At 38.1% G+C, this 57,671-nt stretch carries 47 protein-coding genes and 1 pseudogene; 32 read left to right on the forward strand and 16 right to left on the reverse strand.

Annotation, left to right across the window (positions count from 1 at the left end; translation table 11 throughout):
• From ACTJJH_RS10680 to ACTJJH_RS10715, 8 genes are all read left to right on the forward strand, one after another.
• A partial coding sequence (locus tag ACTJJH_RS10680; RefSeq protein WP_440601119.1) for a type I secretion C-terminal target domain-containing protein occupies positions 1-1,919 on the forward strand: 1,919 nt, incomplete at its 5' end.
• A 132-nt stretch (positions 1,920-2,051) separates the two neighbouring features.
• On the forward strand, positions 2,052-3,578 hold the full coding sequence (locus tag ACTJJH_RS10685; protein WP_032036054.1) for a TolC family outer membrane protein: 1,527 nt from the start codon (positions 2,052-2,054) through the stop codon (positions 3,576-3,578).
• On the forward strand, positions 3,575-5,707 hold the full coding sequence (locus ACTJJH_RS10690; RefSeq protein WP_032036052.1) for a type I secretion system permease/ATPase: 2,133 nt from the start codon (positions 3,575-3,577) through the stop codon (positions 5,705-5,707). The genes ACTJJH_RS10685 and ACTJJH_RS10690 overlap by 4 nt, the downstream gene beginning before the upstream one ends.
• Positions 5,704-6,894 (forward strand): HlyD family type I secretion periplasmic adaptor subunit, encoded by a 1,191-nt coding sequence (locus ACTJJH_RS10695; protein ID WP_032036049.1) that lies wholly within the window; start codon positions 5,704-5,706, stop codon positions 6,892-6,894. Before ACTJJH_RS10690 ends, ACTJJH_RS10695 begins: the two co-directional genes overlap by 4 nt.
• Positions 6,895-7,657: 763 nt before the next feature.
• Positions 7,658-8,536, forward strand: a complete 879-nt coding sequence (locus ACTJJH_RS10700) for a MetQ/NlpA family ABC transporter substrate-binding protein (RefSeq protein WP_002118503.1) — start codon at positions 7,658-7,660, stop codon at positions 8,534-8,536.
• A 239-nt stretch (positions 8,537-8,775) separates the two neighbouring features.
• Positions 8,776-9,489: a DUF4882 family protein gene (locus ACTJJH_RS10705; protein WP_440601120.1), complete on the forward strand. Its 714-nt coding sequence runs from the start codon at positions 8,776-8,778 to the stop codon at positions 9,487-9,489.
• Between the two features lie 454 nt (positions 9,490-9,943).
• Complete coding sequence (locus ACTJJH_RS10710) at positions 9,944-10,273, forward strand: hypothetical protein (RefSeq protein WP_262728327.1); 330 nt, start codon at positions 9,944-9,946, stop codon at positions 10,271-10,273.
• Positions 10,274-10,412: 139 nt separating this feature from the next.
• Positions 10,413-11,156 carry a hypothetical protein gene (locus tag ACTJJH_RS10715; protein ID WP_141314374.1) on the forward strand — a complete coding sequence of 248 codons (744 nt, stop codon included), beginning with the start codon at positions 10,413-10,415 and terminating at the stop codon, positions 11,154-11,156.
• Positions 11,157-11,196: 40 nt separating this feature from the next.
• On the opposite strand, the gene ACTJJH_RS10720 is transcribed toward ACTJJH_RS10715, so the two are convergent.
• Entirely contained in the window at positions 11,197-11,349 is a 153-nt protein-coding gene (locus ACTJJH_RS10720; protein WP_141314074.1) for a phosphoglycerate mutase family protein, read from the reverse strand.
• A 6-nt stretch (positions 11,350-11,355) separates the two neighbouring features.
• Positions 11,356-12,177: an ROK family protein gene (locus tag ACTJJH_RS10725; RefSeq protein ID WP_440601121.1), complete on the reverse strand. Its 822-nt coding sequence runs from the start codon at positions 12,175-12,177 to the stop codon at positions 11,356-11,358.
• A 790-nt stretch (positions 12,178-12,967) separates the two neighbouring features.
• Between ACTJJH_RS10725 and ACTJJH_RS10730 the strand changes: the two genes are divergently transcribed.
• Positions 12,968-13,522, forward strand: a complete 555-nt coding sequence (locus ACTJJH_RS10730; protein ID WP_032004387.1) for a TetR/AcrR family transcriptional regulator — start codon at positions 12,968-12,970, stop codon at positions 13,520-13,522.
• A gap of 142 nt (positions 13,523-13,664) precedes the next feature.
• On the opposite strand, the gene ACTJJH_RS10735 is transcribed toward ACTJJH_RS10730, so the two are convergent.
• Positions 13,665-14,282, reverse strand: coding sequence for a TetR/AcrR family transcriptional regulator (locus tag ACTJJH_RS10735; protein ID WP_032004388.1), 618 nt, complete (start codon positions 14,280-14,282; stop codon positions 13,665-13,667).
• Positions 14,283-14,359: 77 nt separating this feature from the next.
• On the opposite strand from ACTJJH_RS10735, the gene adeD reads away from it, so the two are divergent.
• Positions 14,360-15,484, forward strand: coding sequence for a multidrug efflux RND transporter periplasmic adaptor subunit AdeD (gene adeD / locus ACTJJH_RS10740; RefSeq protein WP_440601122.1), 1,125 nt, complete (start codon positions 14,360-14,362; stop codon positions 15,482-15,484).
• Positions 15,485-15,493: 9 nt separating this feature from the next.
• Positions 15,494-18,607: a multidrug efflux RND transporter permease subunit AdeE gene (gene adeE, locus ACTJJH_RS10745; protein WP_440601123.1), complete on the forward strand. Its 3,114-nt coding sequence runs from the start codon at positions 15,494-15,496 to the stop codon at positions 18,605-18,607.
• Positions 18,608-18,685: 78 nt separating this feature from the next.
• Here adeE and ACTJJH_RS10750 read toward each other — a convergent pair whose 3' ends face one another.
• Positions 18,686-19,291: a nitroreductase family protein gene (locus ACTJJH_RS10750; RefSeq protein WP_440601124.1), complete on the reverse strand. Its 606-nt coding sequence runs from the start codon at positions 19,289-19,291 to the stop codon at positions 18,686-18,688.
• Between the two features lie 37 nt (positions 19,292-19,328).
• On the reverse strand, positions 19,329-20,111 hold the full coding sequence (locus ACTJJH_RS10755; protein WP_284090221.1) for an SDR family NAD(P)-dependent oxidoreductase: 783 nt from the start codon (positions 20,109-20,111) through the stop codon (positions 19,329-19,331).
• Between the two features lie 123 nt (positions 20,112-20,234).
• Here ACTJJH_RS10755 and ACTJJH_RS10760 point away from each other — a divergent pair, with 123 nt between their 5' ends.
• Positions 20,235-20,801 carry a TetR/AcrR family transcriptional regulator gene (locus ACTJJH_RS10760; protein ID WP_101664735.1) on the forward strand — a complete coding sequence of 189 codons (567 nt, stop codon included), beginning with the start codon at positions 20,235-20,237 and terminating at the stop codon, positions 20,799-20,801.
• Here the strand turns inward: ACTJJH_RS10760 and ACTJJH_RS10765 are convergent.
• Positions 20,798-21,955: a glycerate kinase gene (locus tag ACTJJH_RS10765; RefSeq protein WP_284090222.1), complete on the reverse strand. Its 1,158-nt coding sequence runs from the start codon at positions 21,953-21,955 to the stop codon at positions 20,798-20,800. The two genes, ACTJJH_RS10760 and ACTJJH_RS10765, sit on opposite strands and share 4 nt — an antisense overlap.
• A gap of 399 nt (positions 21,956-22,354) precedes the next feature.
• Between ACTJJH_RS10765 and ACTJJH_RS10770 the strand changes: the two genes are divergently transcribed.
• The 5 genes from ACTJJH_RS10770 (at position 22,355) to epmA (ending at position 28,290) form a co-directional block, all read left to right on the forward strand.
• Entirely contained in the window at positions 22,355-24,763 is a 2,409-nt protein-coding gene (locus tag ACTJJH_RS10770) for an FdhF/YdeP family oxidoreductase (RefSeq protein ID WP_002118434.1), read from the forward strand.
• A 78-nt stretch (positions 24,764-24,841) separates the two neighbouring features.
• Positions 24,842-25,633, forward strand: a complete 792-nt coding sequence (gene fdhD / locus ACTJJH_RS10775) for a formate dehydrogenase accessory sulfurtransferase FdhD (protein WP_202745166.1) — start codon at positions 24,842-24,844, stop codon at positions 25,631-25,633.
• 119 nt (positions 25,634-25,752) lie between these two features.
• Positions 25,753-26,145, forward strand: a complete 393-nt coding sequence (locus ACTJJH_RS10780; RefSeq protein ID WP_017399216.1) for a YkvA family protein — start codon at positions 25,753-25,755, stop codon at positions 26,143-26,145.
• Positions 26,146-26,251: 106 nt separating this feature from the next.
• A complete protein-coding gene (locus ACTJJH_RS10785) occupies positions 26,252-27,319 on the forward strand; it encodes a 4-phosphoerythronate dehydrogenase (protein WP_440601125.1) in 1,068 nt (355 codons plus the stop codon).
• Positions 27,316-28,290: an EF-P lysine aminoacylase EpmA gene (epmA, locus tag ACTJJH_RS10790; protein ID WP_044101868.1), complete on the forward strand. Its 975-nt coding sequence runs from the start codon at positions 27,316-27,318 to the stop codon at positions 28,288-28,290. Before ACTJJH_RS10785 ends, epmA begins: the two co-directional genes overlap by 4 nt.
• Positions 28,291-28,348: 58 nt before the next feature.
• Here epmA and ACTJJH_RS10795 read toward each other — a convergent pair whose 3' ends face one another.
• Both ACTJJH_RS10795 and radA read right to left on the reverse strand, forming a co-directional pair.
• A complete protein-coding gene (locus tag ACTJJH_RS10795; RefSeq protein WP_063099465.1) occupies positions 28,349-29,320 on the reverse strand; it encodes a Tim44 domain-containing protein in 972 nt (323 codons plus the stop codon).
• A gap of 82 nt (positions 29,321-29,402) precedes the next feature.
• Entirely contained in the window at positions 29,403-30,791 is a 1,389-nt protein-coding gene (radA, locus tag ACTJJH_RS10800; protein ID WP_005073053.1) for a DNA repair protein RadA, read from the reverse strand.
• A gap of 487 nt (positions 30,792-31,278) precedes the next feature.
• Between radA and ACTJJH_RS10805 the strand changes: the two genes are divergently transcribed.
• The 5 genes from ACTJJH_RS10805 (at position 31,279) to ACTJJH_RS10825 (ending at position 35,879) form a co-directional block, all read left to right on the forward strand.
• A complete protein-coding gene (locus tag ACTJJH_RS10805) occupies positions 31,279-32,685 on the forward strand; it encodes an amino acid permease (RefSeq protein WP_440601126.1) in 1,407 nt (468 codons plus the stop codon).
• A 140-nt stretch (positions 32,686-32,825) separates the two neighbouring features.
• Positions 32,826-33,047, forward strand: a complete 222-nt coding sequence (gene lptM, locus ACTJJH_RS10810; RefSeq protein ID WP_002118887.1) for an LPS translocon maturation chaperone LptM — start codon at positions 32,826-32,828, stop codon at positions 33,045-33,047.
• Positions 33,048-33,069: 22 nt separating this feature from the next.
• Positions 33,070-34,320: a diaminopimelate decarboxylase gene (lysA, locus tag ACTJJH_RS10815; RefSeq protein ID WP_199975748.1), complete on the forward strand. Its 1,251-nt coding sequence runs from the start codon at positions 33,070-33,072 to the stop codon at positions 34,318-34,320.
• Between the two features lie 5 nt (positions 34,321-34,325).
• Complete coding sequence (gene dapF, locus ACTJJH_RS10820; protein ID WP_002118553.1) at positions 34,326-35,171, forward strand: diaminopimelate epimerase; 846 nt, start codon at positions 34,326-34,328, stop codon at positions 35,169-35,171.
• Between the two features lie 102 nt (positions 35,172-35,273).
• The gene (locus ACTJJH_RS10825; RefSeq protein ID WP_372553142.1) at positions 35,274-35,879 is read left to right on the forward strand and encodes an alpha/beta fold hydrolase; all 606 of its coding nucleotides are present in this window, start codon (positions 35,274-35,276) and stop codon (positions 35,877-35,879) included.
• Positions 35,880-35,924: 45 nt separating this feature from the next.
• Here ACTJJH_RS10825 and ACTJJH_RS10830 read toward each other — a convergent pair whose 3' ends face one another.
• Complete coding sequence (locus ACTJJH_RS10830) at positions 35,925-36,548, reverse strand: LysE family translocator (RefSeq protein WP_204085391.1); 624 nt, start codon at positions 36,546-36,548, stop codon at positions 35,925-35,927.
• A 165-nt stretch (positions 36,549-36,713) separates the two neighbouring features.
• Here ACTJJH_RS10830 and xerA point away from each other — a divergent pair, with 165 nt between their 5' ends.
• The 4 genes from xerA to gyrA all read left to right on the forward strand — a co-directional run bounded on the left by xerA (position 36,714) and on the right by gyrA (position 42,844).
• A complete protein-coding gene (gene xerA, locus ACTJJH_RS10835) occupies positions 36,714-37,601 on the forward strand; it encodes a site-specific tyrosine recombinase/integron integrase (protein ID WP_014207413.1) in 888 nt (295 codons plus the stop codon).
• Positions 37,602-38,062: 461 nt separating this feature from the next.
• The gene (locus tag ACTJJH_RS10840; protein ID WP_002118903.1) at positions 38,063-38,812 is read left to right on the forward strand and encodes an electron transfer flavoprotein subunit beta/FixA family protein; all 750 of its coding nucleotides are present in this window, start codon (positions 38,063-38,065) and stop codon (positions 38,810-38,812) included.
• 17 nt (positions 38,813-38,829) lie between these two features.
• The gene (locus ACTJJH_RS10845; RefSeq protein ID WP_002118921.1) at positions 38,830-39,762 is read left to right on the forward strand and encodes an electron transfer flavoprotein subunit alpha/FixB family protein; all 933 of its coding nucleotides are present in this window, start codon (positions 38,830-38,832) and stop codon (positions 39,760-39,762) included.
• A 367-nt stretch (positions 39,763-40,129) separates the two neighbouring features.
• Positions 40,130-42,844, forward strand: coding sequence for a DNA gyrase subunit A (gene gyrA, locus ACTJJH_RS10850; protein ID WP_270906262.1), 2,715 nt, complete (start codon positions 40,130-40,132; stop codon positions 42,842-42,844).
• A gap of 44 nt (positions 42,845-42,888) precedes the next feature.
• On the opposite strand, the gene ACTJJH_RS10855 is transcribed toward gyrA, so the two are convergent.
• From ACTJJH_RS10855 to ACTJJH_RS10870, 4 genes are read right to left on the reverse strand one after another with little or no spacing between them, the layout of a single operon-like run.
• Positions 42,889-43,986 carry an A1S_2622 family ABC transporter permease subunit gene (locus ACTJJH_RS10855; RefSeq protein WP_069035757.1) on the reverse strand — a complete coding sequence of 366 codons (1,098 nt, stop codon included), beginning with the start codon at positions 43,984-43,986 and terminating at the stop codon, positions 42,889-42,891.
• Positions 43,983-45,113: an ABC transporter permease gene (locus ACTJJH_RS10860; protein ID WP_213032053.1), complete on the reverse strand. Its 1,131-nt coding sequence runs from the start codon at positions 45,111-45,113 to the stop codon at positions 43,983-43,985. Before ACTJJH_RS10860 ends, ACTJJH_RS10855 begins: the two co-directional genes overlap by 4 nt.
• A gap of 3 nt (positions 45,114-45,116) precedes the next feature.
• Entirely contained in the window at positions 45,117-46,238 is a 1,122-nt protein-coding gene (locus tag ACTJJH_RS10865) for an HlyD family secretion protein (protein WP_069035759.1), read from the reverse strand.
• A 12-nt stretch (positions 46,239-46,250) separates the two neighbouring features.
• The gene (locus ACTJJH_RS10870) at positions 46,251-47,738 is read right to left on the reverse strand and encodes a TolC family protein (RefSeq protein ID WP_440601127.1); all 1,488 of its coding nucleotides are present in this window, start codon (positions 47,736-47,738) and stop codon (positions 46,251-46,253) included.
• Between the two features lie 385 nt (positions 47,739-48,123).
• On the opposite strand from ACTJJH_RS10870, the gene serC reads away from it, so the two are divergent.
• Positions 48,124-49,203 (forward strand): 3-phosphoserine/phosphohydroxythreonine transaminase, encoded by a 1,080-nt coding sequence (serC, locus tag ACTJJH_RS10875; RefSeq protein WP_016140236.1) that lies wholly within the window; start codon positions 48,124-48,126, stop codon positions 49,201-49,203.
• A gap of 238 nt (positions 49,204-49,441) precedes the next feature.
• Here the strand turns inward: serC and ACTJJH_RS10880 are convergent, their stop codons facing one another.
• A complete protein-coding gene (locus ACTJJH_RS10880; protein ID WP_002118998.1) occupies positions 49,442-50,383 on the reverse strand; it encodes a hypothetical protein in 942 nt (313 codons plus the stop codon).
• Between the two features lie 246 nt (positions 50,384-50,629).
• Between ACTJJH_RS10880 and ACTJJH_RS10885 the strand changes: the two genes are divergently transcribed.
• Both ACTJJH_RS10885 and ACTJJH_RS10890 read left to right on the forward strand, forming a co-directional pair.
• Positions 50,630-51,118, forward strand: coding sequence for a YaiI/YqxD family protein (locus tag ACTJJH_RS10885; protein WP_078210287.1), 489 nt, complete (start codon positions 50,630-50,632; stop codon positions 51,116-51,118).
• 7 nt (positions 51,119-51,125) lie between these two features.
• The gene (locus ACTJJH_RS10890; RefSeq protein WP_005067734.1) at positions 51,126-52,034 is read left to right on the forward strand and encodes a DMT family transporter; all 909 of its coding nucleotides are present in this window, start codon (positions 51,126-51,128) and stop codon (positions 52,032-52,034) included.
• Between the two features lie 29 nt (positions 52,035-52,063).
• Here ACTJJH_RS10890 and ACTJJH_RS10895 read toward each other — a convergent pair.
• Positions 52,064-52,165: pseudogene (locus ACTJJH_RS10895) on the reverse strand (PilZ domain-containing protein); the annotation flags it as partial.
• Between the two features lie 128 nt (positions 52,166-52,293).
• Here ACTJJH_RS10895 and ACTJJH_RS10900 point away from each other — a divergent pair.
• The 3 genes from ACTJJH_RS10900 (at position 52,294) to ACTJJH_RS10910 (ending at position 56,724) form a co-directional block, all read left to right on the forward strand.
• Positions 52,294-53,529: a lipoprotein-releasing ABC transporter permease subunit gene (locus tag ACTJJH_RS10900; RefSeq protein WP_004790618.1), complete on the forward strand. Its 1,236-nt coding sequence runs from the start codon at positions 52,294-52,296 to the stop codon at positions 53,527-53,529.
• The gene (gene lolD / locus ACTJJH_RS10905) at positions 53,522-54,208 is read left to right on the forward strand and encodes a lipoprotein-releasing ABC transporter ATP-binding protein LolD (protein WP_002118798.1); all 687 of its coding nucleotides are present in this window, start codon (positions 53,522-53,524) and stop codon (positions 54,206-54,208) included. Before ACTJJH_RS10900 ends, lolD begins: the two co-directional genes overlap by 8 nt.
• Positions 54,209-54,291: 83 nt before the next feature.
• On the forward strand, positions 54,292-56,724 hold the full coding sequence (locus tag ACTJJH_RS10910) for a DNA internalization-related competence protein ComEC/Rec2 (protein ID WP_440601128.1): 2,433 nt from the start codon (positions 54,292-54,294) through the stop codon (positions 56,722-56,724).
• Here the strand turns inward: ACTJJH_RS10910 and ACTJJH_RS10915 are convergent.
• Positions 56,677-57,660, reverse strand: coding sequence for a lysophospholipid acyltransferase family protein (locus ACTJJH_RS10915; protein ID WP_130173545.1), 984 nt, complete (start codon positions 57,658-57,660; stop codon positions 56,677-56,679). The two genes, ACTJJH_RS10910 and ACTJJH_RS10915, sit on opposite strands and share 48 nt — an antisense overlap.
• Positions 57,661-57,671 lie beyond the last annotated feature (11 nt).

A 57,671-nucleotide genomic window follows, 5' to 3' on the forward strand; every position in this document is an offset into this window, starting at 1 on the left:
AGCAACAAGTGACGGCAACAGTTCAACCGGATGGCAGCTATACAGCAGAAGTACCGGCAGGCTTTGCTGATGGCGAGTTAACAGTTGAAGCAGAAACAGTGGATCGTAACGGTACACCAGTCAATGCTGAAGACAGCCTTGTGAAGACCGATCATGACAATGATCCATCTACACCGGATCAAGGTGGATTAGACCGAGTTGACGGATCGATTTCTGTTGATATTAATGACGCAGATAGCACCAAAATTACTGGTTCGACAGAAGATGTTGCTCCAAATAGTAAAGTAACTTTAGAAATTACTAGTATTGATGAAAATGGTGAAACATTAACATTTACTGAAGAAGTATTTACGAATGCTGACGGTGAATATAGTTACACTTTAACTACCGCACAAGGAAATGCTACGGAGATTGTTGCCACAGTTGAGGATCGTAATGGTACTGAACTTCAAGATAATGATCAGTTAGAGGCTGTCATTAAAGCAGAGCCAACTGCAGATGTTAATAATGGTGATAATAATGTAGTTGGTTCCTCAGGTAATGATGTACTTGCAGGGGATACTGGAGGTTTAAAAACCAACTTTGTTGCTGGGCAAGATTATAATGTTTCTGTTGTATTAGATTTGTCTGGCAGTATGCTGTGGGCAATGAATGGTACAAGTAATCCACCAGCAGGTGAATCTCGCTTAGCAATTGCCATTAAAGGTCTTAAAGCCTTTATTCAGCAAATGACTGATCATGATGGCGTGATTAATTTACAAATCGCTTCGTTCTCAGCAAATGGTAGCGTTGGGAATGGTTATAACCAAGTTTTCTTAAATGTAGGTAGCGATAATATAAATCAAATATTCACTTATCTTGATAGTCTACAAGCAGGTGGTGGTACTTATCCAGAAGGAGGATTTAATAAAGCTGTAGATTGGTTTGACGATATCTCTACTGCTGATTTTGAAAATCAAACTTATTACCTTACAGATGGAGAACCAAACAGTTCTCAATCAACTTTGGACAATGCATTTGCCCCATTAGCTGAGCAGAGTAAAGTTTTTGCAGTAGGTGTAAGTAGTTCAATTAGCGATAGTACGGTTTCTCGTTATGACAATACTGATGTTAATGGAAATAAACTTTCTGGTGATTGGAGTGGTACTAATCATGGTGAAGCAAAAGCGATTGCTGATGCTGATAAACTGATAGCTTATTTAATTGGTGGTTCTGAAAACTTTATACCAGCTGATGTTGGCGATGATACTGTTAAGGGCGGTGCTGGCGATGATGTTCTGTTTGGTGATGCGATAAACACGGATCATTTAACTTGGACTGGATATGACCCTCTTCAATATCCTAAATATTCAGGTTATTCAAAATTAATTGCCTATTTAAAAGCTGAAGTTACAAATGGTGCTGAACCAACCCAGCAAGATATTTATGATTATGTAAAAGATAATTTCCATGACTTTGTTGCCGCTGATGCTGCTGATCCTGCGACTAAAGGAGGGAATGACACGATTTATGGTGGTGCTGGAAATGACATTATCATTGCTGGTGCAGGTAATGACGTTATTTATGGTGGTTCAGGAAATGACATTATTTCGACTGGTCGAGGTGATGATACCATTATATATGATTTATTAAATGCAGCAGATGCTACTGGAGGGAATGGTACTGACACTTGGGTAGATTACGAAGCTAATGACAAAATTGAATTTGGTTCAGATTTTTTTGAGGGTTTATTAGCAGATAAAAGTAATTTAGGTGATTATATAACTGTTGTCGATGATGGTAATGGTAATGCCACAGTTCAGGTAGACCGTGATGGTAATGCTGGGACACATAATATGTCTGATCTATTAATTATTGAGAATCAAGCTGGCTTAACCCTACAAGATTTACTCAATAATAATCAGATTATTATTGGTTAATTAATGAAAAGGTTATAGGTCATAGATCTATAACCTTTTTTATTTCTATTTTATGTTGATTAAAAGATTATTTATTTGAAGATTCTTTAATTTAATAATCCATAATCGATGGATTTAATATAGTTTTCTAAAATGGCACTAATGAAATCAAGATTAGGGTGGATTTTATTTTCTCCTTTCTTTTTATTTATAGTAGATACTCATGCAGATACATTTAAGAGTTATTTGAATGCTGCGAAAAATCATTTGAGCCAATATTCTATAAAAGAAACAGAAAATGATTTTCTAAAAGTAAGTATTCAAAAGTTGAGTGATTTTAGCTTAGAAGAAAGATCAAGTCTCGAGGCTTTACCATTAGTGACTTCTTCAAATATATCAGAGAAGAATTTCATGAGAGAAATTCCAAGTGAAAATTTAAGATGGGAACAACAAGAGCTGGATTTTACTAAGGCCATACATCAAGCTTTACAGCATCGTCCAGAAATTACTCAGAGCATATCTACTATCGCTGGACAAAGCGCGAGTATTGATGTGGCTAGAGCTGCATATTATCCTCAAATATCGGGTGGAATTACTACAGCTGATTTAACTTCAGGAGAGCGAGGAAGACAACTTTTTACGATTTCAGCATCTCAAATGTTATATGATTTTGGAAAAGTTAAAAGCTCTGTTGATATTGAAAAAGCTAAATTAATTCAAGAACAAGCAAACACTTTGGCAAATATTGATGATATTGCTTATCAAACAGCAAATGCCATTGTTAATATTAAACGCTATCAAGAAATTTTACGTATAGCGGATCAACAAATTAATGGTATAGCACGTATTGCTGAAATTGCAAATCTACGTGCAAATGCGGGTATTAGTAGTCAAGCAGATCCTGTACAAGCACAGTCGAACTTAGAAGCTGCTGAGTCGAATAAAATTGTTCAAGAAACTCAACTTAAACAGTATCAACAAAAATTACGTAATTTATTGGGATATAACGTTTCAAATTTAGAAATAAATATTCCTGAATATCTAGTGAAAAATGCAGGTCTTTATGATGAAACAGAATTTACATTAATTCCAGAAATGATGGCTGCACAAGCTGCAATACAAGTTGCTAAATATAGAAAAGAACAAACGAAGTTAAGTAATTATCCTACTATAAATATTAAGGGAAGTTTAAGTCAGGCATTAAATGGTAGAAATCCAAATAATAATAAAGATGATGGTTTTTATAATTCTATAATGCTAGAAACAACGAGTGATTTTTTTCAAGGTGGGGCTACACGTTCCAAGGAGCGCGCTGCAAGTTATGCTGAAGAAGCGGCAAAAGCAGAGTTAGACTCCGTATATTTAGATGTATCAGATCAAGTACAGCTTATTCGTCAAGAAATAGAAAATAAACAGAGACAAATTCAGGTTCTTAGAGAACGCCAAAATTCTACGATTCGTACAAAAGAGCTATATCAAGAGCAATATAAGTTAGGTACACGATCCGTTGTTGATCTTTTAAATGCTGAACAAGCTATTCATAGCGTAGCTCAAGAAATAGAGACTGCTCGATATGATATTTATTCCGACTTAGTACAATTCATTAAAATAACTGGTCGTTCTCGAGATTTATATCGTTTAAATAATACATCTATTCAAGGATTCCAAATTCAGCCATGAGCAATGTAATTAATTATCAGCCATGGCTTCAAGCCATTTTAGTTGTTGCCAAACATTATCTTATTGATCCATCGGAAGAGAAGCTCAGACTTCAATTTGACTGGCATCAGAACCAAACAATAGATGAAATTTTAATATTGGCGTCACGCCAAATTGGAATGAATTATCGTAAGGCCCAGTTAAACTTAGACGAAATTAGCCCATGGCATTTGCCTGTTATTGTTGAAATGAAAGATGGCCAAGTGGGTGTACTAGATAAAATTGATGCGAATCAAAATTTAAGTGTTCAGTTAAGTGGAGATCAAGGTTTAGCGCAAGTATTTACATTGGATGTTCTTAAATCGCATGTAATTAATATTTATATTTTACGACCCGAAAAATCTGTGCCAGATGCCCGTATCGATGAATATATAAAACCATATGAAGCAAGCTGGTTCTGGGCAATCATTTTACGTGACTGGAAAAGATATATAGATATTATGTTTGCTTCTTTGGTTGCAAATATTTTGGCATTAGCAACTATAGTTTTTTCTATGAATGTGTATGACCGAGTTATTCCTGCTCAATCTGTACCAACCTTGTGGGTATTAGCAGGAGGAGTATTGATAGCAGCGATATTTGAATTTAGTTTGCGTGTAGCTCGTATTTATTTATCTGATATTTTAGGAAAACGCGCTGATTTAAGTATTTCAGATTTGGTATTTGGACATGCGTTAAGAATAAAAAATAAAGAGCGTTCTAAATCAACAGGCACGTTCATTTCACAAATTAGAGAGTTAGAAGGTGTTAGAGACTTAGTAACATCAACAACAATATCAGCAATTGCTGATTTACCATTTTTCTTCTTGTTTCTTATTATTTTTTGGTTGATTGGCGGGAACTTGTTTTGGGTAATGTTAGTTGTAGTCCCACTCATGATTATTCCTGGTATTTTAATTCAAAAACCATTGGCGAAATTAGCTTCAGAAGGAATGCGAGAAAGTGCAATACGAAATGCTTTGTTGGTTGAATCTGTTCAAGGAATTGAAGATATAAAGTTATTACGGGCTGAATCACGATTTCAAAATCAATGGAATCATATGAATGAGGTTGCAGCTGATATTTCAATGCGCCAACGTAAGTTAGTTGGCATTATGATGGCATGGACTCAAAAAATACAAGGTTTAGCTTTTGCAATTGTTGTACTTGTCGGTTGTTTTACTGTTATGAAAGGCGAAATGACAACTGGTGCGTTGGTAGCTTGTTCAATTCTTTCATCTAGAATGTTAGGGCCTATTGCACAAATCTCGGGGGTATTAGGGCGTTTACAGCAAGCTAAAGTTGCTAAAACTGGTTTAGATGAACTTATGAAAAAGCCAGTTGATCAACCTCCTCACACACATCTCATTCAGAGGCCTGCATTATTCGGAAATTATGAATTAAATCAGGTTGAATTTAGATATAGCCAAACTGATGGAAAACCAATATTAGTAATTCCGAAGCTTACTATTAAAGCTGGGGAGAAGATTGCAATTTTAGGACGTAATGGTGCAGGAAAATCCTCTTTATTACAGTTATTAGCTGGTATGCAAGAGCCTCTACAAGGTCAGATTAAGCTTGATGATATTGTTTTAGGTTTAATTGATCCATTAGATATACGTCGAGACGTAGGTCTTTTGAACCAAAATTCTCATTTATTCTTTGGCTCAATTCGAGAGAACTTAAAATTAGGAGCGCCACTAGCTACTGATTTAGATATTTTAAAAGCATTAAATCTCTCAGGAGCATTAGATTTTCTACAAGAGAAAAAGGAAGGTTTAGATTATCAAATTTTAGAGGGTGGAGTTGGTCTCTCTGGTGGACAAAAACAAGCTTTATTACTGGCTCGGCTGTTGATTAGAAAGCCTAATATCTTATTACTAGATGAACCTACAGCTGCTCTTGATGATGTTTCAGAAAAGCAATTTATTGAACAACTTCAGAGTTGGTTAGGCAATAAAACACTAATTGTTGCTACTCATCGACAGGCAATATTGGAATTAGTTGACCGTGTAATTGTTATTAATAATGGAAAAATTGTAATGGATGGTCCTAAAGAGCAGGTTTTGAAATTATCTCAACCTAAGCAACAAATAGGAGCCAAATCATGAGTTATAAACAGTTAAATTTTTCCCTTCCTAATAAGAATAAACAATTAGGACAACCCTTACCTAAAGTTAGTCTATTTATATGGATTATCTGTTTTGGAGTTCTATTTCTACTAATGTGGGCTTGGTTATTTAAACTAGAAGAGGTCTCTACAGGCACTGGAAAAGTTATTCCTTCATCAAAAGAACAAACTATTCAATCTTTAGAAGGTGGGATTCTGACTAAACTTAATGTCAAAGAAGGCGAAATTGTTGAAAAGGGGCAAAATCTTGCACAACTTGATCCAACTCGATTTGCATCAAATGTTGGTGAGACAAAATCATTGCTTCTTTCTTCTAAAGCAACCGCTGCACGTTTAAATGCTGAAGTAAATGGAACAGCTTTAGTATTTCCAAAAGAAGTATTAGAAGTTCAATCACTTGTGAGTGAGGAAACGGCCCTTTATCACTCTCGACGTTCAAATTTAGAAGAGTCATTAGCTGGATTAAAAAAAGCTTTAGTTTTAGTACAACAAGAATTGGCAATGACTGAACCGCTTGTTGCTAAAGGGGCTGCCAGTGACGTTGAAGTATTACGTTTGAAACGACAAGCAACGGACTTAATAAACCAAATGAATGATATTCAAAATCAATATTTAGTTAAATCTCGTGAAGAATTAGCAAAAGCAAATACTGATGTGGAAACCCAATCCCAAATCGTAAAAGGTAAATCTGATACGCTTAAACGAGCAATTTTTAAATCACCAGTTCGTGGAATTGTTAAAGAAATTGATGTTATGACTATAGGAGGGGTTATCTCTCAAAATGGGAAATTAATGACAATTGTACCTTTAGATGAAAAACTTCTAGTTGAAGCTCGTATATCGCCAAGAGATATTGCATTTATTCGACCAGGTCAAGAAGCCTTAGTTAAAATCACTGCTTATGATTATTCTATTTATGGCGGCTTAAAGGGGACAGTTACAGTTATTTCACCAGATACTTTACGTGATGAAGTTAAACAGGATCAGTTTTACTATAGAGTCTATATTCGTACAGATTCAGATAAATTAACTAATAAAAATGGAAAATCCTTTAATATTACACCGGGTATGGTAGCTACTGTAGATATTAAAACAGGGGAAAAAACTATATTAGATTATTTGATTAAACCTTTTAATAAAGCAAAAGAAGCTTTAAGGGAAAGATAGTAAATCTCTTAATAATAAGAATTTTGCAGTGGATTTATTAAGTACCTTTGTTTTTTAATTTTTTGTAAGGAGGTGTAATTTAATATTGTAATTCGATTATTGTTTTTTATATTAATCTTCTTGATCAGCGCAAAGAAAAAGAAGTAATAAAGGCCCACCTTAAAGTGGGCTCTTTATTAAATTTAATGTGTATGTTTTATTACAATTTTATAGTTTTTATAAAATATTTTTGGGGATTAATTAATAGTTATTAGGCTGGATTTTAATAGAATCTATTCAAAAGTAATTTCGCGAGTTCGAATCTCACCGCTTCCGCCAGATTCTTAAAAAGCCATTGTTAATGACAAGGGCTTTTTTTACGCCTAGTGTCTACATTACAGTAAGATTTAGCTTAAATACTGCTAATAAATCCTGAAAATTTCATATAAATCAAATAAGTATATATTTTAACCAAAATTACTATATTTATATAATATATTTTTTATTTTCAATATCTTACCAATTAAGCTTCTATATATCAGAATTGAACAAGTTATTTGTAGAATATTCATTTATTGATATATGATGAGCCAATATTTAGAAACTGTTTCAAAACATAATTCTATTGTTCAGCGAGCAAGTTCAAGGAAGGAATGATGCTGAATTCAGTTTTCTAAACCCGATATCTGGAAATTATTTCCGCCCCAAAATTGTATTTTGACCCATTGGTTGGTAATGCCTAACTCTTTTGTAAGATAGGCGTTTCCTATTTTAGGATGTATCTATGAAAAAATTATTTAGTGTTTTGTTCAGCGCATCTGTTCTAACACTGACTGCATGTAATAAAGAACCTGCAAAAACTGAAAATACAGCATCAGCTAAAGACAAAACTGAGTCAGTTCGAACTATTAAATTGGTTTCAACAGGTTCAGACACTGACGTATGGAAATACGTTGCAACGCTTCCTGAAACTGCTCAAGCGGGCATTAAACTCGAAGTGACTAACCTGACTGACTATGTTGTATTGAATACATCTGTAGCAAGTGGCGAACAAGACGTAAATGCGTTCCAGTCATTTAACTATTTGGCAGCTTATAACTCTTCAAATACAGCTAAAGTTGCTGCTGTTGCGACAACTTATCTAGAGCCAATGGGTATTTATGCAAATAAAGTTAAATCTGTTGAAGAGTTCCCACAAGGCGCGACTATCGCGATTCCAAACGACACTGCTAACGAAGCGCGTGCTTTAACATTATTACAGTCTGCTAAACTGATTAAACTCAAACCAGACTTTGACCCTGTAAAAGGGACGACCAATGACGTCGTTGAAAACCCTAAAAACTTACAATTAAAACCAATTCAAATGACTACAGCAGTTCGTGTTAAAAACGATGTAGACGCGATTGTGTTAGGTAATACATTGGCACTTGAGGGTGGTCTCAATGTAATGAAAGATTCTATCTTCCGTGAGCCTATTGACCAGTCTACAAAGCTTTATGTGAATTTGTTGGGTGTTGCTGAAGCGAACAAAAACGACCCGATCTATACAAAACTTGGTGAACTTTACCACTTACCTAAAGTTCAAAAGTTTGTGAGCGAAAAATTCGGTGGTACAAAGGTTGAAGTGAACAAGCCTGTTTCTGAATTTGCAGACATCAAATAAGTAATTTTTTAATTTAAAATTATTTTTAAAAGCTAAGTCTCGGTGATGGGCTTGGCTTTTGTTTTATTTATTTTTAAAGGAAACCCAAAGTTATCGGAACTAGATTTATATTAATTTTAGAAGACTAGCTATCAAATAATTCTTAGCATACTTAACCTATTATCTCTTTATCTGAAAAATTTCTAAACCTTAAATTTTTACCATAAAATCAAAAATCAGAATAAAATTAAGGTGAAATAATGAAAAAAAATATATTGATTCTTAGCTTATTAATTATCAGTGTACAGAGTTGGGCCGAATGTAAAATTGGTGATTTAGAGATTGATCCAAGTGCTTCACAAACACCAGAAGGGACACCAAATCCAAGCAACTATATAACAATAACTGGACAGAAAGTGTTAACTAAGGCTTTGGCTAATATAAACATAGGAACACTGATAAAAACTAAATCTGATACCAATATTGCTCAGTCTAATGTTGTTGCTTTTGAATATATTTTCAAGAAACCAATAAATCTAAACTCAAATGAACTAGCTTCAGGATTTATCACGGGAACAAGTAATTATGACGGTATTGTTTTTGCAGCTCCAAGTTTTGGAAGTGCATATGGTTCACAGCAAAATTTGTTCATGAGTTCTATTTCTGGAAACATAACCCCAAATCAGACACAAAATGAAATTTTAGCAAATGAAACAGTGAGAGTTGGGATTTATTACAATCAAATCAGCAAGGAAATTGGTTATATTGTAAATGGCGTAGATAGGGGATACACATGGAGTTATACAACTCCATTAAGCAAAATTAAATTTGGTATTGCCATTGAAGAAGGGTTTTATACTTCTAACTCAAGTGCCCTTGGTAAAGAAATATCATATGAAATAGTTTCTGATCATTCAAAACTACAATTTACTTATCCAACAGGCACCACAGATATTTGTGGAACGCCTCTTTAAAATAAATTACATATCAAATACGCTGCCTCACTACTTTAGTTAGGCAGTTTTAAGGGTCTATTGAGTAATCTATTTTTTTTCAATAAGCATCCATTCAAACTCTACGGTCATCCATATTGGTATTACCATTTATACTCAATAAATAGTTAAACTCTTGCAAATATTCATAGATTTCAGGAGTGAGATTATATTTTTAGAGTAGTGGTGCTGATGTCTGCTGTGTTCGTAAATCTGAAAATATCTCGGCTAAATCTACTTGGATTGGTTCACTGGTCGTGCCTTGGGTTTATAAATAATTTAATTGAAAATGCTTCTATAGAACAGGGGCTTTTTATAGCTAAACTATAATAATTTATACATTCATTAATATCTAATATATTAAATACATAATAAGATATTTTTATAATATTATGAAAATTGGAAAGCTTTAGGAAAAATTTTAAGAATGTATTTAATGCATATTTGGACATTTAAGTCTATGAAAGAAGGCGAATCTTTATTCGCCTACCAAATACAAAAAGAATTTGCAGATATTTTAGTTTCAATTTTTGATCAGGAAACACTTCCATTTATTTCTGATCTTTCATATGTAGATTACGATTTATATAGTGACAGACAGCTTTATCAATTAATTAACGAATTTAAAAAACTAATTGAAATTTATACAGCTTTTATAGATGAAATTTCTAAAATAATAAGCTTTTTAGAAAAAGCTATTGAGTGTAATGAAAAAATTCTTTTTGATCCCTTTAGAGAATCTATCTTGGGCCTAAATATTTTTTGAATTTTCCTAAAAAATCAATACACCTCGTATGAAATGAATTAAGTATCTATAATAATGGGTGCATATAAAAATATATGAAGTTAAAGATTTAAAAATTATGATACCGGTACAGCCATTCTCTTTTTTCACAATTTTTCTGTTGTTTATTGTTCCATTAATTGGTGTTGTACTAACACTAGGCTTGTTGGTGAAAGCACTATTCTTTTGGCGAAATAAGGCTCAAAAGCCTGTTAGGTTTTTTTCTCGAAAGACATTATTCATTACCGTATTGGCACTAATATGTGACCTATGGGCAGGTTATTTATTTTATATGATTGCATCGGTAGGGTATGAGTTTGCACTTAAAGAGCATTATAAAGAAAGTCGCAGCCATTTCATTTTATCTCAAGATGCGCCATATGGAGAACTGTTGATTCCCAAAGGGAGCTTAATCAGTCGTTATGATGCTTTTGACAACGGTGAGCCTCAATTACCCTTGAGTTTACGGGGATTACAAGCTGTACGTTTTCCTCATCCTGTACAAGTCGCTGGAATGTGGGTAACTGCGATGGAACCTCCTCGAATGGAATTGGCATGGGATCAGCAAATAGGTCCAGTTATGCGCTTTGACCCTAATGAGGAAAATGGTTATGGTAAATGGGTTTACGATACGAAGCGTCCCACCATCACCTGTTCTCGTGGAGACATCGTGTTACTTGAAATTCCATCCATTCATTATGATATTGCAAAAGAATTTGGTAAACCTGAACCCGATGGACCCAATGCACGTTTTCGCCCGAGTGAATGGGGTGTTCAACAATGCGAAAAAGGTCAGGGGCCAATTAAAGTTAGTCCTGCATATACTGGTACTGCACCAAAGAAACCTTGGTTTCAACCTTACTGAAAAGCTCTATTCGACCTCTTTAAAGATTAGGTCAGTAATCTTATGCATTTACATGATCAATTTTAGGTAGTTGTGAACAGAGTGCTTGAGCTTGTTTATGTCCAAATTCACTTAAAGCAATTGAAGCATGCGAAAGGGTTTTTCTATTAATATTGGCTTCACTCTCAGCATGTCGGATCAGAAAAATACTCATATTATTTTATTGTTCAATTGCACGTATAGCACCTAAAGCAGCTACTTTTCTTCCCGCTTTTACTTTTGATATGTCGCAATCTTGCCAAAGCTCAGGAAGGCAGTTTTCTTTAGCAGACTTTAAAGCCGCGTCTAAATAACCGGGTAATTCTATTGTTCCTCCTCCTATTACTAATTGCGATGGATTTAAAAGATTAATAACAGTTGCTATTCCAAGACCTAAAGCTGTGCCTGCCTCTTCTATAACAGTTAAAGTTGCTTGATCTCCATTGTTAGCCATTAATGCTAGATTAGATGGGCTGAGTGCACATTGCTTGGCAATTGCTGAGCCACTTGCAACTTCATCTAAACGCTTAATTCCTTCATTACTTTTTACTGGTAAGTAACCTAGCTCACCAGCCCAACCACTAGCTCCCAGTAAGGGTTTTCCATTTATTATGAATGCAGCCCCAATACCTGTACCAATCATAATAATGCCGCTTGCGAGATGAGACGAGGAATCATTTAGTTCCGCATGCATGGCAGCTTTTACATCATTTAAGATAATTGTTTTACTACATAATAATTTTAATGCTTCATTTCCCTGCCAAGCTATAAATGCAGGGAGGACATCACAATTAACAATGTGCCCATATTCGTTAACTAGACCCGGCACTGCTAGGCTTATACTTTCGGGTTTAATTCCATGTTTTAAAATAAAAGATTGTAGGTGTGATATTAATTCTTCTGGGGTGAATGAAATTCCTGTACTAAATATCTCCTCAATTTCATCACATAATATTAATAATTTAGTACCTCCAAGATCTACACCAATTTTCTGTCTGTTCATCCCATGCCTTATGTAAAAATCATTTTTTTAAATTCTATCTCGTCTAGAGGATAGTGTTTTTATAATTATCAGTGTTTGTGTAATAACTTTTAAATTTAATTCAAATGAAGATCTATCATTTTCCTTATACTGAATATTCGCGTAAACATAACAAATAGTTGTTTACTAATTTTTCTGTTTTTATGCCTTTATAAACCCCCATTTAACAATAACTCACGCATTATTTATCCTTACTTTTTAATGATCTAAATTAAAACAAATGTCATTTTGTGTGCTTGACTGCAAAAGGGTTGGGCACTATTCTTTGCCTGCTGGCCACATTGCCAGCCGGTTTTAGCAGACCGTGTATTATCTCCCGCATCAGAGTTTTTCCTTCTGAGGAATAGTCTTGTGTGGTGAACTACTCGTTCCTTTCCCGTTGCGGTAGGACGGGAGAGGGACACCTTCGGGTGTGCTAGTTTGAGATAATACTAGTCTGCTAACCCTTTCTCGTTCTGCCACCATAATTCTATAAATGTCTGGCAGAACTCCCAATAAAAAGGAGTTGGCTTTGCACATTCTTAATTTCTTGGCAGCGACTGCCAAAGTCTATATCGATACAACTTAAACTTTTAAAGCAGTTTGATGGCCATTGGGCTTTTCAGGCTTTAAATCGTCACGACCAAAAAACTTAATCAACAATAAAACTTGAGATGTGCCACGCACAGTCTTTATGGCTTTGCTATGCCTTTTTTTCTCCCAAAAAAGTATCTCATTTATCTACAACAATAATTTTTATAACGGTAAAACTATGCCAAATTTAGTGATCTCCCCACGTGCCATACTAGTCGTAAATAAATCAATTGATCTGTTTCACCATCACGGATTTCATACGGTTGGAGTCGACAGAATTGTGAAAGAGTCTCAAATTCCAAAAGCGACTTTTTATCATTACTTTCACTCTAAAGAACGATTCATTGAAATCTGCATGATCGTGCAAAAAGAACGTTTAAAAGAAAAAGTAGTTTCAATGGTTGAATACACCAGTCAAACAAGTGTGATGGATAAACTTAAGAAACTTTATGTCTTACACACCGATTTGGAGGGGCTTTACTATCTATTATTTAAAGCAATTTTTGAAATCAAACTGACCTATCCAAAAGCCTATATCACCGCAATGAGATATAGAACATGGTTGCTTAATGAAATCTATAGTCAGTTAATAAAACTAAAAAAAGATGCTTCTTTTCAGGACGCCAAATTATTTTTATATATGATTGAGGGGACTATTATTCAGCTTTTAAGCTCGGGTCAAGTAGGGGATAGAGAGATGATATTAGACTGTTTTTTGAAGCAGTTTAAATAGGATGAATGAAGCATGAAAATATTCATGCTAAATCTGCTTAAATGAGTTTACTGGATGTTTCTTCAAGCCATTAATAATTGATACGACGTTTAAATGCCTAATTTTAAAAGCCCTTTTTATTATAAGGGCTTTTGTTGTGGGGCTATTCTTTATATTGCCATGCTTTTAAAAAGGTACGACACACTTCTTCATTTAACTGTTGTAGTTCTTGGGGAGTTGGAATGTTTCCACTAATCAACGTAGCGGGATATGCATATCCCATTACCGCACCGAGGAAAGCCTTTGTTGCTTCCTCTGGCTGATCAATTTTAACAATACCAGCATTGTGTGCAGTTGCAAGAATATCGGTTAAAGATCTTTTAATATTACCTTGAGTACGTTGCTGAATTTTAGGAAGAATTTCTTTCATTTCAACTAAGGCAATAATCAGCAATCTTTGCAGGCGAATGACGTCAATATGATAAAAATGATTTTGTACAGACTGTCCAATTTCTAACAATAATTGATCTAGACGCTTATTTTTCAATTCATGCTGCTCAATGAAAGGTGCTTCCATTTCTGCTTTTAAATGATCAAAGACTTCAATGAGTAACGCTGTCTTGGTCGGGAAGTGGTTATATAAAGTTTGTCGATTTGTACCGGCTTTCGTGGCAACAGCCTCTAAACGGACTTCTAATCCATGTTCTAGAAATAGTTCGCGTGCTGCAGCAATGATAGTAGGGCGAATTCGAGAGGGACGACCTGGAGATTTTTTTAACATATCGGTTTTCTTGCACATCTTATTTATTTACTTTACAGTAAAGTAAATAAATTGTCTATAAGTCTGGGGTCCCAGATATGCTTGATCTAAGTTTTAATTACCGTAAGTTTATATATTTATTGCCTTTATTTATTTTTTTGAATGGATGTGATTCTGATCAGCCTGCCCCTAAAAATATTCAGCAGGTGGGTACGATCACTATAAAACCAGAGACGATTGAATCTACCTATCAATTGGCTGGTAGAACGGTGGCCTCTGAAATTTCTCAGGTCCGTCCACAAGTCAATGGAGTAGTAATAGAGCAATTATTTAAGGAAGGCACGCAAGTAAACAAAGGGGCGCCACTTTATAAAATTGATTCATCACTCTATCGGGATAGCGTGGATGAAGCCGCTGGTAATCTTGCATTAGCAAAAGCCACTGTAAATTCGACTCGCCTTCAAGCCGAGCGTTATAAAGAATTAATTAAAGTAAATGGGGTGAGTCAACAAGAGCTTGATAATGCTCAAAGTGCATATGAGCAAGCGAAAGCGACTGTTGCCGTAAATGAAGCTGTACTGAAAACAGCACGAACCAATTTACGTTACACACAAGTTAGTGCGCCAATTTCAGGACGGATAGGGCGTTCATCTATTACACGTGGGGCTTTAGTCACCTCTGCTCAAACAGATCCTTTAGCAACGATTCAAAAACTGGACCCCATGTATGTCGACTTGACTCAGTCGAGTGATGAATACATGGCACTGCGTAAACAGCTTACTGAAAATGGAATAAAATCGACTGAACTTTCAGTACGTTTGAAGCTTGAGAATGGCACTGCCTATGCAGAACAGGGGACTTTTAAGTTTAGTGATGTTGCTGTAGATGAGGCGACAGGAAGTGTCACCTTACGTGCAGCATTTCCCAATCCCAATAATGCGTTATTGCCCGGCCTGTATGTACGGGCAGAACTTGGAACGGGAACACGTCCTAACAGCGTCTTAATTCCTCAAGGTGCGCTGTTCCGAGACGCAGAAGGAAATCCACTTGTTTGGATTGTTGGAAAAGATAATAAAGCCGAGCAACGAAAAATTACTCTAGGCGATGCAATTGATAATCGTTGGTTAGTGACCTCTGGCTTGAAAGCAGGAGATCAAGTCATTGTTGAGGGTCTGCAAGGCTTAAGTGCCGGCATGACGATTGAACCTACCCCAATGAGTTGAGGATTGCATATGTTGTCGAGTTTTTTTATTGCACGACCTATTTTTGCTTGGGTCCTCTCTATTTGTATTATGGCATTGGGGACGATTTCGATTTTAACGTTACCCATTGAACAATATCCTGACATTGCACCACCGGGTGTAAATGTTACTGCAAACTATCCGGGAGCATCTGCCAAAACTGTTGAAGACAGTGTTACCCAGATTTTGGAGCAACAAATTAAAGGGATTGATGGTCTACTTTATTTTTCATCGAGTAGTAGTTCGGCGGGTCAAGCACGGATAAGTCTTAGTTTTGATCAGAATACCAATCCTGACACTGCTCAGGTGCAGGTGCAAAATGCTGTGAATCAGGCACTGAGTCGATTGCCTCAAGAGGTTCAGCAGCAAGGGATTACTGTGACAAAGTCACAAGGCGATAGTTTACTGGTCTTTGCGCTTTACGATGAAAGTGGGACTAGATCTTCTGTCGACATATCTGACTATATGGTGAGTACACTGCAAGACCCATTAAGTCGGGTCGATGGAGTGGGTGAAATCACCGTATTTGGTGCTCAATATGCAATGCGCATCTGGCTTGATCCTCATAAATTAAACAGTTATGGATTAATGCCATCAGATGTTAGAACCGCAATTGAAGCACAAAACACTCAAATTACAGCAGGAGAATTGGGCGCATTACCCACGCGTGATGGGCAGGCTTTAAATGCAACAGTAACAGCATTATCTCGGTTACAAACCGTGAGCCAATTTGAAAATATTATTTTGCGGACACAAACCAATGGTGCGGTTGTATTACTTAAAGATGTTGCCCGAGTCGAGCGTGGTGCAGAGAGTTATCAGACTTCTACACGTTTGAATGGAAAGCCAGCTTCGGGTATGTCTATTCAACTTGCTTCTGGTGCCAATGCATTAGAAACGGCTGAACGAGTTAAAGCTGAAGTCACACGGTTAACTGCCTCTATGCCAGCGGGTTTAAAAGTTGCATACCCACGCGACAGTACGCCATTTGTAGAAGCTTCGGTAAATGGGGTGATTAAAACTTTAGCTGAAGCAATTGTTCTCGTCATTATTGTCATGTTCTTATTTTTGCAGAGCTGGCGTGCGACTTTAATTCCGGCAATTGCAGTTCCGGTCGTATTGTTAGGTACATTTGGTGTGTTGAGCGTACTTGGCTATAGCATTAATACACTGACTTTGTTTGCAATGGTACTCGCAATTGGTTTGCTTGTAGATGACGCGATTGTCGTCGTAGAAAATGTTGAGCGGGTTATGCATGAGCAAAATCTTGATGCTCGGCAAGCCACCCTAATTTCAATGCAAGAAATATCTGGCGCGCTCGTGGGTATTGCCATGGTACTCGCAGCAGTATTTTTACCTATGGCATTTTTTGGTGGTTCTGTCGGGATTATCTATCGCCAGTTCTCGGTAACGCTCGTATCGGCTATGGTACTTTCTGCAATTGTTGCTTTAACACTTTCACCTGCGCTATGTGCAACCTTACTCAAACCTGCAAATGAAAAACATAAGCAGAGAAAATTTTTTACTTGGTTCAACTATAAAGTAGAGCAAGGTCAAACAGGCTACCGCACAAAGCTAGTTGCTGTTTTAGGTAAACCCAAAGTCTTTATGGTCATATTCGTAGGTATTACAGCTTTGTTAGGTTGGCAATATACGCGTATGAATACGGGGTTTTTACCTCAAGAAGACCAAGGCTCGGTTATGGTTCAATTTAGTACGCCTGTAGGCACGACACTAGCTGAAACAGAGCGGGTTGGTAACCAGATTGCAGATTACTTTTTGACGAAAGAAAAGAATAATCTTAATGTTATTTTCATGGTGATGGGTAGAAATAACGCAGGCAGTGGTCAAAATGTGGGAATGGCATTTGCCGGACTCAAACATTGGGATGACCGAGAAGGTAGTGAAAATACAGCCGAAGCTGTGATTGCTCGTGCAAATGCACATTTTAAGTCACTGCGTAACGTACGTGTTCAGGTACTTTCACCCGCTGCTGTAAGAGGCCTTGGGCAATCTAGTGGCTTTGAATTTTGGTTGCAAGATGCTGAAAATAAAGGACGAGATGCTTTACTCGCAGCAAAAGATAATCTCCTAAAAGAAGCAAATGCTGATTCTGGATTAGCAGGGGTACGCTTAAATGGCTTAGATGATAAGGCTCAATTACAAGTCGATATCGATCAAAGAAAAGCGAGTGCGTTTGGATTATCTCAAGCTGATATTAGTAGTACTTTATCCTCTGCATGGGGCGGATCTTATATTAACGATTTCATAGATCAGGGACGTGTTAAGCGAGTTTATTTGCAAGGAGAGGCAATCTATCGTTCCTTACCCCAAGATATTGGGCAATGGTATGTTCGTGGTGCTACTGGTGAGATGACGCCATTTTCTAGTTTCTCTTCTGTGAAATGGCAGATGGGCCCTCAAATGCTGCAACGCTTTAACGGTCTTTCAGCCCTTCAAATACAAGGTTCTACGGCAGCTGGTGAGAGTTCTGGTGGGGCTATGGATAAGATGCAGCAGTTAGTTGACCAGCAACAAGGTTTTAATCTTCAGTGGAGCGGATTGTCATATCAAGAGAAACTAGCGGGTGGCCAAACGATCTGGTTATATTTAGCCTCAATCATCTTTATCTTTTTATGTTTGGCAGCACTTTATGAAAGTTGGTCTATTCCTGTCTCTGTCATGCTAGTTATTCCTTTAGGTCTTATTGGCGCTGTAGTTGCTGCAAGTCTGGCAGGTTTTGTGAATGATATTTACTTTCAGGTTGCTATGCTCACCACCATTGGGCTTTCTGCCAAAAATGCTATTTTGATTGTTGAATTTGCGGCAGCCAAGTTAGAGGCTGGTCAGGCATTAATGGATGCCATTATTGAAGGCGCTGGTCAGCGATTACGGCCAATTATTATGACATCTCTGGCTTTTGTTGCAGGTGTTCTTCCATTGGCTGTATCTACAGGAGCAGGGGCTGTTAGTCGAAAAGAAATTGGTATCGCCGTAACTGGTGGGATGATTTCGGGAACTCTACTTTCTATTTTCTTTGTGCCTTTATTTTTTCTTTTAGTTCGTCGTTTAACTAATAAGTTAAATACCAAAAAAGCCAAATGATTTTACAAAACAGAATGTCATTAACAATTAGGCCCTCATGCCATAAATAGCATGAGGGCCTAAAATCTGACTAAAAACTTAGAATGTATTTTGAATAATGACATCATCGTAAGGAAGTTTGCCCACACGTGGGTAAGGCTGAGATGCTGACTTACCAACGGCAATCATTAAACACACCACATGATCTTCGGGTAAGTTAATCAGCTTTGCCATTGCGTCAAAGTCAAAACCATCCATTGGGCAACTGTCTAAACCATGCTCTTGAGCAAGTAACATTAAAGTTTGAGCAAAAATACCCGCACTACGCATCACTTCGTCACGTTGGGTTTGTGGACGGTCACGGTAATATTGGTCAATTGCGCCAACCATAATATTTTGAACTTCCGGAGTCGCGCCATCCCATACACGCTTAGCATCAACTTCCCATGTATTTACTTTTGCACACAACACAATCAGTAATGATGACTCTGTAACTTGTGGTTGATCCCAAGCAATGGTGCGAATTTTTTGTCTTAACTCAGTATCTTCAATGATGACTGGACGCCAATGTTGTAAGTTAAAAGCGCTTGGCGCATTTGCTAAAACTTCTTGTAATAACTGCTTTTTGTTATCTTCAGAAAGTTGAAAAGCAGGGTCGAAGCGTTTAACTGCGCGGCGGTTACGGATGGCATCAATAACATTCATAAGATTTTCCTACTTAAGAGTTGGGTAGCGGTACTCGTTAGTTTTTATAACGTTGGGCTACATCAGCCGAAGAAAAGTTTGGTAGTAATGTGATACGTGATTTTTCAAAATTATTCCATTGATTTTCGTCTTTCAGCACAGGAATTGTAATCGTTTCTTTGCGGTCAAAACCAATCAGAGCCGCATCGACCAAATCATTGACATCCATTAATGGTGGGACTTGGCTTAAGTCAATGCCTGAACGCTCCCAAATTTCGGTTTTAGTTGCCGAAGGCAATACGGCTTGAACATGTACACCATGATCTTTTAATTCTAAATGTAAGCCTTGGCTAAAAAATTGGATGAAAGATTTACTTGCGCCATAAATGGTAGAACCTAATTCAGGAGCTAATCCAAGCACGGAGCCTAAATTAATAATGGCACCTTTACCTTTATGTATAAGTGATTGCGAAATTGCATGAGACAAACGAACAACCGCAGTCATATTTAAACTAATGAGTTTTTCAATATCTTTAATATCTTGAGTTAAAAAGGTTCCGTTTAGTGCAATGCCAGCGTTATTTACCAAAATTTCAATATCAGCATCGTTTTTGAGTACATCTTCAATCTTACTAATGTCTTGATCATTCGATAAATCGGCTTGAATAAACTCGACTTGTACGTCGTATTTTTCTTGAAGGTCTTTTGAGATTTTATCTAGACGGTTTCTGTCTCGTGCAACCAAGATTAAGTTATGGCCACGTTGAGCAAATCGGTCTGCATAGACAGAACCAATTCCTGACGAAGCTCCTGTAATAAGTACTTTTGATTGAGCTGACATGTGATGTCTCCACGCTTTAATTTTTTAGATGATGATCATAATCTAAAATATATAATTTTTGATGTCAATCATAATCAATGTATAATTGTGACGAGTAGGGTGAGTAAAAGTGGGTAGGCCAAAATGAAAGTCAGTAAAACTCAGGTAAAAGAAAACCGAGAAAAAATTGTCGAAAAGGCGACTCAACTGTTTCGTAACAAAGGCTACGACGGTGTCGGCATTGCTGAATTAATGTCTAGCGCAGGCTTTACTCACGGTGGGTTCTATAAACATTTCAGCTCTAAAACAGACCTTGTCTCAATTACTGTTAAACATGGGCTTGAGCAGGTTTTAAAAAGAATAGAAGGCTTAAACTTAACTCAATTTATTCAGCTTTATGTGTCTCGTACTCATCGAGACAATCGAGATTTGGGCTGCACCTTAACAGCGTTATCTTGTGATGCTGCAAGACAACCAGACGAAGTAAAAGTCGAATTTGAAGAGGGCATTGAGCAACTTATTCAGTTCATTATGAACGAACGTGCAAAACAAGTTTCTTTGGAAGCGCCAGAGTTGAGAAAGCAAGCTATTAATATTCTTGCTCAGTCTGTAGGGGCAATTGCCTTGTCTCGCGCATGCCCAGACCAATCTATCCTTAGCGATGAAATATTGGAAAGTTGTAAAGAGAGTCTTTTAAAGTTAGCCGATTAAACTTTTTTATCTCTCAAACTGGTTTGGCTAAGCTGAATTAACCTCGCAATATCCACTGTGCGCTCATAAATGAGTTCTGCTGCATGTTCGCAGGCTTGTTCTAATGTGATGGGGCCATTTGTTAGCGAAAAAGCAGTTGTAACGCCGTGCTCATAAAGCGCTTGGTAGCCTTGGCCTAAAGTTCCTGCAATCACAATGACAGGGATGCCATGAGCTTTTGCAATTTGGCTTACCCCAAAAACTGTTTTGCCGCTTAAGGTTTGCTGGTCAAATTTACCTTCGCCTGTAATGACCCAATCTGCGTTAGAAATTTTATGCTCAAGCTGATTCAGTTCAGCCACGACTTTAATTCCAGCTTTAAAATCTGCATTTAAATAACTTTTGGCTGCAAAGCCCAAACCGCCAGCAGCACCAGAACCTGCTTCCTCTCGTTTGTCGAAACCTAAAAGTTGTGCCGAGACATCGGCAAAATGGGCAAGGGCTGCATCGAGTAACTGTACTTGAGCAGGGGAAGCCCCTTTTTGTGGACCAAAAATATGAGATGCGCCGTTTGGACCGCAAAGTGGATTGCTCACATCGGCAGCCAGTAAAAACCGCGTGTGCTGAATACGAGAGTCGAAATGTGTTAAATCAATGTGTGATAGGTTGCCTAGAGCGATGCCACCTGCGGGTAAAACCTTTTGGTTAGCATCGAGCAAAACAGCACCCAAAGCACTCAGTAATCCTGTGCCGCCATCGTTAGTCGCACTACCGCCCACAGTTAAAATAATGTCTTTTGCACCTGCGTCTAAAGCATCCAAAATGAGTTGGCCTGTTCCAAACGTTGTGCTGTGGCAAGCATCACGCTCAGCCGGTGAAACTAACTGTATGCCGCTCGCTTGAGCCATTTCAATGATGGCGATTTTTTGTTTTTCTAACCAGCCCCATTTTGCTTGAACAGGCTGACCTAATGGCCCAACCACAGTTTTTTCACGCCATTGTCCTTCGCAGACTTCTAAAACAGCTTCAATAGTTCCTTCACCACCATCGGCCATCGGGCATAAAATCGTTTCTGCATGAGGAAAAACTTCTTGCCATCCTTTGGCAATGGCCTGAGCTACGTTTAAAGCAGATAAGCTGTCTTTAAATGAATCAGGGGCGATCACAACCTTCATAAGTGCTCTAATGTGGATAGATTTTTAATTGTTTTATACTGCTTAGTCCCAAAAAACCATACATAAAGACATGTAAGCATCAATTATAAAGAGTTTCTCTTCTGTTAAAAATAAAAGCCAATAATGTTTTGATCTGTAAAAGGCAGAGTTTCTATCTTTTTAACTCATTGTTTTATATGTTTTTCTATAAATAGCGCCGTTGGCCTAAATGATTGTAATTGTAAAAAATATGGCACATATTATAAGAACAGTTGAGCCAGCTTTTTAAAATATGGTGAATAACATACCAAGAGGACTCTACCCATAAGCTAGACAGCAGCGATTCTTAATATAAGCATAATTAAATTGTGGTTCTATTAGATTTGTTGAATGCCTAAGAAGAATTAAGAGGATGACAAAGTGGATAATTCAGAAGAACAAAAGCACATACAGGAAAATAACGGTTTTGCGCGAATTGAGCCATATACTCATCCTGCTGGCGGGTGGGGCGCACTGCTAAGTGTTGCTCGAAACTTAAAGCGACAAGATATTTTAGGTAAAGGTTCAATTACCTTACTCAACATTAACCAACCTACAGGTTTTGACTGTCCCGGCTGTGCATGGCCAGAAAAGAAAGATGCTCACGCATTTAACTTCTGTGAAAATGGTGCAAAAGCAGTTGCCTTTGAAGCAACCAGTAAAACAGTAACCCCTGAATATTTCGCAGGTCATACCGTCAGTTGGCTGTCAGAGCAAAGTGACTTTTTCCTCGAAGACTTAGGCCGTTTAACCGACCCAGTTCGCTATGATGCTGCAACCGATAAATATGTGCCTATTTCATGGGACGATGCATTTAAACTCATTGCTCAACATTTACATGCGCTAGACAACCCAGACCAAGCGGCATTTTATACTTCGGGTCGTGCCAGTAACGAAGCAGCATTTTTATATCAATTGTTTGTGAGAAGCTTTGGTACAAATAACTTTCCAGACTGCTCGAACATGTGTCATGAAACCACAAGTGTTGGCTTACTTGACTCGATTGGTTTAGGAAAAGGCACAGTCACCCTAGAAGACTTTGACGTAGCCGATGCTATTTTTAGTTTTGGTCATAACCCCGGCACCAACCATCCACGTATGTTAGGTACTTTGCGTGAAGTATCTAAACGTGGCGGCAACATTATTGCGATTAACCCAATTAAAGAGCGAGGTCTTGAGCGTTTCCAAGACCCGCAAGCACCTCTTGAAATGATGACCAACGGCAGTACGCCAATTAGTCGTTATTATTTCCAACCTAAAATTGGGGGCGACTATGCACTCATGTTAGGGATGTTAAAGCACTTAAATGAGTGGGATAAAAAAGCACTTGCCTCAGGTAAACCAAGCGTTTTTGACCGAAACTTTATTGCGGTTAATACCGTTGGTTTTGATGAAATGATTGCTGAGGTTGAAAGAACTGAATGGGCAGATATTTATAAACACTCAGGGTTATCGCCTGAACATTTAGAAAAACTCGCCAAACTCTTTTTAGAATCAGAGCGTTCAATTTTCTGTTGGGGAATGGGTATCACGCAACACCGCCACGGCACAGCTAACGTACATATGCTGGCAAATTTATTGTTGGCGCGTGGACAAATTGGCAGACCGGGTGCAGGGCTTTGTCCAGTTCGTGGGCACAGTAACGTGCAAGGCGACCGAACCATGGGTATTAATGAACTGCCTAGCCCTAAATTACTCGATAACATTGACCGCGTATTTGGAATTAAATCACCGAGAAAAAATGGGCATGGTGTTGTTGAGACCATTAAAGCCATGGCTGAAGGCGAGGTCAAAGTCTTTATTGGTTTGGGTGGGAACTTTGCAGTTGCAACGCCAGATACGCCGTATACCCAAGAAGCACTTAGAAAGTGTAATTTAACCGTTCATGTCGCAACCAAGTTAAACCGTAGCCATTTGGTGTGTGGTAAAGATGCACTAATTTTGCCATGTTTAGGTCGTACCGAAATTGATGAGCAGCTTCATGGCCCACAAGCAATTTCAGTTGAAGATTCAATGAGTAATATTCATTTGTCAGCAGGACGTAACGCTCCAATTTCTGACAATATTTTGTCTGAACCAGATATTGTCGCCCGAATGGCTGAAGCAGTGCTTCCAGACAGCCAAATTAAATGGAAATGGTATATCGAAAGCTACGACCGTATTCGTGATTCAATTGCCGATGTGTTTGATGAGTTCCATGACTTTAATTTACGTGTCTATAAACCGGGTGGATTCCATCTAGAGCATCCAGCCAATCAGCACATCTGGAATACAAAAAGTGGTAAAGCGCAGTTTATGATTACACCGCTGAGTGAGGTCTATGCCGATAAAGAAAATCAGTACGCTGCGGCATATACCGACAGTAAGGTTTATACCTTAATGACCACTCGTTCTCATGACCAATACAACACCACTTTATATGGTCTAGATGACCGCTACCGCGGAGTGTTTGGGCAACGCCGTGTGTTATTTATGAACCAAGCTGATATTGATGAAGCTGGTTTTGAAGCAAACCAATGGGTTGATATTGAAAGTGTTTTCTCGGACGGTGTAAAACGTATCGTGCATAGTTTCCGTATTGTGCCGTACAACATTCCGCGAGGCAGCTTGGCCGCTTACTATCCAGAAACTAATCCTTTGGTGGCGTTAAGCAGTCATGATAAATATGCCAAGATTCCTGCTTCAAAAAGTGTTCCTGTGATTTTGCATCCCGGAAATGCGCCAGAGCATTTTAACTTGGCAACAGCAGTTGCGCCTGAAGACGCTGATAAGAAAGTAAGCAACCTTTAATCAAAGGCAATATTAAAAAATGTCATCCAAACAAATGGCGCTCTAAACAAGCGCCATTTTGAAATAAAGGAAATAATTTTGACACCACATTCCTATGGGGTTGAAACATTACCAGTACAGCGGTTTAACAAAAACGACTCTGAAAATGTTTTAGATCATATTGTGCAAGAGTACCCAATTGCTTTGGTGTATAACGGAATTTCACATGCGGTGATGATGGCGACACCGACCGATGTAGAATTATTTGCCAAAGGATTTAGTCTCTCGGAAGGAATTTTAACCAGCTTAAAAGAGCTATATACACTTGATGTACATCAAAATGAATTGGGCATTACGGTTGAAATGACCATTTCATCGAGAGCATTTGCTGCATTAAAAGAACACCGCCGCATGATGGTAGGCCGTACAGGCTGTGGTTTATGTGGAATTGAAAGCTTAGAGCAGTTTCAGTTAGATGTACCTAAAATTACAACACATGCATCAAAAATATGGCTTGAGCAAATTCCGAGTGCTATTTCCCATTTAAAAGTCCAGCAAGAAATTACCGCTTTAACGGGTGGCGCACATGCCGCAGCATGGGTGGTTGACGGTCAAATAGTGGCTTTATTTGAAGATGTTGGCCGCCATAATGCTTTAGATAAATTAATAGGTTATTTAGCACAAGAAAACTACGACACCAGTTTAGGTTTTGTGGTGATGACCAGTCGTGCAAGTTATGAACTTATACGAAAATGTGCCCAGCTGAACATCAGCCTATTGGCGTCAATTTCAGCGCCTACCAGCATGGCCATTCAATTAGCCAAGCAATCTGGCCTGACTTTGGCAAGTTTTTGTAGGGGAGACAGATTTGTTTTATATACAGAAATTTAAAATATATTGTTCAAGATGGTGGATCTAAAATGAAGCTCATCTGACATTTCTTTGGCTTTTAAGCTAAGGATAGGTTTTATGGATTATTATAAAACTCTAAAGGTTCAGAGTCTGTCCAAATGTCTTGGTTACAATCACTAAAAGAATGGGCAAAACGTCTAAAAAAACAAATTATTATGCTTTGGTTTGCATCAAAGCATCCTCAAATGCCATGGTTCCCAAAAGTTATTGCTGTGGTGGCTGTGGCTTATGCCTTTAGTCCAATCGATTTAATTCCAGATTTTATTCCTATTTTAGGCCTTTTAGATGAGGCCATCATTCTACCGATGCTGATTTGGTTAGCTGTTCGTTTTACACCTCAACAAGTCATTTTAGATGCGGAACAACAAGCGGAAGAATGGCTAGATCAACAGGAGCGTCGGCCTCAAAATTATTTGGTTGCTGTGTTGATTATTCTAGTTTGGATCACACTGGCCTTGATGGCCTATTTCTACTTTGGTGGTGGTTTATAATTTGCAAACCGTCAAAGTTTAGAATCGTGAATTTAAAGGCATTAACATTGTGCTTTGCTACAACTCAAAGGATAATAACGTTTTTATAAGCTATGAGTTGCAGACAATGAAAATCGTCGCAGATGAAAACTTGGCATTTACCGATTACTTTTTTTCAGAATTTGGCGATATTCAACACAAAGCAGGGCGTACTTTAACCCATGCAGATGTAAAAGATGCTGAAGCTTTATTGGTTCGTTCGGTTACTGCAGTTAACGCAAGTTTAATTGAAAACACCGTATTAAAATATGTGGGCAGTGCCACAATCGGGACCGATCATTTAGATATTGCGGCGTTAGAAAAACAAGGAATTACGTGGGCCAATGCGGCCGGTTGTAATGCGCAAGCGGTTGCTGAATATGTCATTACTGCTTTACTGTATTTAGATGCAAACCTTTTAGAACAACAAGAAAAATTTACCCTAGGTATTGTTGGCCTTGGCAACGTCGGTAAGCGCTTGGCTTATATGGCTCAGTTGTTTGGCTGGAACGTAATTGGCTTCGACCCATATGTGAAACTAGACACAATTGAAAATGTAAGCTTAGAAACTCTGTTGCAACAAGCCAACGCAATTTCAATTCATGTGCCGCTTACAAAAAACGGTCAACATCCGACATATCATCTGTTTGATGAAAAAGCTTTTGCAACGCTTCAACCTGACACAATTTTAATTAATAGTGCACGTGGTCTAGTCGTGAAAGAAGCTGCTTTAATGGAAGATATTCAGCGTACCCAGCGTAAAGTGGTGCTTGATGTATTTGAGCATGAGCCAGTCATATCAGAAGAGCTTTTAAATATGTTGGCTTTAGCAACACCGCATATTGCTGGTTATAGCCTTGAAGGAAAAGCTCGCGGTACACAAATGATTTATGAAGCTTTTTGTCAAAAGTTTGGATATGACCTGAATAAGCGTTTTGAAACTCAGCTACCTGCATGCGAAGACTATTTTTCAGGACATGATTTAAAAGCAGTGTTAAAGCAAAAGTTAGCTCAGATTTATGATATTGCTCAAGATGATGCCAACATCCGTGCTTGTATTAAAGACGGCAAAGTAGAGCAAAAAGCATTTGATTTATTACGTAAAAATTATCCGCTGCGCCGTGAATGGGCAGCACATGGGGGACCACAGGCATGAGTTTAAGCTATCAACCTACTTGTTCAATTGATGCCTTAAAAGCTCGTGCCAAGCTCTATACCCAAATTCGTCAGTTTTTTGCTGAACGTGGTGTCATGGAAGTCGAAACACCGATCGTTTCACAGGCAGGTGTTACCGATGTGCATTTAGCTTCAGTTCAGGCTTTGCGTCATATTAATGGCAAATTGCAAACTCAATATTTACAGACTTCACCAGAGTTTGCCATGAAGCGTTTATTGGCGAGCGGTAGTGGACCGATTTATCAAATCTGTAAGGTGTTCCGAGACGATGAACACGGGCGTAAACACAACAGTGAATTTACTATGCTTGAATGGTATCGCCCCGGTCTAGACTTAAAAGCGTTAATGCATGAAACAGCCGATTTATTGCAAACATGTTTGCAGCATCGTTTTGGCGAAGTTCGTCCATTTATTTTAAGTTATAAGCATGCCTTTCAAGATCGTCTTGATATCAACCCTTTGCAGGCAACTTTGAAACAACTCAAAGATACGGCAAATCGTGTGGGGTTAAATCTCGACTTGGGCGATGATCGCCTAGCTTATATGGATTTGTTATTTTCTCATTTTGTTGAACCAAGTTTAGGTTTTGATGCTCCAGTTTTTTTAACTGACTTTCCACCAGAAATGGCCTCTTTGGCAAAAGTGAAAGTAGATGAAGATGGGGAAGAGGTCGCGGCGCGTTTCGAGGTTTATATTGAAGGCTTAGAGCTAGCCAATGCCTACGATGAATTGCTTGATGCAGATGTGTTACGTTCACGCTTTGAAGCAGATAATACAGAGCGGGCTAAGCAAGGGCTTCATATTATGCCTTTAGATGAGCATCTGTTAGCAGCGTTGCCTCATATGCCGGAATGCTCAGGTATCGCTTTAGGTGTAGACCGTTTACTCATGGTTGCAATGGATCAGGTCAAAATCGAAAAAGTAGTGACCTTTCCAGCAGAAATTGCTTAAACGCTGATAAATAAAAAAGCCACAATATTGTGGCTTTTTTATTGAGGATTTATTTAGCTTAAGCTTGTTGAATACCTGCAACAACCCAGTCTTGCTGAGAGCCAACAGGTTTAACAAAGTGCCAGATTTCGGTAAACGGTTGTGGCAAGCTGTTTAGGTCTTCGCTTACTGTACCAGTGAAACGTACGCTTACTACGTATTGACCATTTTCAGTCGCACTGTCTACAACCATCGCATTCAAGTTACTAAATTCAGCAACGTCCTGATCTTGGTTTTCCATGATGTCGTTATACATTGAACTATAAAGTTCTGGTGTTAAGTAACGGCGAATTTCTTCAATATTACTTGCAGTATTCATCGATTGGATGTGATTAAAACGTTGACGTGCAATACGTAAGAACGCAGCTGGTTCACTACCATCTGGAAGTTGATTGCCATTGCTCGTGGTTACACCGCCAAAAGGCGCTTGCGTTGCTGCACCGCCACCCACAGATTGACCAAAGATATTTGTATTATCGCCAGCATTACGTGGCGCTGCTTGTGGCGCAGCAGAACGGCCAAATGGGTTTTGACCGTTGCTATTTGGTGCGTAAGGGTTGTTACCTGCTAATTTTTTTTTTGATCCCAATTTACGGAATACAAAGAAAGCAAGAGCTGCAGCAAGCAATACCCAAATCCAACCTGGGATTCCACCTTTTTTCTCTTCTTGAGCTTGAGCCTGAGTGGCTTGCTGTTCAGTTGATGTCGGTTTGTCATCAGCTAAAGCATTTGCTGCAACAGCACCTACGGCAGCACCAGCCACACCAGCTGCAACCATTGAACCAACACCTGGACCAGATTTCTGAGGCGCTGTAGTGGTTTGTTGAACTGGAGTCACTTGACGAGGTTGTTGATAAGACTGGCTTGAAGTAGTCGAACGTGCCATACCGTGGCTTTTACCACCACCTGCACGTTTAGCTTCAGCAAGAGGAGAAATTGCTAAAGCAGCCATTAAAATACCGGTAATCAAGCCACGCTGGTGTACTTCCATAGGAAATTCCTGTTTAAAGTTAATTTGTAATAGTATTTATGCAGGCTTTTACTCTAAATTTCAACTATAAAAGTATGTTTTTTTATGTCAATTCATCACTGAGTTGCATAGCTTCTGTCAATGCTTCATGCAAGCGCGCAACAGCAATAACTTGTACGCCTGGAATTGCCTTTTGAGGGGCGTTTCCTCTTGGTAAAATGACATATTTAAAGCCATGTTTTGCTGCTTCTTTTAAGCGCTCCTGACCGTTAGGAACAGGGCGAATTTCACCAGAAAGCCCAACTTCACCAAAAACTGCAAGCTGTTGGGGCAACGCTTTAGTACGTAAACTTGAAGCACATGCAAGTAAAACAGCCAAATCAGAACCTGTTTCGGTAATTTTTAAGCCACCTACAATGTTGACGTATACATCTTGTCCAGTGGTTTGCACGCCACCATGACGATGCATTACAGCAAGCAACATGTTCAAACGGTTTTGTTCAAGACCAAGTGCAACACGTCGTGGTTGTCCTTGAGCATCATCAACTAAAGCTTGCACTTCGACCAAAAGAGGGCGAGTTCCTTCACGGCTAATCATCACAATTGAACCGGGAATCGCTTCATCATAACGACTTAGGAAAATAGCAGAAGGATTGGCCACTTCACGTAGGCCTTTATCAGTCATGCCAAATACGCCAAGCTCATTCACTGCACCAAAACGGTTTTTAACAGCACGAATCATTCGATAACGTGAGTCTGATTGACCTTCAAAGTAAAGTACGCAGTCCACCATATGCTCTAAAACACGCGGACCTGCCAGTGCACCTTCTTTGGTCACGTGACCAACAATGAATAGCGCCGTGCCACTATTTTTTGCATAACGGGTTAATAAAGCAGCAGATTCACGAATTTGTGAAACACCACCCGGAGCAGATTGGAGGGTTTCTGTATAAAGAGTTTGAATCGAATCTAGAATAGCGACTACAGGTTTTTCTTGTTCTAAAACTTCACAAATGCGTTCTACACAGGTTTCAGCCATGACTTTTAATTGGTCGGTTGGCAGGTCAAGACGTTGCGCACGAAGAGCTACCTGAGATAAAGATTCCTCACCCGTAATATAAAGCGCAGAGCTTTTTGCGCTTGCCATATGGGTCGCAGTTTGCAAAAGAATGGTTGATTTACCAATACCGGGGTCACCACCAATCAGCACCACAGAACCTGTCACCAAACCGCCGCCAAGCACTCGGTCAAATTCGCTAATGCCTGTAGGTAAGCGGGTTTCATGAGAAACGGAAACTTTATTTAGTGTTGTAATATTAGCAACTTGTCCAGCATAGCCCCCAATTTTAGGACGTGCACGGTGAGCAGTGGTTGGCTCAAGTTTAACTTCAGTCAGAGAATTCCATTCACCACACTCTGAGCATTGACCAGCCCATTTAAGATGATCGGCACCACATTGCTCGCAACGGTAAACAGTTTTGACTTTGCTCATATTCGACTTCAGTTAAAAACTTCTTAATTAATAGTAGAAACGGAGTATAACAAAACCAAAATAGAGAATCAGTTTTGAAGTGGAATACATTTTGCTTAATTTAAAACAACGAAAATATTAGGTCATTGTCATGTGTTAGTTAATTTAAAAGATTAAGGTCGAGCAGGGGTGTTTTTAATAAACAGACGAAGGACTGAAATGAAATAGAAGATTAGAAAATGGTCAATTGAATAGTCTTTTTAATTTAAAAATCAGACAAGTTCAAGTCATGTTTTTAGACCGTAAAGTGCGTTGTATTGCTATGGGCTTGTGCGTATTATCAGATTTAATTGTATGTAGCTTGAAATCATCAGCAATACAGATAAAAATCGGTTAGCTGAAAAATTATCAAAAAATATACATTTAAAAGATACCTGCAAATGGTGCGATATCGTCTTTTTGATTTTAGCTAACGGACTAAAAAAAATTACTGGAGTGTATTGATAAGATGTCGAATCAAAATCTGAATGAGCCTCATGAACAAGGTGAGCTCCATCGTAGCCTTTCAAATCGGCATTTACAGCTGATCGCGATTGGCGGTGCAATTGGTACGGGATTGTTTATGGGATCAGGCAAAACGATTAGTCTTGCTGGCCCTTCAATCTTATTTATTTACCTGATTATTGGTGTGATGGTGTTTTTTGTCATGCGTGCGCTTGGCGAATTACTTCTTTCAAATCTTGCCTATAAATCATTTATTGATTTCACAACAGATTTAATTGGCCCATGGGCAGGTTATTTTGTAGGTTGGACCTATTGGCTGTGTTGGATCACCATTGGTATTGCCGATCTTTCTGCAATTATCTATTACTTACAATTCTTCAATAATGGTCTACCTTTCTCGCCAGTTGAAGGTGCCATGATCAGTGTTGCAGCCATCGTATTCATTATGGGCTTGAACTTGTTAACAGTTCGCCTGTTTGGTGAATTAGAGTTTTGGTTTGCGCTGATTAAAATCCTCGCAATTATTATTTTAATTGCAGTGGGTTTATGGATGATCTTTACGGGCTTTACCTCGACTACTGGTGAAGTGGCATCCTTTACTCATTTGTGGGCAAATGGTGGTTTCTTCCCGACGGGTGTACATGGCTTCTTGGCAGGCTTCCAGATTGCGATTTTTGCTTTCGTTGGTGTAGAACTTGTGGGAACAACGGCTGCGGAAACGAAAGACCCAGCACGTAACTTACCAAAAGCAATTAACTCAATTCCAATCCGTATCATTATTTTCTACGTATTGGCATTGTTGATTGTGATGTCTGTAACACCTTGGAATAAAATTGATCCAGCGATCAGTCCATTTGTAAACTTGTTTAGTCAAGCAGGTGTGGCAGCAGCAGCGATCTTGATGAACTTGGTGGTATTGTCATCAGTAATGTCATCCATGAACAGTGGCGTGTTTTCAACAAGCCGTATGTTATTTGGTCTATCTCGTGAAGATCAGGGTCCAAAAGCTTTTGGTAAATTGAACAGACGTGCGGTACCAGCAAATGCATTGTATTTCTCTGCTGCGTGTTTATTGTTAGGTGCGGCATTACAGTATTTTGTTCCAAATACAGTTGAGGCATTTACGCTTGCAACGACGCTTTCAACGATTCTGTTCATTTGCGTGTGGTTACTCATTATCTGGAGTTATATCCGTTACTACACTACGCGTCCTGAGCTGCATGCCAAATCAACATTTAAATTGCCAGGCGGTCTATTTACATGTTGGATCACGATTATTTTCTTTATTGGTATGATTTACGTGTTGTCGTTGGAACCAGATACGTTCAAAGCGCTTAAAGTCAGCCCAATTTGGTTTGTTATCTTGATCATTGGTTATTTCTTCTTCTATAAACCACGTCATAAAAAGTAATTAAATTTATTTGCTTATGATCAAACGCTGGCTGAAAAGCTGGCGTTTTTTATGCATATTGTTTTTCTCTTTAAGTTTACTCTTTAGCCGCCTGCATGATCACGGTATACTGCATCGAATTGTTTAAATCAGGTGCTCAGATGCGTCGTGTCATTTGCCTCATCAGTTTATTGAGCAGCAGTATTTTGCTTAGCGCTTGTGGTCAGTCAGGAGCATTACAGCTACCTTCTGATCCGAATTATGACAAACGTGCGAAATACTTGCTCTATCGTAATAAAGAACAGAAACAAGTTGTGCAACAGGATGAGCAGGCTGAACAGCCAGTTGAATCATCAGCCCCAACCCAAACAACTTCACCTTAAGCTTTGAAATAAGGACACATTCATGAGTTTCACTCGCATTAATGGAGTATTGCATGCAGAGCAATGTTCTATGGAGCAGCTTGCGCAGCAATTTGGCACCCCTTTGTATGTTTATTCAAAAGCAGCTTTTGAAAAACATTACTTAGATATGGACCGTGCTTTTGATTTTATTGATCATCAAATCTGTTTTGCGGTGAAATCTAACTCAAATATAGCTGTTCTGAATGTGTTGGCAAAACTTGGTGCTGGTTTTGATATCGTATCAGGTGGTGAACTTGCACGAGTTTTAAAAGCAGGTGGAGATGCATCTAAAGTTGTTTTTTCTGGCTTGGGTAAAACCGAAGCCGATATCGAAACATCGTTAAATGTAGGCATTGCTTGTTTTAACGTAGAGTCTTATGCAGAACTAGACCGCCTTCAAAAAGTTGCAGCTCGTCTAGGCAAAAAAGCGCCAATTTCTTTACGTGTAAATCCAGACGTAGATGCAAAAACTCATCCTTATATTTCAACTGGTTTAAAAGAAAATAAATTTGGTATCCCAAGTGATACCGTTTATGAAACTTATCAATATGCTGCATCTTTGCCAAACCTTGAAATCATTGGAATTGACTGTCACATTGGTTCGCAATTGACCGAGACTAAACCGTTTGTTGACGCTTTAGATCGTGTCATGTTGATGATCGAAGAATTGAAAAAACTTGGTATCAATCTTAAACATATTGATATCGGTGGTGGTTTAGGTGTTTGTTATAAAGATGAAACACCGCCAAGTGTTGAAGAATATGCCAACTCAATGAAACCTGCTTTAGAAAAGTTAGGTCTCAAGGTTTATATGGAGCCGGGTCGTAGCATTAGTGCAAATGCGGGTGTGCTTTTAACAAAAGTTGATTTGCTCAAGCCAACGAGCCACCGTAACTTTGCCATTATTGATGCTGCAATGAATGATTTAATTCGTCCTGCTTTATATGAAGCGTGGATGGATATCCAACCTGTAGTGCCAAGTTCTGATACTGAAGAAAAAACTTGGGATCTTGTGGGTGCAATCTGTGAAACAGGTGACTTCATTGGTAAAGATCGTTCACTGGCTTTAAAAGAAAATGACTTGTTAGCTGTTCTTGGCGCTGGCGCTTATGGTTTTGTAATGAGTTCAAATTACAATACACGTGGACGTGCCGCGGAAGTGATGGTGTCAGGTGATAAAGCCCATTTGATTCGTGAGCGTGAAACGGTTGAATCCCTTTGGGAAAAAGAACGCTTATTGCCTGAGGAGTAAATGAAATGTTGTTAGAATTTACTAAAATGCATGGCCTAGGCAACGACTTCATGGTGGTTGATCTAATCAGCCAACGTGCTTATTTAGATACAGAAACAATTCAACGCTTAGCCGATCGTCATTTCGGTATTGGTTTTGATCAGCTTTTAATTGTTGAACCACCAGATTTACCGGAAGCAGATTTTAAATATCGTATTTTTAATGCAGATGGGTCTGAAGTTGAACAATGTGGTAATGGTGTACGCTGTTTTGCTCGCTTTGTACATGAGCGCCATTTAACAACGAAAACTAGTATTACTGTTCAAACGAAAGCAGGGATTGTCAAACCTGAACTGGGGCAAAATGGTTGGGTTCGCGTGAATATGGGCTACCCGAAATTCTTGCCGAATGAAATTCCATTCATTGCTGAACAACCAGAAGCTTTATATACACTTGAGTTAGCTAACGACCAGAACATTAATATTGATGTGGTCAATATGGGCAACCCTCATGCTGTCACTATTGTTCCAGATGTATTAACTGCAGATGTTGCTGGCATTGGCCCACAAGTTGAGTCACATAAACGTTTTCCTGAACGTGTTAATGCTGGCTTTATGCAAGTAATTGATGAAAAACATGTTCGCTTACGTGTATTTGAACGTGGCGTCGGTGAAACCCTTGCATGTGGTACAGGTGCTTGTGCCGCTGCGGTAAGTGGTATGCGCCGTGGCTTACTTGCGAACTCAGTTGAAGTTGAACTTGCTGGTGGTAAGTTACAAATTGAATGGCAAGAAGGTGATGTGGTTTGGATGACGGGTCCAACAACTCATGTATATGATGGGCGTTTGGATTTACGTTATTTCCAAGGTTAATCGCATTACCTAAATAAAAGCCTCTTTTCATCAGCTAAATTGATAAAAGAGGCTTTCTTTTATATGTACAATAATTTTTTAATTTTATTACTTTATAAAAATATGAATAATTTAATTTTCTTACCTGGCGCATCAGGCGGTACGACATTTTGGCATCCCTTAATTGAAAAATTACCTCAGCAGTATCGTACAAAAATTATTGGTTATCCCGGTTTTGGAGATACACCAGAATCCCTTGAAGTGAAGAGTTTTGAAGACCTAACAAATTATGTGGTCAATCAAATTAATGAAGAATCTGTAATTGTTGCTCAATCAATGGGTGGTGTTTTTGCCGTTGCCGCAGCACTACAAAAAACTCAACTGGTGAAAGGGTTGGTCTTGATCGCAACTTCTGGTGGAATCAACCTTAAGCGATTTAATGTACAAGACTGGCGTGAAGCATACCGCCAAACATTTTTAAAATATCCTGATTGGTTTATTACTACCAATGTTAACTACGAAGAGTTTTTATCAGATATAAATATTGAAACTTTATTAATCTGGGGCGATAACGATCCAGTGAGCCCCGTTCAGGTGGGTCAATATTTAAATCAAAAATTTGAAAATTCGATGTTATATGTTGTGAAAAATGGCGACCATCAATTGGCAGAAGAACATGCTGATGAAGTGGCCGCACAAATTAATGATTATTTAAAAAAGATGAAGTAAGTTTTTTAAAACGGAAGCGTGCTGTGTTAGCACGCTTTTTAAAATTTATCTTTTACTCAAAGCTAATTTCAAAGCAAACAACACAAAAATACTGCCAGTAATCCGATCCATATATTTCACAAATTTGGGTTGCTTAAGATAACGTGACAGTGGCTGCATAGCCAAAATTAATAAAGTTGACCATAGCATTCCAATCACCACATGAATCATTACCAGTCCCATCACCCAAGTAACTGCCGATGCTTGTGGTGGAATAAACTGTGGAAGAAATGAAATATAAAAAATACCAACTTTGGGATTAAGTAAATTACCCAAAAAACCCTTAATAAACCAATTTTGTGAAGGAGAGGTATTTGAACTATTCTCTTGAATATCTGAAAGTTGGCTACGTGGTTTTAAAATCATATTTAAACCTAACCATGCTAGATAAGCTGCTCCCATCCATTTTAGAATATTAAAAGCGAGATCAGATGCCATGAGCAAAGCACCCAGACCACAGGCAACCACAATTCCCCATACAATACAGCCAAGGCTAATGCCGACAGCTGCTTGAAACGCTTTCGATTTACCTTCAAGTGTTGCTGTACGAATAATTAAAGTCGTATCTAAACCCGGGGTCAATGTAAGTAAGGTAATCGCAATTAAATAAGGGATGAGTATGGTGGTCATGGCAGCAAGATCCAATGAATACTTGGTTTAAATTGTAATATATAAATTAGATCAGCATTAGGTTGTACGGTATCAAATTTTCATGATCACATAGTTTTTGGTACACTCAAAAAAATGAGCAAATAAATGGAGAGCAATTTGGATTTTGCATTACAACTGCTCTCAATGTGGTTAAAAGAAAGAAAAATACAGAATCAATCTGAGCACACGATTACTGCTTATGAACGAGATGTTAAAAGCTTTCTTGAGTTCTGCGAGCACAAACAACTAGATTTGAGAAATATTGAAGCTTCAGATTTAAGAGAGTACTTAGCGCAGCGTGTCGAACAGGACCAGTTAAGTTCAAGTAGCATGCAACGCCATCTCACTTCAATTCGCCAATTTATGAAATGGGCTGAACAAGGAAAATATCTAGAAATTAACCCTACTGATGATTTTAAGCTTAAACGTCAGCCTAGGCCTTTGCCGGGTATGATCGACATAGAAACGGTTAATCAAATTTTAGATCAACCTATGCCGGAAAAACCAGTTGATCAGCAATTGTGGCTAAGAGATAAAGCCATGCTCGAGTTACTTTACTCAAGTGGTTTACGTTTAGCTGAATTACAAGGTTTAACAGTTAAAGATGTAGATTTTAATCGCCAACTTGTTCGTATTACAGGTAAAGGAAATAAAACCCGTATAGTACCATTTGGGAAAAAAGCAAAAGAAAGTCTATTGAACTGGTTGAAAGTTTACAAAATTTGGAAGGGACATTTCGATCAAAACGATTCTGTCTTTATTTCCTTGCGAGGCGGAGCGCTCACTCCAAGGCAAATTGAAAAACGAGTGAAACTTCAGGCACAAAGAGCAGGTGTAAATGTAGATTTACATCCGCATTTATTACGTCATTGTTTTGCTAGCCATATGCTATCAAGTAGTGGTGATTTGCGATCAGTACAAGAAATGTTAGGTCACAGTAATTTGTCTACGACACAAATTTATACGCATATTGATTTTGATCATTTAGCACAAGTATATGATCAAGCTCATCCAAGGGCTCATAAAAACTAAAATTTAAAAATAGACTCAATAAATAGATAATTAAATTGAGAAGTTTTAGGTGAATGTAGAGATCATTTGTATTTTTTTACAAATTTGTTTAAGAGAAATAGTCAAAACAGCCAAATTGACCATTTTGATCTTTGGGTATTTTATCGACTACTGGGTCTAAAAAACCTCGGATTTAAGGTTTTTAAAAGTAATGTTATGTTTCTAGCTAATATGCTAAATAAGATAAAAAGATAATAAAAATCAATGTATAAAATACAGTTTAAAAAGAATAAAATAGGCCTTCATAGCAGTCTAAAATTTTTTTATGAACTGATGATTTCATTTTTTTTGTGCTGTTCCAGAAAATTGTGACTTGACCGAAATGCCAAACACATTGCAAGATAGGGTACCTAAAAAATTTTAATTGAAGAGTTAATATACTTTTCTCAACATTTACTTTTGCTAGAACAGCCGAGGATTACATGAAGGCTCTTGTTGCTGTAAAACGCGTGGTTGATGCCAACGTTAAAGTTCGTGTTAAGCCGGACAATAGTGGGGTTGACCTTACCAACGTAAAAATGTCAATTAACCCATTTTGTGAAATCGCAGTGGAAGAAGCGGTTCGCTTAAAAGAAAAAGGAACAGTATCAGAAATCGTTGTTGTTTCTGTAGGTCCTAAAGAAGCTCAAGAACAAATCCGTTCTGCAATGGCTCTAGGCGCAGACCGTGGTATTTTGGTTGAAACTACTGATGAAATTGGCGCTTTAGAAGTTGCTAAAATTTTAAAAGGTGTTGTTGAAGCTGAAAAACCAGAACTTATCCTTCTTGGTAAACAAGCAATTGATGATGACTCTAACCAAGTAGGTCAAATGCTTGGTGCATTATTAGGTGCTGGTCAAGGTACATTCGCTTCTGAAGTGAAAGTTGATGGCGGTAAAGTACAAGTGACTCGTGAAGTTGACGGTGGTTTACAAACTGTTGAACTTACACTTCCTGCAATCATCACGACTGACTTGCGTTTGAACGAGCCACGTTATGCAGCATTGCCTAACATCATGAAAGCTCGTAAGAAGCCACTTGATACAAAATCTCCTGCTGATTATGGCGTTACAGCTGGTACTAAGCTTAAAACTGTTAAAGTTGAAGCTCCAGCAGAACGTAAAGCTGGCGTACAAGTGAAATCTGTAGATGAGCTTGTTGAAAAATTGAAAAATGAAGCGAAAGTGATCTAATACGGAAGGATAAAATCATGAGTATTTTAGTTATCGCTGACCACAACAACCAAGTACTTAACGGTGCTACTTTAAACGTTGTTGCTGCAGCACAAAAAATCGGTGGTGATATTACTGTATTAGTTGCTGGTTCTGGTGCTCAAGCAGTTGCTGATGCTGCTGCTAAAGTTGCTGGTGTAAGCAAAGTTTTACTTGCTGACAACGCTGCTTATGCAAACCAATTAGCTGAAAACGTAGCTGGCTTAGTTGCTGACTTGGCTAAAGGTTACAAATACGTTTTAGCTGCTTCTACAACAACTGGTAAGAATATTCTTCCACGTGTTGCTGCTCTTCTTGATGTAAGCATGATCACAGATATCATTTCTGTTGAATCTGCGAACACATTCAAGCGTCCTATCTATGCAGGTAACGCGATTGCAACTGTTCAATCTGACGAAGCAATCATTGTTGGTACCGTTCGTGGTACAGCATTTGATCCAGTTGCTGCGGAAGGCGGTTCAGCTGCTGTTGAAACAGTTGGCGAAGTAAAAGATGCGGGTATTTCACACTTCGTATCTGAAGAAATCGTTAAGCTTGATCGTCCAGAATTAACTGCGGCTCGCATCGTAGTTTCTGGTGGTCGTGGTGTAGGTTCTGGTGAGAACTACCATAAAGTACTTGATCCATTAGCTGACAAGCTTGGTGCAGCACAAGGTGCTTCACGTGCAGCAGTTGATGCGGGCTTTGTACCTAACGATTTCCAAGTTGGTCAAACTGGTAAAATCGTTGCGCCTGAGCTTTACGTTGCTGTAGGTATTTCTGGTGCGATCCAGCATTTAGCTGGTATGAAAGATTCTAAAGTTATTGTTGCAATCAACAAAGACGAAGAAGCGCCAATCAACAGTGTTGCTGACTACTGGTTAGTTGGTGATTTGAACACTGTAGTACCTGAATTGGTATCTAAACTTTAATCTTTACCGATTAAAGCTAAAAAACCCTTAGTTTTTACTAGGGGTTTTTTTTATTATGGATAGTGTCCTGAAATGTATAACTGAGACTTTTATCTCATTTGAGGTTTGATTTTTATAGAATAAAAATCACATAGTTTTATTAAGAATAGAACATGCTCGTTATAGCGATATGATAAGAATAATATGCAATTAAATTATACAAATATCACCAGATTAGCAGTGTAGATTCCGCACATTACAAAGTGCTTTTATGCTATAGTATACAGCTATATTTTTTTCGATTTTAGTTCAGTTTCCGGAACTAAATTTTTTGCAAGATCAAGACATATAAGCAGATGGAAATTTCTATCTGTAAGAAGGAGTATGCATGAGCGTATCGGAAATCCGACCGATTGCCATTGAGGACGAACTCAAGCATTCATATTTAGATTACGCGATGAGTGTAATCGTATCTCGTGCATTGCCGGATGTGAGAGACGGTCTGAAACCTGTTCACCGTCGTGTGCTTTATGCCATGCACGAATTGGGCAATGACTATAACAAAGCCTACAAGAAATCTGCGCGTGTTGTTGGGGACGTAATCGGTAAATATCACCCTCATGGTGACTCAGCTGTTTATGAAACCATTGTACGTATGGCTCAGGACTTTAGCTTACGTTATTTATTGGTAGATGGTCAGGGTAACTTCGGTTCGATTGATGGTGATAGCGCAGCTGCGATGCGTTATACCGAAGTCCGTATGACCAAGCTTGCACACGAGCTTCTTGCAGATCTAGAAAAAGACACGGTTGACTGGGAAGATAACTACGACGGATCTGAGCGTATTCCTGAAGTACTTCCGACACGTGTTCCTAACTTGTTAATTAATGGCGCTGCTGGTATTGCCGTAGGTATGGCAACCAACATGGCACCGCATAACATGACAGAAGTTGTGAATGCGTGCTTAGCCTATGCTGACAATCCGAATATCTCGATTGAAGGATTGATGGAATACATTACGGGTCCTGACTTTCCTACAGGCGGTATTATTTACGGTAAATCAGGTATTGTTGATGCCTACCGTACAGGTAAAGGCCGCTTACATATTCGTGGTAAGTACCATTTCGAAGAAGATGAAAAGACAGGCCGTACAACCATCGTCTTTACTGAAATTCCATATCAAGTAAACAAAGCAAGAGTTATTGAACGTATTGCTGAGTTAGTGAAAGAGAAAAAACTTGAAGGTATTTCAGAACTTCGTGATGAGTCTGACAAAGAAGGTATGCGTATTGCAATTGACTTAAAGCGTGGTGAAAACGCTGAAGTCGTTGTAAATAACTTATTCTTAAATACTCAACTTGAGAACTCATTCAGCATCAATATGGTTTGTCTTGATAACGGACAACCAAAATTGATGAATCTGAAAGATATTATTGCGGCATTTATCCGTCACCGCCAAGAAGTTGTGACACGCCGTACCATGTTCGAACTGCGTAAAGCACGTGAACGTGGTCATATCTTAGAAGGCTTAACAGTTGCTTTAGCCAATATCGATGAAATTATCGAGACTATTAAAACTTCTGCTAACCCTGCTGAAGCGCGTGAGCGTTTACTTGCAGGTGAGTGGGCAGGTGGTGGTGTGGTTTCATTGCTTGAAAAAGCTGGTGCAATTTCTGTTCGTCCAGATGAAATCGAAGGTGAAAACCCAGATCGTCCATTTGGTTTAACCGATTCAATTTACCGTTTATCACCAACACAAGTAGGCGCGATTTTAGAATTACGTTTACACCGTTTAACAGGTCTTGAACAAGACAAATTACATGCAGAATATACTGAAATTTTAGGTCAAATCGCTGAACTTACTGCGATTTTGAATGATTTCAATTTATTGATGGCTGTAATTCGCGAAGAGTTAGCACTGGTACTACAACAGTATGGTGATGGACGTCGCACTGAAATTATTGAATCACGTATTGATTTTAGCCGTGAAGATTTAATTCCTGAAGAGCAAGTTGTATTAACGGTTTCACAAACAGGTTATGCAAAAACTCAACCACTTTCAGACTATCAGGCTCAGCGCCGTGGTGGTCGTGGTAAGTCAGCAACTTCAATGAAAGATGATGACTTTATTCAACATCTCATTGTAGCTTCAAACCATGCGACTGTGCTGTGCTTTACCAACGTAGGTAAAGTATATCGTCTTCGTGTGTTTGAAGTGCCTCAAGCATCACGTGGTGCGAAAGGCCGACCGATTGTGAACTTGTTACCTTTAGATGCGAATGAAACAGTAACAGCTATCTTGCCGTTAACTGAGTTCCCAGAAAACCATTACGTATTTATGGCGACAGCATCAGGTACGGTTAAACGTGTTGATTTAGAGCAATTCGCTAATATCCGTTCAAATGGTTTACGTGCAATTGAGCTCAATGAAGAAGATACCTTAATTGGTGTTGCGATTACTGATGGTAATCAGCAAATCATGTTGTTCTCGAACGAAGGTAAGGCAATCCGTTTTGCTGAGACTGACGTACGTGCAATGGGTCGTACTGCGAAAGGTGTTCGTGGTATGCGCGTGAGCTTTGCAAGCAGTACTTTAAGTGAAGAAGATGCAGATGTTGAAAATGATGAATCAGATGACAATGACGATTCAGCAGATTCAAATTTAGTAAGTCGTATCGTATCGCTTGTAGTTGTACCTGAAACAGGTGAAGTACTATGTGCAAGTGCCAACGGTTACGGTAAACGTACTCCTGTAAATGACTTCCCGACCAAGAAACGTGGCGGTAAGGGTGTAATTGCGATTAAGACAAGCGAACGTAACGGTGAGCTTGTTGGTGCAGTGTCTATTGATGAAACCAAAGAATTGTTACTTATTTCTGATGGCGGTACATTAGTTCGTACCCGTGCAGCAGAAGTTGCGATGACTGGTCGTAATGCACAAGGTGTACGCCTAATTCGCTTAAGTGAAGAAGAAACTCTAGTAGGTGTGGTGTCTATTGAAGCCGTCGAAGATGAAGAAGAGTTTCTCGAAGGCGAAGTAGATACTACTGAAACTGATAGCGAAGAAGTTGTATCAAATAATGAAGATGCTTCTGAAGAGTAAGTAAAACTTAAATAAAAAAGGAAGCATAAGCTTCCTTTTTTATTTTATGAAGAAGATTTTTTAACAAGCCGATAATAAGATAAACTCACCAATATTAATCCAAGGGTCCCAAGAAATATCAGTTTTGGTACAACTGTGGCTAATGGAACGCCCATCTGGTTAAGTTGCACAAACATTTGTACCCCATGTGTTGATGGTAAACACCACGCAAACCATTGTAGCCATTCAGGCATTGCTTGATGAGGCCAAGCAGCTCCAGTGAGTAAGAATAAAGGTACAGAGCTAAACACAATAATATGTCCGGCACGTTCCGGCATATCCAAAAGTGATCCGATCAACATACCTAATCCAATCACACAACTAATAAAAATTGGAACGGCAATGAGTAGACCTATAAAATTTCCACCGTGTGGATAGTCATTGAACCACAAGGTAAAACCAAAAAGATAAAAACACCCTAAACAACCAATCGTAAATATACTTGCGAAAACTCCAGCGAGGCGAACAGCTGTAATCTTTTCACGTTGCTCACGATAGCTAGCTATTAACATTGCCGAACCTAGCACAATCGTTTGATGAATAATCAAAGATGCAACAGCCGGAAAAATATAACTTCCATACCCTGAAAGTGGATTAAATAACGGCACTTGATGAATAGAAAGCGCTGGCTGGAAATGAGTGCGTTGTCCGAATTTTTCAATATATTCTTTTAATGTAGCTTCAATCGAGGTTGCTAGACCTAAACCAATTTCTTTAGTTTTTAAAAAGTTGGTTGTGCTTAAGTATAAGCCGATTCCACCTGTTTCTCCTCTGCGCAAGCTTTGAGTTAGGTTGTTGGGTAAAAGTAAAATACCATCGGCTTTTTGTTCACGAACTATTTGTTCTGCTTGTAAGAAATTGCTTGTAACAGTAACAATATGAACATGGGGACTATTTGCACTTTGACCGATTAATTGAGAAGTTAAGAGACTTTGTTCTTCATCAACAATGACAATAGGAATAGATTCTGCACGCTCAGCTTTATAGGCGGTAGGATAAAAAAAGCTGTAAAGAATGACCGATAAAATTAGCGTTGTGAAAACTGAGCTATTACTTACAATGTCTTTAAATGTTTGCCCATAAGCCTTAAAGAATTCTTTCATTGTGTTGCCCCTCGAACTAATTTTTTAAGCAATAGACAACTTAAAAAGAAGTAAATCAGGCAATAACCGATGAGTATTAAAAAAGGAATCATTGAAATGAAAACTGGACTGCCGATCACCCATTGTTCGGTTTGAAGCTTGGCATAAGGAGTATACGGAATAATGAGTGACCAAAACTTGGTGAAAATAGGCGCATTATTTAAAGGTAGCGTAACGCCTGCGAAACTTAAAGAAGACCCACCATATACCGCAATAAAGCCAAAAGTTTTACTTAAATTTTTGGTTGCAAGAATGACGGTGCTACTAATCAAAGCGTAGGCAAAATAAAGTAAAAACTGTGCACATAACAATAAACTAAGAGAACCCGCTACAAACCAGCCACGAATTTCAACCAGCCAAAACATCCATAGCCATGTCCAGAAACAAAAAATAAGGCTATAAAGCAGATTTTTAGCCAGTAAGCCTTGAATAAAACTTTCTCGGTTTACCCATGCTGTTAATGTGCCACGTTTAAGTTCTTGTCCAATAGCAAAGGCAACACAGCAACACAGCAATAAGTGCAATACAGCAGGAACCATGAAAGGTTCTAAATAAAACTCATAGCTCATGCTTGGATTATAAAGCGTTGAGATTTTTACATGAGCTGTAGGAACATCTAAATAGGGAATACTATTTACAAGATAACTTTGACCAGCATAGTCTGCTAAAGCATTGAGGGTACTGACTAGCATTGCTGAAGAAATGGTATTTCCGACACTAAAAAAAGACTGGTTAAATGCAATGCTGATTTGAGCATCTTGTGCTTTAACGAAGCGTTTTTCAGCACCGTCTGGAATAAAAACGTAACCCCATATTTTAGTTTCGTTAAGTAGTTGTTCAGCCTCAGTAGAGCTTGCCGTAATCGTTTTAATATCTACCGTATGATTTAAAGAAAGATATTTTTCAATATTACGGCTGAGTTCACTTTGGTCTTGATCAATAATCGCAATTGGTAAATGTTCAGCTTTACCTGCATAAAACATGCTGCTAAACAAAAAAATGATAAAAGCAGGGATAAGTGTCACCATACACAAATCCCATTTATTGCTTTTTAGATAGTTTAGTTCCCGTAATATACTGGCAAACATGCTTTATTTTTCTTCTTTAATTTTAAATAGAACACTCATACCAACCTTTAAATCTTTTACAGGACTTTCAGGCACCAGATGCAATTTAAAGCTACGAATATCATAGCCCCCAGTTTGGCGAGTCGTTTTAATAGTGGCAAATTCACCTTCAGCATCAATATTCTTAATTTTAAAATTCACATTCTGATTAAGAGCAGGTATGAATCCTTCAAGGGTTTTGCTTTTATACACAGAAGCGTATTGGTTTTCACCCACGTTTAAACTTACCCATAAATCATCATCTTCTAAAATGCTGACAACAGGCACGCCCATAGCGACTAATTCAGAAGGTTTACCATAAGTTTTTGAAACCGTGCCTGAAATAGGTGAGAGTAAACGTGTCTCTGCTTCCAGTGCTTTTGCTTCGCTTACCGCTGCTTTGGCAATTTCAACCTGAGCATCTGCTGTAGATTTCTGTTGGCTGGTACTGCCGCGTTTAGCACGAGCATATTGTTGATAAGAGGCCTCACTTAATTCTTGAGCAGAGGTCTGTGCAGCAAGCATTTCATCTCGTCTTTGACGTGAAATGACGCCTTGTCTATATAAATTTTCACCGCGTTGGTAAGTAGTTTTTGCAAGGTTTGCTTGTGCTTTCGTGCTTTGCCAGTTGGCATAAAGAGTATCGATATTTTCTTGTTGCGAACCGCGGTCTACCGTAGATTGAAATGCTAAAGCCGATTGTAAGGTAGCCAAGGCTTGTTGCTTTTTAGCTTCTATTTCCGGGCTAATCAAACGAACAAGTGGCTGACCTTTGGAAATTTTCTGGCCTTCTTGTACATAAATTTCTTCAATACGACTTGGAACTTTTGTACTTACGTGAAGAGTCTCGGCTTCAACTCGGCCTTGAAGTTCAATAGGTTTCGGCTGATAGCTTTTCCACAAACCAAAAATAATTAAACCTAATAGCACAATAATGACTACACCAATAATCAGTTTAATTTTTGAATTTTTAGGTGGTTTTGAATCATCTTTATTTGTGTTTGATTCTTGATGGTCACTAACTGGATCATCTTTTTTAACTTGAGTGGTTTCTGCTGTATCCGCAACAGGAGAATCTTGTTCTGAATGAGCCGAGTCTTGATTCATTTTATACTCCCATTAACGAATATAGTCGGTATGTGGTTGATTGACATAAGCTTTAAACTGGTCAATTGAGCCGTGACTTTGCAGTAAAGTTGCAAGTGATATGACATATTTATAAGCATTTAAAGCCATTTCAGTTTTTAACGCACTTAATGCATTTTGCGCATCAATCACTTGGGTTGCTGTACCCATTCCTTCACGAAAAGAAAGTTCTTGAATACGTAGGTTTTCTTGAGCAGCATTTACGTTTCTTTGTAAAAGCTGATGACTTTGTTGAGCAGAGTTAAGCTCGTTATATGATTTATTCAAAAGTGCTTCAATCTCTTGTTTAGTTCGTTCAGTCATGAGCTCTGAAGCGTAACGCTTTAATTCGGCGGCGTGAATATTCTTATTTTTATCTACCCCAGAAAATAGGTTGTATTTTGCCATTACACCGACAATCCAGTTTTCATTTTCATCAAGCGCATATTCACCAAATGCAAATAGACTTGGTTTTTTTGCTGCTTGTTGAGCTTGAATATTGACATTAGCCAGTTGAGTATCCATCTGCATTTTTTGTACAAGGCTAGATTTTTGTGAATAACTGGTTAAAAGTGATTCTAGAGACTGGCTTGGAGTGTTATTTACAAATAAAGGTGTACTTAAATCTACATTATTTTGTTGATGTAAAAGGTTATTAAGGCTAAAGCGGCTGGCGTTTAAGTTAGCTTGAGTATTTTGTAAAGTACGTTCTGCATTATTACGAGCGACTTCAAACTGCATGCGTTGCCCTTTACTAATAAATCCTTGTTGCTCGAGCTTTAGGGCATTGCTGTAATGTTTTTGCATCGCATTAAAGTTAAATAAGCTACTTGCGACCAGCTGCTGCTGTAATTGCACATTAAAGTAACTTTGTACTACTTCAAATCGCTGTATATCTTGCTGTTGTTGGCTTGAAAGCTCAGAGCGCTGTGCTTGTATATTAGCTATTTTTTTAGCGCTGCTGGTTAAGCCGCCTGTATAGAGTGGCATTACGACTGAAATCGAAGGGCGTACCACCTGATCTTCGATAGTCAGATTCGCATAATCAGGAAAGCGATTTATACCATCATGTATGGTTTGGTTTGCGCCTTCTTGAACTTGTCCCAGCACATCTGATGGAATGACATTGTTCCACTGTGAAAGTTTATCGTTTAGCCCTTGGCTTAAATCATTTTCAAGTTTTTGTTTAAAAGCGCCAAGAGGTACATCTGTTTCACTATGAAAAGCGTAGGCTCTGACATTTAAATCAACTCTAGGTAATCCCAGGCCCTTTACTGCTTCAGCTTCTAATTGAGATGCTTGCTGTAATGCTTGGTTGGCTTGAGTACTATATGAACTTTTCAAAGCTTGTTGTTCTGCTTCAGCATAACTTAAGCTTCCAGCGTATAAATGATTAGTGAAAAAAAAGCCTAAAGCCAAAGCAATATGTTTTGGTTTAAATGAAAATGGAAAAATAGACTGTCTATATCGATGTGTTGGCATTTTAAATAACAATTTTTGGCATCCCTTATAGTTTAAATTTCTTGTTATTAAATTCAATTATCATCTTGTTTATTATACATTTGTATAAAAACATGGTGGTTTTTAGCTCCTTTAATTATTGAATTTACTAAGCCAATATTTTTGTAATAGCTATCAAGGTATGTGAAATTATAATCACAAGTCAAGTTGATCTTTTTGCTTAAAAATTTTTTTAAATGAGGAAGCTGATTATTAAAACTAAAGAAATAACGACAACAATAATTGAAAAAATAAAGCTAAATACAGTACAGCATTGAAATATTTACTTGAGAAGCTGCTGCAAGCTTAAGCAATCTGTGGTTAAATGCCATTTTTATTGTGTTTGACTTTATACAAGGGAAAAATCATGCGCGCGTACAATTTCTGTGCTGGTCCTGCTGCATTACCTACTGCCGTTTTAGAAAAAGCTCAACAAGAATTGTTGGATTGGCAGGGTAAAGGTCTATCCATCATGGAAATGAGTCACCGTAGTGCTGACTATGTTGCTGTGGCTGAAAAAGCTGAAGCAGATTTACGCAAGTTAATGAACATTCCAGAAAACTATAAAGTACTGTTTTTACAAGGCGGTGCGTCATTACAATTTTCGGCTATTCCTTTAAACCTTTTAGGTAAGAACAGTAAAGCCGATTATATTCACACCGGCATCTGGTCTGAAAAAGCGTTAAAAGAAGCAAAACGTTATGGCGATATTAATGTTGTAGAAGCTGGCATTAAAGTAGATGGCAAGTTCGCAATTTCTGAACAAAGCGAATGGAATCTATCTGATGATGCAGCATATGTACATTATGCGGATAATGAAACGATTGGCGGCTTACAGTTCGCGGGAATTCCTGATGTAAAAGCTCCACTTGTTTGTGACTATTCATCAAGTATTTTATCTGCTCCATTAGATGTGACTAAGTTTGGTTTAATCTATGCTGGCGCGCAAAAAAATATTGGTCCTGCTGGTTTAACAATTGTCATTATTCGTGATGACTTACTTGATCAGGCTAAACCAGAAATTCCAAGTATTTTAAAATATGGTGACCAAGCGAAAAATGGTTCTATGGTAAATACACCATCGACTTATGCATGGTACTTGTCTGGTTTGGTATTTGAATGGTTGCTAGAGCAGGGTGGGGTAGATGCGATCCATAAAGTGAACCTTGAAAAAGCTCAATTGCTCTATGGTTATATCGACTCAAGCGATTTCTACAATAACCCGATCGCAATTCCAAACCGTTCAATTATGAATGTACCGTTTACCTTGGCAGACGAAGCTTTAGAAAAGCAATTCTTAAAAGAAGCGGAAGCTAATCACTTGTTGAATTTAGCTGGCCACCGTTCTGTCGGCGGTATGCGTGCAAGTATTTATAATGCCGTACCATTAGAAGGCGTACAGGCTTTAATCAACTTTATGGATGATTTTGCAAAGCGTAATGGTTAAGCAAATCAAATAAATAAAGCCCTCAAATGAGGGCTTTATTTATTGAATAAGTTATAAATTAAAAAGGCACTAAACCAAACTGGTGCATGAATATGGCAGCTAAGAACATACCCAAGACAAAAAAGCAAAACGCACCAGTATCGACCTTTACGCGCAGGCTACTGGATTGAATGAGGCTGGTAGTTTGTTCGGGTATAATCTTCATTCAATAACCTAATTATTAAAATATTAGTGAAATTCAATTAGTTTCACCCTTTTTAGCACAAATAGTCGCCTGAATCCATATATTACCGCGAATATATTCGCCAATATTAAAGTTTTTATACAAATCGTTTTTGGTCGCAATGCGCACTAATATGGCAGGAAGATCATCTTCTAAAACCAAAGTGACATCATAAAGGGTATATTCTGCCCCCATAAATGTCATAGAGGTTTTACCAACAATATTACCTTGGAACCATGCTTCATCTTCTTGACCAAGATTTTCGCCATATAAATAAGCGACCATTTTAGAAAAATCAACGGTTACAGGTTCTTGATCTTCTGGAGTTTTTGGCTGCCATTCATTAATGAGTTCCTGTAAATTTTCAGGAGCAACACCATTATGTTCAGTTAAAATTGCATTTAATGCACGATGATGTTTAATCGAAGCTGGGTCATCAACAATAATTTTTTCACCTGCTGGAACAGGTTCTAATTCATAAGCCCATGCATTAAATTGGACTTGATAGTTTTGATTTTTATCATATTGACAGTAGTTAACACTAAATAAATTATCAAATGCATAAACAGTTGTATTTTTATTTAGTCTTAAACTTAACACGGCTTGTGTAGCAGAGTCGCAAGTAATGATGCGTTCAATTTTCGCATTATATTGATACGGACTTTCAAAACTTGGGAAGGCTGTTTTAAGCGCACGAGGTTTTTGGTTTTCAACAGCAATAATTTGATTGATGGTAACTTTTTGATCTTGTGGACCTTGAATGAGCCAAAAAGATTGGTCCATGTCTTCTTCATGTTCACACAAACCCATTGGCATTACAGGTGCATCAAGTGCCAGTCCTAACCATTTTGGTACATCTGTTTCGGGATGGGACGTCAATAGATTCCAATGTTCTCCATGACTACCAAAATTTTGGTCATTTACTTTAATAACTTCTGGACTGTTTTGATTTTTCATAAGCACGATGCTGTTGGGTTCACATTACTTGTTATATTAAATCGAGGGTGTTTGCTATTTTTCAAGTCACCATGTGTAAATTCTCTTGTAAAAGCGCGTATTTAGTCATTTAAAAAGAAGCGCCGTTTCTATTTATAAGTTAAAAGTACGTTTAACTTATAAAAAATTTAAATGTTGAAATTAAAAATTAGTTTAATGGTTATTTTTACTCACCTTAGAAAAGCATCTGTTAGACTAATATTTTTAGTGGAAATAGAGAATAACGTGCTGCCATTTAAGCTATGGGTAGACGCAGACGCCTTACCAAAAATTTTACGTGAAGTGATTTTACGTGCATCAGATCGTTATCAATTAGAAGTCATTTTTGTAGCCAATCAAAATGTTGGGATTACGCCTTCAGTACGAATCAAATCAATACAGGTTCTAAGTGGTGCCGACCAAGCAGATAAAGAAATAGTTGATCGTATGGTTGAAAATGACATTGTCATTACGCAGGATATTCCACTGGCAGCTCAGGTGATTGAGAAAGGTGGCGTTGCTATTCATCCCCGTGGTGAAGTCTATACAACGGCGAATGTTAAAGCGCGTTTACATCTACGTGATTTCATGGATACGCTCCGTGGTGCAGGTGTGCAAACTGGTGGACCGCCTCCTATTTCCGAGCGAGATAAACGTGAATTTTCAAGTTCATTAGATCAAACGATTTTAAAGCAAAAACGTAAAACAGCTAAGTGAGCATCGCATGCCATCGCAAACCAATTTGGCTCTAACCTATGCCTTGTTAGTGTTTATCTGGGCAACAACTCCGTTGGCAATTGTCTGGAGTGTGTCTGATTTGCATCTGATGTGGGCATTGTTATTACGCTTTTTTATTGCACTGCCTTTGGCTGTCATCATATTGCTAATTTTGAGAACACCTTTTCCAACGCATCGACAAGCAGTTCATAGCTACATTGCTGGATCTTTTAGCTTAATTGGTTCTCAAATTTTCACTTATGCCGCAACCCAATATTTAAGTTCAGGCATGATTGCGCTTATGTTTGGCTTAGCACCGATTATGGCGGGGCTTATTGGTCGGTTTGCTTTTGGCCAACAACTTTATAAGCTGCAATGGTTGGGTATGGCAATTGCGGTCTGTGGGTTAGCTATTATTTGTCTGAGCGGTGCGAATCAGCATGTACACCCGTTTGGTATTGTTCTTATGCTGATCAGTGTGTTTGTTTATTCATTTTCAATTTTCTGGGTTAAGAAAGTTAATGCACAGATCCAGCCGATGGCTCAGGCAACAGGCTCTATTTTAGTGTCTTCTATTTTTGCTAGTTGTTTTATTCCATTTATTTGGCAATATGCACCAACACATTTGCCGGAAGCCAAATCTTTATTTGCCTTAATTTATACGGTACTTATGGCTTCACTCGTTGCCATGTTCTGTTATTTCAAACTTATACAAAATATTCAGGCAACGACTTTATCTTTAACGACAGTTATTACACCTATGTTAGCAATGATAATTGGAGCTGCTTTAAACCATGAACAACTTTCAATTATGGTTTTTGTAGGTGCTTTCATTATCTTGTCTGGACTTTTTTTATATTTCTACAAAGACATTCAGGCAAACCGGAACTTTGCTCAACATATGAAGTCTAAATAGGAGAAGATTTGGGTAATTTGTTGAGCTTATTCATTAAATTGTTCTAATTCGTAGCGAAATGCACGATCAAATTGATCTCCCAACTCAACTAGTAGAAAATAGCGCAGCAATATAATATTAGGATTGTTAAGGATAAGTCAGAACTTACTGATTTTTAAACCTTAATACAGCATCTAACGGTATGGTCAAATAGTAGATGTGGGTGCAATTTGCCATCAACATCTTATATTTTCCATCAATGACCTTGGATTTAGAAGGTATGTTTAAACCAATCTCACTGTATATAGGGTTGAGATATACTCGCGCAAGACGCAGTAATCATTTTATTTCTTTTATTGCATTGGTTTCGATGGTCGGTTTGACACTAGGTGTCGCTGTGCTGATTACAGTACTTTCTGTCATGAACGGTTTCGATCGCGAATTGAAAAACCGTGTGTTAGGAATGGTGCCGCAAGCAACAGTTTCATCTACACAAATCCTCACGGATTGGCCTGAACTCGTGAAGCGAGTTGAACATCATCCACATGTAACAGGGGTTGCACCTTTTACGCAATTGCAAGGTATGTTAACTGCGCAAGGGCAAGTCGCTGGTATTATGGTGACGGGTATTGACCCAAAATATGAAAAGAATGTCTCTATTATTCAAAATCATATTGTTGCCGGGAGTTTAGATTCACTTAAAAAAGGTGAATTTGGTATTGTACTTGGTAAAGATATGGCTGATTCATTGGGCTTACGTCTAAATGATAGTGTGACATTGGTTTTACCAGAAGCAACACCATCTCCAGCAGGTGTTGTACCTCGTTTCAAGCGTTTTAAAGTGGTTGGTATTTTTAGTGTAGGCGCTGAAGTCGACTCTATGGTGGGTTATATCGCCCTATACGATGCTTCAACCTTATTACGCTTACCAGATGGTGCCCAAGGTGTCCGTTTAAAACTAGATGATATTTTTGCAGCGCCGCAAGTTGCTGACGACTTAGTAAAAAGTTTACCAAGCAATTTCTACGCGACGAACTGGACCTATACGCATGGTAATTTATTTAATGCCATTCAAATGGAAAAAACTCTAGTCGGTTTATTGCTTGTCCTTATTATTGTGGTTGCAGCATTTAATATTGTTTCATCATTGGTCATGGTGGTGACTGATAAAAAATCTGATATCGCAATTTTGCGTACATTAGGCGCTTCGCCGTCAATGATCACTAAAATATTTATGGTTCAAGGTACCGTGATTGGGGTGATTGGTACAGTTGCAGGTACGGTTTTAGGTGTAATTTTAGCTTTAACCATTAGCGATATCATTTCATGGTTTAACAATGTGTTGGGTTTAAACCTATTTGATGCTTACTTTGTACATTACCTTCCTTCTTATTTAAGATGGCAAGATGTGACGATTATCGTGATTGTTTCTTTACTTTTAAGCTTCTTGGCGACTATTTATCCGGCACTTCGTGCTGCCAAAGTTCAACCTGCCGAGGCACTGCGCTATGAGTAAAATTGTTTTAGAAGCGAAAGAAATATATAAACATTTTGATGACGGAAAATCTAAAGTTGAAGTCATTAAAGGTCTTTCTTTACAAGTTGAAGCAGGGCAGTTTGTTTCGATTGTCGGTGCGAGTGGTTCAGGTAAAAGTACTTTGCTTCATGTGCTAGGTGGTTTAGAGCAGCCAACTCAAGGGCAAGTATTTTTAAATGGTCAACGTTTTGATAATTTAGGTGAAGCTGAACGTGGTTTTCAGCGTAACCAATACCTCGGTTTTGTTTATCAATTTCACCATTTATTACCTGAGTTTTCTGCGCTTGAAAATGTCGCGATGCCTTTAATGCTTCGTGCAGATAGCCAATTTAAATCTGTAAAAGCGCAAGCTGAATATTTACTTGATCGAGTTGGGTTATCTCATCGTATGGATCATAAGCCAGGTGAGCTTTCAGGTGGTGAGCGCCAACGTGTGGCTTTAGCGCGTGCTTTAGTCACTAAACCTGCGGTTGTTCTGGCTGATGAACCTACAGGTAATTTAGATCGTAAAACAGCTCTAGGTATTTTTGAATTACTGACCGATCTTAAGAAAGAACTCAACATGGCAATGTTAATTGTGACCCATGATGAGCATTTAGCTCAGGCTGCTGATTCTATTTTGCACATGCAAGATGGACTCTGGGTGAGTGGTTCTTAAAAAATTGTCATTAAATCACATTGTTAAAGCCCACTTAGTTGGGCTTTAATTTTGCCCCTAAAAAGATAATGATATGACTTTGCATGTTAAAACTTATTTTAATGGGGTGGATTGGGGGTATTGCATTTATGGGGATAGATATCCCTTTAATAATGCAATATGGGTGGTTAGGTAAAGTCTTGCTTGTTATGGGCTTTATTTTTTATGTTTTTAAGAGAAATATTTTCTTAAATCGCCCCATATTAAAAACTATTTACTGTTTAGTCTGCGCTATTAGTTTTTTTACTATAGGACATCAATATGCTCAGCATACCTTAAATCAAAGATTAGAATTGCGACAAATGCAGCCTAAAACTTTAGATATTGTTGTGTATGTAGACCATATAAGTGAAGAAAAAGAAGATAAGACACAGCAACCCGTTCAGGTACTAGGGCAGTCCTTACATCCCGTTAATTGGCTATTATATTTAAAAAATCAAAAAGTAATCTCAGCCGTAGATGAGCCAAAATTAAAATTAGGTCATTATTATCGAATTTCTGGCAAAACCAAACCTGCTCATAGTTATGCAATGGCTGGTGTTTTTGACCAAGAAAAGTGGTTCATTCAACGAAATATAATGTCTGGTTTTAGTGTTCAGCATATTGAGCCTTTAAGCTCTGATGAAATTTATCAGTTGGGTTATCAACATCATTTAAAAGAGCAACACAAATTCTTTAACAGACAAAAGTTAAATGTAGAAAAGTTGCGCCTAACATTTAAATTAATGTTAAAACAATCTCCTTTGCAAAATAAAGGACTGTTATTAGCTTTGTTAACAGGGGACGAAAGTCTCTTAAATGATGAGATTAAAAATCAATTTAAGGAATTAGGAATCTCTCATTTGTTAGCCATTTCAGGGCCTCATGTACTCATTTTTGCCATCATGTTGTCTTGGGTATTACATCAATTAATAAGACGTTATTATCCGCAGCTTTATTTGCGTCAACCTAAACAAATATGGACCATGATTCCATTATGTTTCGGTGTTTTAATTTATACGGCATTTGTTGGTTTTGAAATTCCCGCCTTAAGAACTTTACTCTCAGTATTTTTATTTGCTTCTTTGTTATTGATTAAAGTGCCTGTTAAGCCATTTTCACTCTTGGTTTATAGTGCAAGTCTACTTTTACTTTTCGATCCCTTCAGTGTTTTATCAGCAGGCTTTTGGCTGTCTTATGGTTCTTGCTTTATTTTATTACGGATTTATCAAACTATAGAGCAGGCTCCAAATCTTGTTTCAACTAGTCTGTTATCTAGAATCATTCTTTTCAGTAAAATTTTAATTGAATCTCAAGGCAAAATATTTATTGCCTTATGTCCTTTAATGCTGATTTTCTTTCAACAGATTTCATGGGTTGCTCCTTTTACAAATATTATTGCAGTTCCTTTACTCGGAGGAGTGATTGTTCCTTTAAACATTTTTGCAGCTTGTGTATGGCTTATTTTTAACTCATTCGGAAATTTACTTTTTCAAATTAGTGACGTCCTGATTAGTATAGTACTGTCATGTTTTAATCTTTTAGAAAAGTTATCTCTACCATTACAAGGTTTTAGCCTCACACCACTTGATTTAGTGTGCCTTAGCTTCGTTATTATTATCTTATTTTTACCGCGTGGGGTTTTACCCAAATCTTGGGGGCTAATATGCTGTTTACCCTTGATCATTCCAGATAAGTCGTCCCAGCAAATTCAATTAAATATTATAGATGTAGGACAGGGGCAATCTATATTCTTACAGCACCCGCAGCAGACATGGCTCATCGATACGGGTGGGTCTTATGATGAGAAAGCTTTTAGTATTGGTCAAAATGTGGTGATTCCATATTTACGTCAAAAGGGAATTAAACAACTGGATCACGTTGTACTATCTCATCTCGATCAAGACCATAGCGGAGCATTTCCTTCAGTCGCTCAGGCTTTTCCTATTAAACAAGTCATATCAAATGAACGATGGACAGAGCAAATTAAAGAACCATTTACCTATTGTCACCAAGGTCAAAAATGGCAATATCCACAATTAGATATTGAAATCCTTTGGCCTAAAGAAAAAGATTTAAACTTAGTTTCTTCAAATCAAAATCAATATTCTTGTGTCGTTTATATTCATTTAAAACATGTAAAGGGTTATCAAAATTATTTAATTATGGGGGATGCAGGGTGGGAAGCAGAATATCAACTCATGAAAGAATATCCCGAATTAAAGGTAGATATTTTGGTATTAGGCCATCATGGAAGTAAACATAGTTCAGCTTACGACTTCTTAGCGACGTTAAACCCCAAGCTTGTTGTTGCTTCTGCTGGCTTTAATAATCGTTATGGTCATCCAAGCAAAGAGGTTTTAGCGAGAGTACAAGCACTTAATATTCCATTTAAAAGCACAGTTGAGCAAGGAACATTAAGCTTTGTATCTCGCAATCAAGAGATGGTTTTATACACTCGACGTTTCGAGCGTACTTGGCTTCACAGGAATTTGTGAAGCTTCTGCTTTAAGTCTATCTACAATTTGAAGTGCTTCATTCGGATTAATATTGTAAATATTATCTAAAGCGGGATTTGCTTTAAAACGTTTATAACTCCAGTGATAGTGTTCTGGGTAGTGCTGGATCAGTTGTTCAATGGCTTGATGAATAACAAAGGTTCCGTCATCGGCATTACCTTCGTAAATCTTCTCATCCATAGGTTCAATATGCATCGTAAAACCGTCGTGTTCATTACGAATCGCATAAAGAAATAATGCTTTGGCTTTTGTTTTTTGGATGAGCTTGGCACTTAAATTACTTGAGGCAAGCGGTACACCAAAATAATTGATCATATCCCCACCAACATTAGGTGTATGGTCGGGTAAAATTACAGTGGTTTCGCCTTGTTTGAGTGCTTTAAAAATTTGTCGAACACCAGTCTCATCGGTAGGTACCAAGTTGGCTTGTTCACGACTACGTGCTTCTCGAACAAAACGGTCTGCATCTTCATTTTTTACAGGCTTGTATAAAATAGTCATGGAAGTGAACTGGGCACACCAAGCATTCATGATTTCCCATGTACCAAAATGTGGAACAATCAAAACCACACCTTTTTTTGCTGCCAGTGCTTCATGAAAGTAATGTTCACCTTCAATATGGTGAATACGTGAAATATTCTTACTATTTGATGAGCCCCAAATACTTAAAAACTCGAAGTATGAGGTTAACTCGTTACGAATAGCTTGTTGTGTAATATCTATTCGTTGCTGTGGTGTTAAGTGGGGAAGTGCAATTTGTAAGTTAAGTTCTATACTTTTTGATGTTCTAGTAATTTTTAAAGTATTGACTAACCCTGCCAACATACGGGCAATAAAACGTCCAAATTGAATGGGTTGACGGCTAAAAGTTTTGAGTAAGTAATAGTTCATGCTTTTTACATCTAGTTTGGTCATCTATCGCGGTA

Source organism: Acinetobacter sp. 22301 (genome assembly GCF_052045285.1).
GTDB classification, from domain to species: Bacteria; Pseudomonadota; Gammaproteobacteria; order Pseudomonadales; family Moraxellaceae; genus Acinetobacter; species Acinetobacter pittii.

What these genes read in the sequence shown, in the direction of transcription:
- ACTJJH_RS10685 (WP_032036054.1), top strand. Translation starts at nt 2,052, where the DNA reads ATGGCACTAATGAAATCAAGATTAGGGTGGATTTTATTTTCTCCTTTC.
- ACTJJH_RS10690 (WP_032036052.1), top strand. Translation starts at nt 3,575, where the DNA reads ATGAGCAATGTAATTAATTATCAGCCATGGCTTCAAGCCATTTTAGTT.
- ACTJJH_RS10695 (WP_032036049.1), top strand. Translation starts at nt 5,704, where the DNA reads ATGAGTTATAAACAGTTAAATTTTTCCCTTCCTAATAAGAATAAACAA.
- ACTJJH_RS10700 (WP_002118503.1), top strand. Translation starts at nt 7,658, where the DNA reads ATGAAAAAATTATTTAGTGTTTTGTTCAGCGCATCTGTTCTAACACTG.
- ACTJJH_RS10705 (WP_440601120.1), top strand. Translation starts at nt 8,776, where the DNA reads ATGAAAAAAAATATATTGATTCTTAGCTTATTAATTATCAGTGTACAG.
- ACTJJH_RS10710 (WP_262728327.1), top strand. Translation starts at nt 9,944, where the DNA reads ATGCATATTTGGACATTTAAGTCTATGAAAGAAGGCGAATCTTTATTC.
- ACTJJH_RS10720 (WP_141314074.1), bottom strand. Translation starts at nt 11,349, where the DNA reads ATGAGTATTTTTCTGATCCGACATGCTGAGAGTGAAGCCAATATTAAT.
- ACTJJH_RS10725 (WP_440601121.1), bottom strand. Translation starts at nt 12,177, where the DNA reads ATGAACAGACAGAAAATTGGTGTAGATCTTGGAGGTACTAAATTATTA.
- ACTJJH_RS10730 (WP_032004387.1), top strand. Translation starts at nt 12,968, where the DNA reads ATGCCAAATTTAGTGATCTCCCCACGTGCCATACTAGTCGTAAATAAA.
- ACTJJH_RS10735 (WP_032004388.1), bottom strand. Translation starts at nt 14,282, where the DNA reads ATGTTAAAAAAATCTCCAGGTCGTCCCTCTCGAATTCGCCCTACTATC.
- adeD (WP_440601122.1), top strand. Translation starts at nt 14,360, where the DNA reads ATGCTTGATCTAAGTTTTAATTACCGTAAGTTTATATATTTATTGCCT.
- adeE (WP_440601123.1), top strand. Translation starts at nt 15,494, where the DNA reads ATGTTGTCGAGTTTTTTTATTGCACGACCTATTTTTGCTTGGGTCCTC.
- ACTJJH_RS10750 (WP_440601124.1), bottom strand. Translation starts at nt 19,291, where the DNA reads ATGAATGTTATTGATGCCATCCGTAACCGCCGCGCAGTTAAACGCTTC.
- ACTJJH_RS10755 (WP_284090221.1), bottom strand. Translation starts at nt 20,111, where the DNA reads ATGTCAGCTCAATCAAAAGTACTTATTACAGGAGCTTCGTCAGGAATT.
- ACTJJH_RS10760 (WP_101664735.1), top strand. Translation starts at nt 20,235, where the DNA reads ATGAAAGTCAGTAAAACTCAGGTAAAAGAAAACCGAGAAAAAATTGTC.
- ACTJJH_RS10765 (WP_284090222.1), bottom strand. Translation starts at nt 21,955, where the DNA reads ATGAAGGTTGTGATCGCCCCTGATTCATTTAAAGACAGCTTATCTGCT.
- ACTJJH_RS10780 (WP_017399216.1), top strand. Translation starts at nt 25,753, where the DNA reads ATGTCTTGGTTACAATCACTAAAAGAATGGGCAAAACGTCTAAAAAAA.
- ACTJJH_RS10785 (WP_440601125.1), top strand. Translation starts at nt 26,252, where the DNA reads ATGAAAATCGTCGCAGATGAAAACTTGGCATTTACCGATTACTTTTTT.
- epmA (WP_044101868.1), top strand. Translation starts at nt 27,316, where the DNA reads ATGAGTTTAAGCTATCAACCTACTTGTTCAATTGATGCCTTAAAAGCT.
- ACTJJH_RS10795 (WP_063099465.1), bottom strand. Translation starts at nt 29,320, where the DNA reads ATGGAAGTACACCAGCGTGGCTTGATTACCGGTATTTTAATGGCTGCT.
- radA (WP_005073053.1), bottom strand. Translation starts at nt 30,791, where the DNA reads ATGAGCAAAGTCAAAACTGTTTACCGTTGCGAGCAATGTGGTGCCGAT.
- ACTJJH_RS10805 (WP_440601126.1), top strand. Translation starts at nt 31,279, where the DNA reads ATGTCGAATCAAAATCTGAATGAGCCTCATGAACAAGGTGAGCTCCAT.
- lptM (WP_002118887.1), top strand. Translation starts at nt 32,826, where the DNA reads ATGCGTCGTGTCATTTGCCTCATCAGTTTATTGAGCAGCAGTATTTTG.
- lysA (WP_199975748.1), top strand. Translation starts at nt 33,070, where the DNA reads ATGAGTTTCACTCGCATTAATGGAGTATTGCATGCAGAGCAATGTTCT.
- dapF (WP_002118553.1), top strand. Translation starts at nt 34,326, where the DNA reads ATGTTGTTAGAATTTACTAAAATGCATGGCCTAGGCAACGACTTCATG.
- ACTJJH_RS10825 (WP_372553142.1), top strand. Translation starts at nt 35,274, where the DNA reads ATGAATAATTTAATTTTCTTACCTGGCGCATCAGGCGGTACGACATTT.
- ACTJJH_RS10830 (WP_204085391.1), bottom strand. Translation starts at nt 36,548, where the DNA reads ATGACCACCATACTCATCCCTTATTTAATTGCGATTACCTTACTTACA.
- xerA (WP_014207413.1), top strand. Translation starts at nt 36,714, where the DNA reads ATGTGGTTAAAAGAAAGAAAAATACAGAATCAATCTGAGCACACGATT.
- ACTJJH_RS10840 (WP_002118903.1), top strand. Translation starts at nt 38,063, where the DNA reads ATGAAGGCTCTTGTTGCTGTAAAACGCGTGGTTGATGCCAACGTTAAA.
- ACTJJH_RS10845 (WP_002118921.1), top strand. Translation starts at nt 38,830, where the DNA reads ATGAGTATTTTAGTTATCGCTGACCACAACAACCAAGTACTTAACGGT.
- gyrA (WP_270906262.1), top strand. Translation starts at nt 40,130, where the DNA reads ATGAGCGTATCGGAAATCCGACCGATTGCCATTGAGGACGAACTCAAG.
- ACTJJH_RS10855 (WP_069035757.1), bottom strand. Translation starts at nt 43,986, where the DNA reads ATGAAAGAATTCTTTAAGGCTTATGGGCAAACATTTAAAGACATTGTA.
- ACTJJH_RS10860 (WP_213032053.1), bottom strand. Translation starts at nt 45,113, where the DNA reads ATGTTTGCCAGTATATTACGGGAACTAAACTATCTAAAAAGCAATAAA.
- ACTJJH_RS10865 (WP_069035759.1), bottom strand. Translation starts at nt 46,238, where the DNA reads ATGAATCAAGACTCGGCTCATTCAGAACAAGATTCTCCTGTTGCGGAT.
- ACTJJH_RS10870 (WP_440601127.1), bottom strand. Translation starts at nt 47,738, where the DNA reads ATGCCAACACATCGATATAGACAGTCTATTTTTCCATTTTCATTTAAA.
- serC (WP_016140236.1), top strand. Translation starts at nt 48,124, where the DNA reads ATGCGCGCGTACAATTTCTGTGCTGGTCCTGCTGCATTACCTACTGCC.
- ACTJJH_RS10880 (WP_002118998.1), bottom strand. Translation starts at nt 50,383, where the DNA reads ATGAAAAATCAAAACAGTCCAGAAGTTATTAAAGTAAATGACCAAAAT.
- ACTJJH_RS10890 (WP_005067734.1), top strand. Translation starts at nt 51,126, where the DNA reads ATGCCATCGCAAACCAATTTGGCTCTAACCTATGCCTTGTTAGTGTTT.
- ACTJJH_RS10900 (WP_004790618.1), top strand. Translation starts at nt 52,294, where the DNA reads ATGTTTAAACCAATCTCACTGTATATAGGGTTGAGATATACTCGCGCA.
- lolD (WP_002118798.1), top strand. Translation starts at nt 53,522, where the DNA reads ATGAGTAAAATTGTTTTAGAAGCGAAAGAAATATATAAACATTTTGAT.
- ACTJJH_RS10910 (WP_440601128.1), top strand. Translation starts at nt 54,292, where the DNA reads ATGTTAAAACTTATTTTAATGGGGTGGATTGGGGGTATTGCATTTATG.
- ACTJJH_RS10915 (WP_130173545.1), bottom strand. Translation starts at nt 57,660, where the DNA reads ATGACCAAACTAGATGTAAAAAGCATGAACTATTACTTACTCAAAACT.